This is a genomic window from Sphingomonas sp. (assembly GCF_048595155.1).
Classification (GTDB): Bacteria; Pseudomonadota; Alphaproteobacteria; order Sphingomonadales; family Sphingomonadaceae; genus Sphingomonas_I.
In genome coordinates, this window is the sequence record NZ_JBMDXN010000105.1 from 57,672 (window position 1) to 108,371 (window position 50,700).

At 66.1% G+C, this 50,700-nt stretch carries 51 protein-coding genes (1 of these 51 cut by a window edge); 28 read left to right on the plus strand and 23 right to left on the minus strand.

Going from position 1 to position 50,700, the window contains the following annotated elements:
* A protein-coding gene (locus tag ACOJSI_RS16615) for a PQQ-dependent sugar dehydrogenase (RefSeq protein ID WP_420139421.1) crosses the window boundary here: on the minus strand, positions 1–767 show its 5' portion. Its footprint begins 454 nt before the window's first position; only the first 767 of its 1,221 coding nucleotides appear in the window; it begins with the start codon at positions 765–767; the stop codon falls past the left edge of the window.
* A 204-nt stretch (positions 768–971) separates the two neighbouring features.
* Between ACOJSI_RS16615 and rimP the strand changes: the two genes are divergently transcribed.
* The 8 genes from rimP (at position 972) to ACOJSI_RS16655 (ending at position 8,201) form a co-directional block, all read left to right on the plus strand.
* Positions 972–1,496 (plus strand): ribosome maturation protein RimP, encoded by a 525-nt coding sequence (gene rimP / locus ACOJSI_RS16620; RefSeq protein ID WP_420139422.1) that lies wholly within the window; start codon positions 972–974, stop codon positions 1,494–1,496.
* Positions 1,497–1,505: 9 nt separating this feature from the next.
* Entirely contained in the window at positions 1,506–3,125 is a 1,620-nt protein-coding gene (nusA, locus tag ACOJSI_RS16625; RefSeq protein ID WP_420139423.1) for a transcription termination factor NusA, read from the plus strand.
* Positions 3,125–3,355: a tautomerase family protein gene (locus tag ACOJSI_RS16630; protein ID WP_420139424.1), complete on the plus strand. Its 231-nt coding sequence runs from the start codon at positions 3,125–3,127 to the stop codon at positions 3,353–3,355. Before nusA ends, ACOJSI_RS16630 begins: the two co-directional genes overlap by 1 nt.
* A gap of 163 nt (positions 3,356–3,518) precedes the next feature.
* Positions 3,519–4,112, plus strand: a complete 594-nt coding sequence (locus tag ACOJSI_RS16635; RefSeq protein ID WP_420139425.1) for a DUF448 domain-containing protein — start codon at positions 3,519–3,521, stop codon at positions 4,110–4,112.
* Positions 4,113–4,177: 65 nt separating this feature from the next.
* Positions 4,178–6,793, plus strand: coding sequence for a translation initiation factor IF-2 (gene infB / locus ACOJSI_RS16640; RefSeq protein WP_420139426.1), 2,616 nt, complete (start codon positions 4,178–4,180; stop codon positions 6,791–6,793).
* 159 nt (positions 6,794–6,952) lie between these two features.
* Positions 6,953–7,351: a 30S ribosome-binding factor RbfA gene (rbfA, locus tag ACOJSI_RS16645; protein ID WP_420139427.1), complete on the plus strand. Its 399-nt coding sequence runs from the start codon at positions 6,953–6,955 to the stop codon at positions 7,349–7,351.
* Entirely contained in the window at positions 7,341–7,901 is a 561-nt protein-coding gene (locus ACOJSI_RS16650) for a GNAT family N-acetyltransferase (protein ID WP_420139428.1), read from the plus strand. The genes rbfA and ACOJSI_RS16650 overlap by 11 nt, the downstream gene beginning before the upstream one ends.
* A 123-nt stretch (positions 7,902–8,024) precedes the next feature.
* Positions 8,025–8,201: a hypothetical protein gene (locus tag ACOJSI_RS16655; protein WP_420139429.1), complete on the plus strand. Its 177-nt coding sequence runs from the start codon at positions 8,025–8,027 to the stop codon at positions 8,199–8,201.
* A 966-nt stretch (positions 8,202–9,167) separates the two neighbouring features.
* Here ACOJSI_RS16655 and ACOJSI_RS16660 read toward each other — a convergent pair.
* Both ACOJSI_RS16660 and ACOJSI_RS16665 read right to left on the minus strand, forming a co-directional pair.
* Positions 9,168–9,398 carry a hypothetical protein gene (locus ACOJSI_RS16660; protein WP_420139430.1) on the minus strand — a complete coding sequence of 77 codons (231 nt, stop codon included), beginning with the start codon at positions 9,396–9,398 and terminating at the stop codon, positions 9,168–9,170.
* Positions 9,395–9,625 carry a hypothetical protein gene (locus ACOJSI_RS16665; RefSeq protein WP_420139431.1) on the minus strand — a complete coding sequence of 77 codons (231 nt, stop codon included), beginning with the start codon at positions 9,623–9,625 and terminating at the stop codon, positions 9,395–9,397. Before ACOJSI_RS16665 ends, ACOJSI_RS16660 begins: the two co-directional genes overlap by 4 nt.
* Before the next feature lie 116 nt (positions 9,626–9,741).
* Between ACOJSI_RS16665 and ACOJSI_RS16670 the strand changes: the two genes are divergently transcribed.
* Positions 9,742–11,034: a homoserine dehydrogenase gene (locus ACOJSI_RS16670; RefSeq protein WP_420139432.1), complete on the plus strand. Its 1,293-nt coding sequence runs from the start codon at positions 9,742–9,744 to the stop codon at positions 11,032–11,034.
* Positions 11,035–11,492: 458 nt separating this feature from the next.
* Here the strand turns inward: ACOJSI_RS16670 and ACOJSI_RS16675 are convergent, their stop codons facing one another.
* A complete protein-coding gene (locus ACOJSI_RS16675; protein WP_420139433.1) occupies positions 11,493–11,903 on the minus strand; it encodes a hypothetical protein in 411 nt (136 codons plus the stop codon).
* A gap of 187 nt (positions 11,904–12,090) precedes the next feature.
* Here ACOJSI_RS16675 and glpX point away from each other — a divergent pair, with 187 nt between their 5' ends.
* Both glpX and ACOJSI_RS16685 read left to right on the plus strand, forming a co-directional pair.
* Positions 12,091–13,065, plus strand: coding sequence for a class II fructose-bisphosphatase (gene glpX, locus ACOJSI_RS16680; RefSeq protein ID WP_420139434.1), 975 nt, complete (start codon positions 12,091–12,093; stop codon positions 13,063–13,065).
* A 312-nt stretch (positions 13,066–13,377) separates the two neighbouring features.
* Positions 13,378–13,572, plus strand: a complete 195-nt coding sequence (locus ACOJSI_RS16685; RefSeq protein WP_420139435.1) for a hypothetical protein — start codon at positions 13,378–13,380, stop codon at positions 13,570–13,572.
* A 6-nt stretch (positions 13,573–13,578) separates the two neighbouring features.
* Here ACOJSI_RS16685 and ACOJSI_RS16690 read toward each other — a convergent pair whose 3' ends face one another.
* The 5 genes from ACOJSI_RS16690 to ACOJSI_RS16710 all read right to left on the minus strand — a co-directional run bounded on the left by ACOJSI_RS16690 (position 13,579) and on the right by ACOJSI_RS16710 (position 19,621).
* Complete coding sequence (locus ACOJSI_RS16690; RefSeq protein WP_420139436.1) at positions 13,579–14,856, minus strand: dipeptidase; 1,278 nt, start codon at positions 14,854–14,856, stop codon at positions 13,579–13,581.
* 292 nt (positions 14,857–15,148) lie between these two features.
* Positions 15,149–15,877 carry a metallophosphoesterase family protein gene (locus ACOJSI_RS16695; protein ID WP_420139437.1) on the minus strand — a complete coding sequence of 243 codons (729 nt, stop codon included), beginning with the start codon at positions 15,875–15,877 and terminating at the stop codon, positions 15,149–15,151.
* Between the two features lie 17 nt (positions 15,878–15,894).
* Positions 15,895–16,917, minus strand: coding sequence for a glycosyltransferase family 4 protein (locus tag ACOJSI_RS16700; protein ID WP_420139438.1), 1,023 nt, complete (start codon positions 16,915–16,917; stop codon positions 15,895–15,897).
* Complete coding sequence (locus tag ACOJSI_RS16705) at positions 16,917–18,503, minus strand: alpha-amylase family glycosyl hydrolase (protein ID WP_420139439.1); 1,587 nt, start codon at positions 18,501–18,503, stop codon at positions 16,917–16,919. The genes ACOJSI_RS16700 and ACOJSI_RS16705 overlap by 1 nt, the downstream gene beginning before the upstream one ends.
* A complete protein-coding gene (locus ACOJSI_RS16710) occupies positions 18,500–19,621 on the minus strand; it encodes a glycosidase (RefSeq protein WP_420139440.1) in 1,122 nt (373 codons plus the stop codon). Before ACOJSI_RS16710 ends, ACOJSI_RS16705 begins: the two co-directional genes overlap by 4 nt.
* Positions 19,622–19,707: 86 nt before the next feature.
* Here ACOJSI_RS16710 and ACOJSI_RS16715 point away from each other — a divergent pair, with 86 nt between their 5' ends.
* The 4 genes from ACOJSI_RS16715 to ACOJSI_RS16730 all read left to right on the plus strand — a co-directional run bounded on the left by ACOJSI_RS16715 (position 19,708) and on the right by ACOJSI_RS16730 (position 22,169).
* The gene (locus ACOJSI_RS16715) at positions 19,708–19,911 is read left to right on the plus strand and encodes a DUF2945 domain-containing protein (RefSeq protein WP_420139441.1); all 204 of its coding nucleotides are present in this window, start codon (positions 19,708–19,710) and stop codon (positions 19,909–19,911) included.
* 79 nt (positions 19,912–19,990) lie between these two features.
* Positions 19,991–20,242 carry an SWIB/MDM2 domain-containing protein gene (locus ACOJSI_RS16720; protein ID WP_420139442.1) on the plus strand — a complete coding sequence of 84 codons (252 nt, stop codon included), beginning with the start codon at positions 19,991–19,993 and terminating at the stop codon, positions 20,240–20,242.
* Positions 20,243–20,423: 181 nt separating this feature from the next.
* Positions 20,424–20,867 carry a MucR family transcriptional regulator gene (locus tag ACOJSI_RS16725; protein WP_420139443.1) on the plus strand — a complete coding sequence of 148 codons (444 nt, stop codon included), beginning with the start codon at positions 20,424–20,426 and terminating at the stop codon, positions 20,865–20,867.
* A 69-nt stretch (positions 20,868–20,936) separates the two neighbouring features.
* Complete coding sequence (locus ACOJSI_RS16730; protein ID WP_420139444.1) at positions 20,937–22,169, plus strand: TCR/Tet family MFS transporter; 1,233 nt, start codon at positions 20,937–20,939, stop codon at positions 22,167–22,169.
* Here ACOJSI_RS16730 and ACOJSI_RS16735 read toward each other — a convergent pair.
* Positions 22,142–22,897, minus strand: a complete 756-nt coding sequence (locus ACOJSI_RS16735) for a competence/damage-inducible protein A (RefSeq protein ID WP_420139445.1) — start codon at positions 22,895–22,897, stop codon at positions 22,142–22,144. The two genes, ACOJSI_RS16730 and ACOJSI_RS16735, sit on opposite strands and share 28 nt — an antisense overlap.
* Positions 22,898–22,950: 53 nt before the next feature.
* Here ACOJSI_RS16735 and map point away from each other — a divergent pair, with 53 nt between their 5' ends.
* A complete protein-coding gene (gene map, locus ACOJSI_RS16740; protein WP_420139446.1) occupies positions 22,951–23,799 on the plus strand; it encodes a type I methionyl aminopeptidase in 849 nt (282 codons plus the stop codon).
* On the opposite strand, the gene ACOJSI_RS16745 is transcribed toward map, so the two are convergent.
* Entirely contained in the window at positions 23,796–24,491 is a 696-nt protein-coding gene (locus ACOJSI_RS16745; RefSeq protein ID WP_420139447.1) for an HPP family protein, read from the minus strand. The two genes, map and ACOJSI_RS16745, sit on opposite strands and share 4 nt — an antisense overlap.
* Before the next feature lie 121 nt (positions 24,492–24,612).
* Between ACOJSI_RS16745 and ACOJSI_RS16750 the strand changes: the two genes are divergently transcribed.
* Positions 24,613–25,461, plus strand: coding sequence for a dienelactone hydrolase family protein (locus tag ACOJSI_RS16750; RefSeq protein ID WP_420139448.1), 849 nt, complete (start codon positions 24,613–24,615; stop codon positions 25,459–25,461).
* Positions 25,462–25,830: 369 nt separating this feature from the next.
* Positions 25,831–26,370, plus strand: a complete 540-nt coding sequence (locus ACOJSI_RS16755) for a type 1 glutamine amidotransferase domain-containing protein (protein ID WP_420139449.1) — start codon at positions 25,831–25,833, stop codon at positions 26,368–26,370.
* Between the two features lie 225 nt (positions 26,371–26,595).
* On the opposite strand, the gene ACOJSI_RS16760 is transcribed toward ACOJSI_RS16755, so the two are convergent.
* Complete coding sequence (locus tag ACOJSI_RS16760) at positions 26,596–28,455, minus strand: M3 family oligoendopeptidase (RefSeq protein WP_420139450.1); 1,860 nt, start codon at positions 28,453–28,455, stop codon at positions 26,596–26,598.
* A 258-nt stretch (positions 28,456–28,713) separates the two neighbouring features.
* Between ACOJSI_RS16760 and ACOJSI_RS16765 the strand changes: the two genes are divergently transcribed.
* Positions 28,714–29,328 carry an OmpA family protein gene (locus ACOJSI_RS16765; protein WP_420139451.1) on the plus strand — a complete coding sequence of 205 codons (615 nt, stop codon included), beginning with the start codon at positions 28,714–28,716 and terminating at the stop codon, positions 29,326–29,328.
* Positions 29,329–29,948: 620 nt separating this feature from the next.
* On the opposite strand, the gene ACOJSI_RS16770 is transcribed toward ACOJSI_RS16765, so the two are convergent.
* Genes ACOJSI_RS16770 through ACOJSI_RS16780 form a run of 3 tightly spaced genes read right to left on the minus strand, consistent with a single transcriptional unit; the run spans position 29,949 to position 31,305 of the window.
* Positions 29,949–30,626, minus strand: a complete 678-nt coding sequence (locus tag ACOJSI_RS16770) for a hypothetical protein (protein ID WP_420139452.1) — start codon at positions 30,624–30,626, stop codon at positions 29,949–29,951.
* Positions 30,627–30,677: 51 nt separating this feature from the next.
* A complete protein-coding gene (locus ACOJSI_RS16775) occupies positions 30,678–30,920 on the minus strand; it encodes a hypothetical protein (protein ID WP_420139453.1) in 243 nt (80 codons plus the stop codon).
* Positions 30,921–30,978: 58 nt separating this feature from the next.
* The gene (locus tag ACOJSI_RS16780; RefSeq protein WP_420139454.1) at positions 30,979–31,305 is read right to left on the minus strand and encodes a ribosomal protein L7/L12; all 327 of its coding nucleotides are present in this window, start codon (positions 31,303–31,305) and stop codon (positions 30,979–30,981) included.
* 348 nt (positions 31,306–31,653) lie between these two features.
* On the opposite strand from ACOJSI_RS16780, the gene ACOJSI_RS16785 reads away from it, so the two are divergent.
* The 3 genes from ACOJSI_RS16785 to ACOJSI_RS16795 all read left to right on the plus strand — a co-directional run bounded on the left by ACOJSI_RS16785 (position 31,654) and on the right by ACOJSI_RS16795 (position 33,594).
* The gene (locus tag ACOJSI_RS16785) at positions 31,654–32,262 is read left to right on the plus strand and encodes a class I SAM-dependent methyltransferase (protein ID WP_420139455.1); all 609 of its coding nucleotides are present in this window, start codon (positions 31,654–31,656) and stop codon (positions 32,260–32,262) included.
* 142 nt (positions 32,263–32,404) lie between these two features.
* A complete protein-coding gene (locus tag ACOJSI_RS16790; protein WP_420139456.1) occupies positions 32,405–32,854 on the plus strand; it encodes a hypothetical protein in 450 nt (149 codons plus the stop codon).
* The gene (locus ACOJSI_RS16795; RefSeq protein ID WP_420139457.1) at positions 32,851–33,594 is read left to right on the plus strand and encodes a TorF family putative porin; all 744 of its coding nucleotides are present in this window, start codon (positions 32,851–32,853) and stop codon (positions 33,592–33,594) included. The genes ACOJSI_RS16790 and ACOJSI_RS16795 overlap by 4 nt, the downstream gene beginning before the upstream one ends.
* 59 nt (positions 33,595–33,653) lie before the next feature.
* Here ACOJSI_RS16795 and ACOJSI_RS16800 read toward each other — a convergent pair whose 3' ends face one another.
* The 3 genes from ACOJSI_RS16800 to ACOJSI_RS16810 form a co-directional block, all read right to left on the minus strand.
* The gene (locus ACOJSI_RS16800) at positions 33,654–34,118 is read right to left on the minus strand and encodes a hypothetical protein (protein ID WP_420139458.1); all 465 of its coding nucleotides are present in this window, start codon (positions 34,116–34,118) and stop codon (positions 33,654–33,656) included.
* Between the two features lie 74 nt (positions 34,119–34,192).
* The gene (locus ACOJSI_RS16805; RefSeq protein ID WP_420139459.1) at positions 34,193–35,722 is read right to left on the minus strand and encodes a DUF1963 domain-containing protein; all 1,530 of its coding nucleotides are present in this window, start codon (positions 35,720–35,722) and stop codon (positions 34,193–34,195) included.
* A gap of 67 nt (positions 35,723–35,789) precedes the next feature.
* A complete protein-coding gene (locus tag ACOJSI_RS16810; protein WP_420139460.1) occupies positions 35,790–36,602 on the minus strand; it encodes a hypothetical protein in 813 nt (270 codons plus the stop codon).
* 709 nt (positions 36,603–37,311) lie between these two features.
* Between ACOJSI_RS16810 and ACOJSI_RS16815 the strand changes: the two genes are divergently transcribed.
* A complete protein-coding gene (locus ACOJSI_RS16815; protein WP_420139461.1) occupies positions 37,312–37,818 on the plus strand; it encodes a hypothetical protein in 507 nt (168 codons plus the stop codon).
* Positions 37,819–37,849: 31 nt separating this feature from the next.
* Here the strand turns inward: ACOJSI_RS16815 and ACOJSI_RS16820 are convergent, their stop codons facing one another.
* From ACOJSI_RS16820 to ACOJSI_RS16835, 4 genes are all read right to left on the minus strand, one after another.
* The gene (locus tag ACOJSI_RS16820) at positions 37,850–40,459 is read right to left on the minus strand and encodes a DEAD/DEAH box helicase family protein (protein ID WP_420139462.1); all 2,610 of its coding nucleotides are present in this window, start codon (positions 40,457–40,459) and stop codon (positions 37,850–37,852) included.
* A gap of 416 nt (positions 40,460–40,875) precedes the next feature.
* Positions 40,876–42,075 (minus strand): DUF2252 family protein, encoded by a 1,200-nt coding sequence (locus tag ACOJSI_RS16825; RefSeq protein ID WP_420139463.1) that lies wholly within the window; start codon positions 42,073–42,075, stop codon positions 40,876–40,878.
* A gap of 79 nt (positions 42,076–42,154) precedes the next feature.
* Positions 42,155–42,637: a DUF2243 domain-containing protein gene (locus ACOJSI_RS16830; RefSeq protein WP_420139464.1), complete on the minus strand. Its 483-nt coding sequence runs from the start codon at positions 42,635–42,637 to the stop codon at positions 42,155–42,157.
* Between the two features lies 1 nt (position 42,638).
* A complete protein-coding gene (locus tag ACOJSI_RS16835; RefSeq protein ID WP_420139465.1) occupies positions 42,639–42,905 on the minus strand; it encodes a hypothetical protein in 267 nt (88 codons plus the stop codon).
* 238 nt (positions 42,906–43,143) lie between these two features.
* Here ACOJSI_RS16835 and ACOJSI_RS16840 point away from each other — a divergent pair, with 238 nt between their 5' ends.
* Entirely contained in the window at positions 43,144–43,629 is a 486-nt protein-coding gene (locus ACOJSI_RS16840) for a hypothetical protein (protein ID WP_420139466.1), read from the plus strand.
* A complete protein-coding gene (locus ACOJSI_RS16845; protein ID WP_420139467.1) occupies positions 43,626–43,997 on the plus strand; it encodes a hypothetical protein in 372 nt (123 codons plus the stop codon). Before ACOJSI_RS16840 ends, ACOJSI_RS16845 begins: the two co-directional genes overlap by 4 nt.
* A gap of 174 nt (positions 43,998–44,171) precedes the next feature.
* On the opposite strand, the gene ACOJSI_RS16850 is transcribed toward ACOJSI_RS16845, so the two are convergent.
* Positions 44,172–46,802 carry a glycosyl hydrolase 115 family protein gene (locus tag ACOJSI_RS16850; RefSeq protein ID WP_420139468.1) on the minus strand — a complete coding sequence of 877 codons (2,631 nt, stop codon included), beginning with the start codon at positions 46,800–46,802 and terminating at the stop codon, positions 44,172–44,174.
* Positions 46,803–47,215: 413 nt separating this feature from the next.
* Here ACOJSI_RS16850 and ACOJSI_RS16855 point away from each other — a divergent pair, with 413 nt between their 5' ends.
* From ACOJSI_RS16855 to glnA, 3 genes are all read left to right on the plus strand, one after another.
* Positions 47,216–48,406: a phospholipase A gene (locus tag ACOJSI_RS16855; RefSeq protein WP_420139469.1), complete on the plus strand. Its 1,191-nt coding sequence runs from the start codon at positions 47,216–47,218 to the stop codon at positions 48,404–48,406.
* Positions 48,407–48,643: 237 nt separating this feature from the next.
* Positions 48,644–48,982, plus strand: coding sequence for a P-II family nitrogen regulator (locus ACOJSI_RS16860; protein ID WP_420139470.1), 339 nt, complete (start codon positions 48,644–48,646; stop codon positions 48,980–48,982).
* A 157-nt stretch (positions 48,983–49,139) separates the two neighbouring features.
* Positions 49,140–50,552: a type I glutamate--ammonia ligase gene (gene glnA / locus ACOJSI_RS16865; protein ID WP_420139471.1), complete on the plus strand. Its 1,413-nt coding sequence runs from the start codon at positions 49,140–49,142 to the stop codon at positions 50,550–50,552.
* Positions 50,553–50,700: the final 148 nt, after the last annotated feature.

Genomic DNA, 50,700 nt, shown 5'->3' on the forward strand with positions numbered 1-50,700 from the left:
GGATTGCGGTGGCCGCTGGTCCAGGTTTCAGCTGGCACCAAATTCGGGCTGGGCACCTTTACCTGGCGGGTCGGCGCCGTCTTGGCGGCTTCGGTGTCGGACGGCGGGTCGGCGACCGCCAGCGTGGTCGCCCCTGTCTTGCCCGCACCGGGATTGCCCGCGGCCGGCTTGCCGTCGAGCGTCAGGTGCATGATCTTGCCGAGCGCGGAGCTGGGATCTTGCGCCGGCGTGAAGCGCTGCCGCTCACCGGAGGTCAGGAACAGGCTTTTGCCGTCGGGCGCGAAGGCGATGTAGGCGCCGAACTGGCCACCCTTACCCGGCGCATGATCGCGCCAGATGACCTTCATGCCATCCAGCCGGGCGGTCCCGGTGCCGATCACGAGCTTACCGCGGGCCAGCGCCAATGCGGAGCCGCCGGTCCCCGGTTCCGAATAGGTCAGGTAGATCATGCCGTCGCGGGCGAAGCTGGGCGCGATCGCGACCGACAGCAAACCGCCCTGACCGGCATAGACGACCGCGGGTACGCCGCTGATCTGGATCTTGTTCTTGCCCGGCGTGACCAGCCACATCTTGCCAGGCTTTTCGGTGACGAGGATGCGCCGATCCGGCAGGAAAGCGAGCTTCCACGGCACGTCGAACGTTTCCACCGGCGTCACGGTGAAGGGGTTGGTCGCAACCGGCTTCGATCCGCCATAATTGACCTGGGCGGAGCCGCAGGCGGGCAACAGGGCGAGCAGGGCGGCGGCGATCGTGGCGGTGCGAAGCATGAATTTTCCCCAAAAGCGCTTGAATTGCGGGGAATAGCGCTTTGCCAGGCGCCCTCCTAGCGGAGATACGCCCGATCATCTGCGACTTGCAGCGCAGCGCGCGACCGCCTATGTGGCACACGTCTTCTCGACATTGGAAACTCTGCCGAGGCCGGCGCCGCAAGGCACCGGCACGAAGGCGCTTAGGATTTTCAGACAGAGATTATGACGGATATCGCGGCACTCACGAAATTGATCGAGCCCGAGGCGCAGGCGCTGGGCTTCGCTCTCGTGCGCGTGGCGATGTTCGGCGGCCGCAGCGATCCGACCCTGCAGGTCATGGCAGAACGGCCCGACACGCGGCAATTGGGACTCGAGGATTGCGAGGCGCTGTCGCGCCGCATCTCCGACGTGCTCGACGCCCACGATCCGATCGAGGAAGCCTATCGGCTGGAAGTCTCCTCGCCCGGCATCGATCGCCCGCTGACGCGCGCCCAGGATTATGCCGATTGGGCCGGTTTCGATGCCCGCATCCGGCTGGCGGCGCCGCTGAACGGCCGCAAACAATTCGACGCTCGTCTGGTCGGACTCGAAGGTGACACCGTAAAGGTGTATGCAGACAAGGTCGGCGAGATCGAGATTCCGTTCGGCCAGATCGCCAGCGCCAAGCTGCTGCTGACCGACGAACTGATCAAGGCAACCGCGCCGCTCTCTACCGAGGGTGCGGACCGGATTTCACAGGAAGGATAAGTTACGTCCATGGCTACCGCCATTTCCGCCAACAAGGCCGAGCTGCTTGCCATCGCCGACGCGGTCGCGCGCGAAAAGCTGATCGACAAGGCGATCGTGATCGAGGCGATGGAAGACGCGATCCAGCGCGCCGCCAAGGCCCGCTACGGCGCCGAAAACGACATTCGCGCCAAGATCGACACCAGCGCCGGCGACGTTCGCCTGTGGCGCGTCGTCGAAGTGGTCGAAGCGGTCGAGAATTATTTCACCCAGGTGTCCGTGACCGAGGCGCAGAAGTTGCAGCCGGGCGCGGTGCTGGGCGATTATATCGTCGATCCGCTGCCGAACATCGAATTCGGCCGCATTGCCGCGCAGGCCGCCAAGCAGGTGATCTTCCAGAAGGTCCGCGATGCCGAGCGCGAGCGTCAATATGACGAGTTCAAGGATCGTGCGGGCGAGATCATCGTCGGCACGGTCAAGTCGGTCGAGTTCGGCCATGTCGTCGTCAATCTGGGCCGCGCCGAAGGCGTGATCCGCCGCGACCAGCAAATCCCGCGCGAAGTGCTGCGCAAGGACGATCGCGTCCGCGCGCTCATCCTGAAGGTGGTGCGCGAGAATCGCGGGCCGCAAATCTTCCTGAGCCGCGCGCACCCCGACTTCATGAAGAAGCTGTTCGCCCAGGAAGTGCCCGAAATCTATGACGGCATCATCGAGATCAAGGCCGCTGCCCGCGACCCGGGTTCGCGCGCCAAGATCGGCGTGATCAGCCGCGACAGCTCGATCGATCCGGTCGGCGCCTGCGTCGGCATGAAGGGCAGCCGCGTCCAGGCGGTCGTCCAGGAATTGCAGGGCGAGAAGATCGACATCATCCCCTGGTCGCCCGACAATGCGACCTTCGTCGTCAATGCGCTGCAGCCGGCCCAGGTCGCGCGCGTGATGATCGACGAGGAAGAAGAGCGGATCGAAGTGGTCGTCCCCGACGATCAGCTAAGCCTGGCGATCGGCCGCCGCGGCCAGAATGTGCGTCTTGCCAGCCAGCTGACCGGCAAGGCGATCGACATCCTGACCGAGGCGGACGCGAGCGAGAAGCGCCAGCGCGAATTCGTGCAGAATAGCGAGACCTTCCAGAACGAGCTGGATGTCGACGAGACGCTGGCCCAGCTGCTGGTGGCCGAAGGCTTCACCAGCCTGGAAGAAGTCGCCTATGTCGAGCCCGACGAACTGGCGCAGATCGAAGGCCTGGACGGCGAGATTGCCGGCGAGCTGCAGAACCGCGCCGCCGAGGCGATCGATCGGCGCGAGCAGGCCAATCGGGCCCAGCGCGTCGAGCTGGGCGTCGAGGATGCGGTCGGCGAGCTGCCGCACCTGACCGAGGCGATGCTGGTTACGCTGGGCAAGGCCGGCATCAAGACGCTGGACGATGTGGGCGATCTGTCCACCGACGAGCTGATCGAGAAGCCGCGCGCCGAACCGCGCCGCCGCAAGGAAGGCGCGCCCGCACCGAAGCCCGACAAGGGCGGCGTGCTGGCCGGCTATGGCCTGACCATGGACCAGGGCCAGGAGATCATCATGGCCGCACGTCAGGCCGCCGGCTGGTTCGGCGATGACGAGACGTCCGCCGACGCCGCTGCGCCGGAGGCGGACGCCTGATGCCGTTCATCGCAGTCGAGCTGGCGGGATCCGCAACGCATGAGCAGAAGGCGGCGATCGTCGCCGACATCACGCGTTCGATGGTGGAGCGGCTGGGCAAGCCCGCCGCGGCCGTCCAGGTGGTGATCAACGAGCACAGCACCGAAAATTACGGCGCCGCCGGGATCCTGATCGCCGACCGTGTCGCGGCCCCTGTACAGGAGGTCGCGAACGCGAATGGCGGACAATGATCGTGCGGATGAACTGAAAGCATCTTCTCCCCTCCCGCTTGCAGGAGGGGTCGGGGGAGGGGCTGCGACCCCTTCCGACGACGCAATTGAGGACGGCGACTCCCCTCCCCCAGCCCCTCCCCCAAGCGGGAGGGGAGCAAAAAGCGATCCCGAACGCACCTGCGTGTTGTCCGGCAAGAAGGCCTGCCGGGACGAACTGATCCGGCTGGCGCTGGCGCCGGATGGTACCGTCGCACCCGACGTGCGCGCCAAGGCCCCAGGCCGTGGGGCGTGGATCGGGGTCGACCGCGCGACCCTGGAAGAGGCGATCCGCAAGGGCCGGCTGGGCAAGGCGCTAAGCCGCGCCTTCAAGACCGCGGTCAGCGTGCCGGCGGACCTGGCCGACCAGATCGAACGTGCGCTGGAGCGCGCGGCGCTCGACCGCCTGGGGCTGGAGGCGCGCGCCGGTCAGATCGTCACCGGAACGGAGAAGATTATCGATACCGCCCGCAAGGGCGGGGTCGCGCTGTTGCTCCATGCGCGCGATGCCGCTGCCGATGGCACGCGCAAGCTGGACCAGGCGTTGCGCGTGGGGCTGGATGCGGAAGGAACCGACCTTCGGGGACTCGCAATCCCGGCAACACGGGCCATATTGTCGATGGCGCTAGGTCGCGAGAATGTGGTACATCTTGCGTTGATCGCGCCGGCTGCGGCCGCGCGCGTCAACCAGGCGCTCGGCCGGTGGCGCGGCTTTATTGGACTGGATGATGTGACTTAGGCCCTTGCGAGGCTTCGCAAGGCGCTTTCGGCGCATAATGATTTTATGAGGGTTCGGGTTACCAGATGAGCGATAACGAAAAGCCGAAATTGGGTCTCAGCGTTCCGCTGGGCGTACGGCGCACCGTCGAGACGGGCAAGGTGAAGCAGAGCTTCTCCCACGGCCGTTCGAACACGGTGATCGTCGAGACCAAGAAGGCTCGTGTCCTGCGCAAGCCGGGAGATCCCGCGCCTGCCCCCGAGCCCGAGGTCGAAGTTGCGGCCGAGGCCGCTGCCCCGTCGCCGGTCGCGGCCCCGGTCGCGCCGCGTCCGCAGCCTGCCCCGACCCCGGCCCCGTCGCGTCCGATGACGCCGCTGGAGCGTCGCGAACAGCAGGAGCGTCTGCTGCGCGAGGCCGAGGAAGCGCGCATGAACGCGCTGGAAGAGGCGCGCCGCCGCCAGGATCAGGCTGCCCGCGAAGCAAGCGAGGAAGAAAAGCGCCGCGCCGAGGAAAAGGCCCGCGCCGCCGAAGAGACCGCGGCCAATCCGCCAGTCGAAGCGCCGGTCGCTGCCCCGGTGGAAACGCCGGCACCGGCAGCCGCCGCGCCCGCGCCGGCCGAAACCGCTGCGGCTGCCCCTGCCGCTGCCACGGCGCCTGCGGCTGCCGCCGCACCGGCCGAAGCTGCCCCCGCGGAGGGCGAGCGCAAGCCCGGTGCCGAACCGCCGCCGCGCCGTTTCACCCCCGTCATTCCGCCCAAGCGGCCGGAGCCGCCGGTGCGCCCGGCGCGCAGCCGCCAGGGCGACGATCGGCGTCAGTCGGGCAAGCTTACCGTTACCCGCGCGCTGGATGACGGCGATGGCGGCGCCCGTGCGCGCAGCCTGGCCGCGCTGAAGCGGGCGCGTGAGAAGGACAAGCGCGCGCATCAGGCCGGCGGTCCATCCGTCAAGCAGGTGCGCGACGTGGTCGTGCCGGAAGCCATCACCGTCGCCGAACTCGCCAATCGTATGGCCGAGCGGACCGCGGACCTGGTGAAGGCGCTGTTCAAGATGGGCACGCCGGTCACCTCCAATCAGGTGATCGACCAGGATACGGCCGAGCTGCTCGTCAGCGAATTCGGCCACAATATCCGCCGCGTGTCCGAGAGCGACGTCGACATCCAGACCGAGACCGACGTCGATCCGGCGGAGACGCAGCGTCCGCGTGCCCCGGTCGTCACGATCATGGGCCATGTCGATCACGGCAAGACCAGCCTGCTGGACGCGCTGCGCGGGACCGATGTCGCGGCGGGCGAAGCCGGCGGCATTACCCAGCATATCGGCGCCTATGTCGTGACGCAGAAGGACGGATCGAAGATCACCTTCCTCGACACGCCGGGCCACGAAGCGTTCAGCGCCATGCGTGCGCGTGGCGCCGACGTGACCGACATCGTCGTGATCGTGGTCGCTGGCGACGACGGTATTCGCCCACAGACGATCGAGGCAATCCAGCACACGAAGGCGGCCGACAAGCCGATGATCGTGGCCATCAACAAGATGGACAAGCCGGGATCCAATGCCCAGCGCGTGCGCGAAGCGCTGCTGCAATATGACGTCCAGGTCGAAAGCATGGGCGGCGAAGTGCAGGACGTGGAGGTTTCGGCAACCGCCAAGACCGGCCTGGACGAGCTGATCGAGAAGATCCAGCTGCAGGCGGAACTGATGGAGCTGACCGCCAATCCCGATCGCGCCGCCGAAGGCGTGGTGATCGAGGCGCAGCTCGACAAGGGCCGTGGGCCGGTCGCGACCGTCATCGTCCGCCGCGGCACGCTGAAGACCGGCGATATCTTCGTCGTCGGTGCCGAGAGCGGCAAGGTGCGCGCTTTGGTCGACGACAAGGGCAAGCAGGTGAAGACGGCCGGCCCGTCCACCCCGGTCGAGATCCTGGGTATGTCGGGCGTACCCGGCGCCGCGGATCAGCTGACCGTGGTCGAGAATGAGGCGCGCGCGCGCGAGGTGGCCTCCTATCGTGCCGGCGTGATCCAGCAGAAGCGCACCACCAGTGCGCCGGCCTCGCTGGAATCGATGTTCTCGGCGCTGCGCGACAAGCAGGCCCAGCAATATCCGGTGGTGATCAAGGCCGATGCGCAAGGATCGGTCGAGGCGATTGTCGGATCGTTGAACAAGATCTCGACCGACGACATCCAGGTCCGCATTCTGAGTGCGGGCGTGGGCGGCATCACCGAGAGCGACGTGACGCTGGCGGCGGCATCGAAGGCGCCGATCATCGGCTTCAACGTGCGCGCCAATGAGAAGGCCCGCGAGATCGCCACGCGGGACGGGGTCGCGCTCAAATATTATGACGTGATCTACGACCTGCTGGATGAGATCCGGGCGGCGATGGCGGGCCAGCTTGGTCCCGAATATTTCGAAACGGTCGTCGGCCGTGCCGAAATTCGCGAAGTCTTCTCGGCCGGCAAGCATGGCAAGGCGGCGGGTCTGCTCGTCACCGAGGGCTATATCCGCAAGGCCTTGCGCGCCCGCGTCACGCGCGACGACGTCATCATCTACAATGGCTCGATCGCGTCGCTGCGGCGGTTCAAGGACGATGTGGCGGAAGTGCGCGCCGGCCTGGAATGCGGCGTCACGCTGGAAGGTTCGACCGACATCAAGCCGGGCGACTTCCTGGAGACGTTCGAAGTCGAGGAACGCGCACGCACGCTATGATGCGATAGTCTCTCTCCCCTGGTGGGAGAGAGGTTGGAGAGAGGGGTGCGGGCGCCAGCGCGTTCGTACCTTGCAGTTGAGAAACCGGCATCGCGCCGGCTCCTCAACTACCCCTCTCCCTAACCCTCCCCCGCAAGGGGGGAGGGGATTAGGTTGGAAATGCGCCACAACGAAACACCTGAAGGCAAGTCGGTTCGCCTGCTGCGCGTGGGCGAGCAGGTGCGCCATGTGCTGGCCGACATATTGATGCGCGGGGACGTGCATGACGACGTGCTGGCGTCGCATCTCGTCTCCGTGACGGAGGTGCGGATGTCGCCCGACCTAAAACATGCGATCGTGTTCGTGAAGCCGCTGCTGGGAGCGGATGAGGAGAAGGTGCTGAAGGCGCTGCGCACCAACACCGCCTATTTCCAGAGCGAAGTCGCCAAGCGCGTGAACCTGAAATATGCCGCCAAGATCCGGTTCCGCCCGGACGAAAGCTTCGACGAGGGCGCGCGGATCGAGGAATTGCTGCGCAAGCCGACGGTGGCGCGCGACCTCGATCGCGATGACGACTGATCTCGGCGCGCCGCTGGGCGATGCCGATGTGCGACTGGAGCCGCTGGCCGAAGCGCATCGTGCGGACCTGAAGGCTGTCTGCGCCGAGGATCCGGAGATCTGGCCGATCTATTCGACCTCTTACGACCCCGACCATTTCGACGCGCAGTTCGATGCGCTGCGCGGTCGGCCGGGGACGTTTCCGTATGCCGTGCTGGTGGACGGACAACTGATCGGCATGACCGCCTTTCTCAACCATGTGCCCGATCGGCAAACGGTGGAGATCGGCAGCACGTATTATCGTCCGGCGATGCGGGGCACCGGCCTTAACCGGCGGATCAAGCGGCTGCTGCTGGACCGCGCCTTCGCCTGCGGCATCCGCCGGGTCGAATTCCGCATCGACGATCGCAACGAACGGTCCAAGGCGGCGGTACGCAAATTGGGCGCGCACCAGGATGGGCTGATCCGCGCCGAGCGCATCACCTGGACCGGCCATGTGCGCGATACCGCCTTGTTTTCGCTGCTCGCCGACGAGTGGCCCACTGTGTCGGAGCGCCCGCTAAAGGCTTGAACCGATTCGACTCCGCGACTCAGCGGACTCGTGATACAAAGCAGATCGTACCGGCCCATGGAGCCTGGGCACGGCCACAGATCAGATAGGGCTCCCGCTGCTGAAGCGTGAAGGAGACGGGCTATGGACCTGATCGAGCTCTATCATCGTCGCGGCATATCGCTGGTGCGCTCGAAACTCGGCCGCTCGCCGGCGGCGCGACGCGGTTATGGTAAGCTGACGCGCCGTTATGCCGACGAGATCGAGCAGCGTCGCGCGGCGCATGAGGCGGAGACGCCGAGCCTGCTTCCCGCGCTGTAGCGTCGGCGTAGTGGGCCTGCCGAGCGGTGCGCGGGTGACGCGCGCGCCAGATGTGCGCTTGTCTTGATGTGAAGCTTCGTCACCCCCGACTTGATCCGAGGTCCCGCTTCGTCGGGCGGATCGTAGCAAGCGGGACCCCGGCTCAAGGCCGGGGTGACGGAGTGGGTGGGGGTGTATTGTCGGGACCACCCAAAAAAGCGCCCCCGCGCGCATGCAGCCGGACATGAAAATGGGGGCTGGTGTCGCCACCAGCCCCCACTGCGCCGAGCGGGGTCCGGTTCGTTGCCCTTGCGGGTTTCGTCCTGGATCGCTCAGGCGTCGCTGCTTTGCCGCGGGCCGAAGCCTCTGGCTGGTCAGCGGCCCTTCTTGGGGCGGTGATCGCTGATTTAAGCCTTGCGGCCCCATCCGCCATCATCGCCTCTTCCGGCGCCTTGCCGCTGCCTTCTTTCCCGCGCCTCCCGGAAGGGGCCACGATGGGTCGGCTTTGGCTGTGCTCTGGTTCCCGGCTCTTCCGTTTCCGTCCGAGCCCGTTGCCTGGGCACAGATGAAAGCTGTCATGCCCGGCCGAGTCGGACCAGCGGAAATATGGGGTCCAGGCCCTGTGGATTATGAGGATATCGGGGATGGTTTTCGGCGCGCTTCGGCGTGGCCAGAGACTGGCGCGGCGGGCCTTAAGGACGGCGTGGGCGCGCGTCCAGTAGGCGCGTCGGGCTGACCGCAGCGATGACGTGCCTGCCGGCCGATACGCCACACAAGCCGCGCCTATCCGCCGTCATGCCAGCGCAGGCTGGCACCCACGGAACCATCAGCGCGCTGGTCGGGCGTGGTTTTCACCTCGGCGCAGGTAGCAGCGGCACGCGCCATGGATCCCAGCCTGCGCTGGGGTGACGGCGGTAGGGATTTGAGAGGCGCGGACTGGAATCCACAAACCTCCCCACCCGGCGGTACGGGTGGGAGGGCGTGGTTTTAGCGGCTGCCGTGTTTGGGGGCGTCGCCACCCTGGCCGGGCGTGGGAGCGTGGCGGGGCTGGAGGTCGCCGGAATCGCCGCTGGCGGCATCCGCGTCGAAATCCTCCGGCGTGCCGCCGCCACCCGCGCCTGCGCCCGAGCCATGGACACTGCCGTCCTTGGCGATGGACGCGGGATGGCCGCGCTCCTCCGCGGCCGGATCGCCGCCGCGATCAGCGTCGCCGGTCATTGGCCGGGCAGAGTGCTGGGGATGGCAGGTGCGGGCTCGCTCTGCTTGGAGATATCCGGGCCGGACGCGGCGGCGCCGGCGCCACCCATATGGCCCATCGTCTGATCGACCCGGTCGCCGGTCTGGCCGAACTGCGCGCGCTTCGCGAAATCCTGCGCCTCGCGCGCGGCACGCTCTTCCTCGGTCAGGGTGCCGGTTTCATCGATGGGGGTCAGTTCGTCGGCCATGATCACTCTCCTTGATTGGGGATCGTGGGTAGAACGAGCCGGCGCGCCTCCCCGTTCCGGTAAATGGGGCAGGCGACGGGGTTGCAACGTCGAACCGCCCGGTTAGGGGGAGGATCATGGCAGAGAAGCTTCGTATCGCCCTGGCAGGGCTGGGCACCGTCGGCGCAGGCGTGGTCAAGGTCCTCACCCAGAATGCCGACCTGATCGAACGGCGCGCCGGCCGCGGGATCGAGATCGTCGCCGTATCCGCGCGCGATCGCACGCGCGACCGCGGCATCGATCTGACCGGCATCGATTGGGTCGACGACACCGCCGCTCTGGCCGCGCGCGAGGATGTCGACGCGGTGGTGGAATTAATCGGCGGTTCGGACGGGCCGGCGCTGACGCTGGCGCGCGCCACGCTGGGCAAGGGCAAGGCCTTCGTCACCGCCAACAAGGCGATGATGGCGCATCACGGGCTGGAACTCGCCACCGCCGCCGAGGAGGCCAATACCGCGCTCAAATATGAAGCGGCGGTGGCGGGCGGCATTCCGGTTATCAAGGGGCTGCGCGAGGGCGCGGCCGCCAATGCGATCGAGCATGTCTATGGCATCCTCAACGGCACCTGCAATTATATCCTGACGACGATGGAAGCGGAGGGGCGCGATTTTGCCGAGGTCCTCGGCGAGGCGCAGGCGCTGGGCTATGCCGAGGCCGATCCCAGCTTCGACATCGATGGCGTGGATGCCGCACACAAGCTGGCGATCCTGTCGAGCCTGGCGTTCGGGACCGAGGTGGATTTCGGCGCGGTCGCGATCACCGGCATCCGCCATGTGCTGGCCGCCGACATTGCCGAGGCGGCGGCATTGGGCTTTCGCGTGCGCCTGGTCGGCTTTGGCGAGGCCAGCAGCAAGGGCCTGTTCCAGCGCGTCCACCCCTGCCTGGTGCCGCTGGGCCACCCGCTGGCGCATGTCACCGGATCGCTGAACGCCGTGGTGGCGGAGGGCAATTTCGTCGGCCGGCTGCTGTTCCAGGGCCGCGGCGCGGGCGAAGGTCCGACCGCAAGCGCGGTCGTGGCCGACCTGATCGACATTGCCCGCGGCGAATATGGGCCCGCCTTTGCGATGCCGGTGCGCAGCCTGGCCAAGGCGGCATCGGCCTCTGCGGGCGAGCGGCGCGGGCGCGTCTATCTGCGCTTCACCGTATCCGACCGGCCCGGCGTGCTGGCCGAGCTGACCGCGGCGATGCGCGATGCCGGCGTCTCGATCGAAAGCATGATCCAGCGCGGCGCCGCCGCCGACGGCAGCGTGCTGCTGGTGATGGTGACGCATGAAGGGCCGGAACGCTGCGTCAGCGCCGCGCTCGAAAAGCTGGACGGATCGCCCAGCCTGCTCGGCACGCCGATGCTGATGCATATATTGGAGAGCTGAGCGGCGAAGGCTGCGGGATGCTGGGTACGCGCCGGCCGCCATTCACTGCGAACATCGCGATCCGCAGACCTCCTCCTGCCGTCGCCCCAGCGCAGGCTGGGGTTCATGGCGCGCGAAGCACATCTTGCATATCGAGACGGGCTGGACGCGATCATCGGGTGATGGCGCGCTAAGTTTGGGCCGCCCCGCCGCACATCCCCCGTCGCCCTGAACTTGTTTCAGGGTCCAACCCTCCCCGGGCGGCGTCGCGGCTGGCGCGATGGATGCTGAAACAAGTTCAGCATGACGACGTGGTGCTAGGCCGGTCAGTCACCACCACTGCCGTCATCCAGCGTAGGCTGGGGTCCATTTGGCGGCTTGGCGATGTAGCGCCCTGCTGGAACGGCACGGCTTGCGGCACGATGGACCCCAGCCTTCGCTGAGGTGACGGGGATGTGGTGGAGCGGTGGCCGGCTTCCTTAGTCGGGGTCGACGAGCGCGCGAACCAGTTTTACTCCGGCCGCCGCCGCTGCGATCAGATTGACCGGGCCGCCGCCGGCACAGGATTGGGGGCCGCAGATATCGGGATCGGCCATCGCCTCGACGGCGCCTGGGATTTCCCCCGTCGCGTTGCGGGGGCCGCGTTCGTCGGGGAGGGGCAGGCGATCGGCCGAGCCGCCGCGCCCGTTGCCGCAGATCACGACCTCATTGGCATGGGTCGGCGTTGGGCACGGGACGTAGCCGTGGCGATATTTGTCGCGATACAAGGCGGCCGACTGCTGGACCAGGGTCGCTTTGGTGACGGGGGTTGGCTCCGGTCCGTAGGGGGCGGCGCAGGCCATGACGGATCCAAAGGCGCAGGCGACAAGAGCGGCAAGGATCAGGCGCATCGGACAGCTCCCTTCTCCCGCCCAGGATGCACCGCGCGCGATCGCTTGACCATGGCTTTCCCGCGCTTCGTCCGAAGCGGATGCAACCGTGCCCTAAAAAGCGGGAGCGCTATCAGCGGCTTTCTCGACAAGGTCACATGGCCGCCCTATCGCCGCCCCGACATCCACAAGAGGGGACAGCACGACGATGCCGGTGAAAGCTTCGAAGACGCTCGATCGCGTGCTGGTTCTGGAAATGGTGCGGGTGACCGAGGCCGCGGCGATCGCGGCGTGCGGCATGGTCGGCCGCGGCGACGAGAAAGCGGCGGATGCGGCCGCGGTCGAGGCGATGCGCCACGCCTTCAACGAGCTGGAATTCGACGGCACCGTCGTGATCGGCGAGGGCGAGCGCGACGAAGCGCCGATGCTGTATATCGGCGAGAAGGTCGGCAAGGGCACCGGGCCCAAGATCGACATCGCGCTGGATCCGCTGGAAGGCACGACCATTACTGCCAAGGCCGGCCCCAATGCGCTCGCCGTGCTGGCGATTGCGGAGGAAGGCTGCCTGCTCAACGCGCCCGACGTCTATATGAACAAGATCGCGATCGGCCCGGGCTATCCCAAGAACCTCGTCAGCCTGACGCGCACGCCGACCGAGAATGTCCATGCGCTGGCCAAGGCCAAGGGCGTGGCGCCCAATGAGATCATCGCCTGCGTGCTGGATCGCCCGCGCCATGAAGATCTGATCGCGGAGCTCCGCGCGATCGGCTGCGGCGTGATGCTGATCCCCGATGGCGACGTCGCCGGCGTGATCGCGGTGAGCGATCCGGACACGACGATCGACATCTATATGGGCTCGGGCGGCGCGCCGGAGGGCGTGCTGGCGGCCGCCGCGCTGGCCTGCGTCGGCGGGCAGTTCGAAGGCCGGCTGTTGTTCCGCAACGACGATGAACGCGCGCGCGCCAGCAAGTGGGGCGTGACCGATCTCGACCGCATCTATCAGCTGCAGGATCTGGTGCGCGGCGACGCCATCTTCGCCGCGACCGGCGTGACCGATGGATCGCTGCTGCAGGGGGTGAAGCGGCGCGGGGACAAGATGACCACCGAAAGCGTGGTGATGCGGGCCAGCTCCGGCACGGTGCGCTGGGTGAAGGGTGAGCATCGCCGCGGCATCGTTGGCTAAGCGCGCCAACCTATCGTAAAACCCGCCGCGAGTTGGCGTAGCAAAGTGATCGAACACGAAAATCCAGGCTTATTATGCTCTGAAAGGCAATTGGCACGCTCCCTGCAAAGTCTTGTGCATCGCCGGAATGGTCCGGCGACACAGTCCTTCAGGGAGACTTTCGATGACCACCAAGTCCAACTCGCTCTTCGTTCAGTTCGGCATGGGCGTATTCGCTTTCGCCGTCAGCGCGACCTGCATCTTCGCCGCCGTTGGCCCCGTTCCCGTCCTGGCATGATCCCGCGCGATCCAGTGCAAGGACAGGAGAGGATCATGATCCGCGAAGACAACAACCTTCAGGTGCCGAGCCGCGGCTGGCTGTTCGGCACCTGCTCTGAACTCGCTAATAGTTCGGGTCTGCCGGCCTGGGTTCTGCGCGGCGGTGCGATCGTGGCGCTGTGCCTATGGTTCAAGCTGACGCTGATCGCTTATTGCGCGGGCGCCCTTTATTACCGCTACCGGCGCTGACGCGGGCTATTTCCCGCCGTCCAGCGCCGGCTCGGTCGCAGTGCCGGGCAGTTCGCTTTTCATCGACGCCGCCACCTTTTCCGCCGCTTCCATGACCCGCAACACATTGCCGCCGGCGAGCTTGGCCGCATCGGCATCGCTCCAGCCGCGCCGCAGCAACTCCGCCAGAAGCGCCGGATAGGTCGCGACACTGCCCAGCCCTTCGGGCAGGCTGTTGCCGACACCATCGAAATCCGAGCCGATCCCGACATGATCGATGCCGGCCACCTTCACGATATGATCGATATGATCGGCGACGTCCGCCAGCGTGACCGTGGGCGCCGGATGCGCCTGGCGCCATGCCGCCAGCGCCGCTGCCGCCTTATCCGGCTGGCCGATATAAAGGCCGCCATAAGGCGGGGCGTTCATCCGCGTCTTTTCCGCAGCCTCGTCCGCCGACCAGCGGCGATAGGCATCGGAGACGTAGCTGCGCGAATAATTGACCATTACGACGCCGCCATTGGCCGCAACCAGCTTCAGCACATCGTCGGACACGTTGCGCGGATGATCGTCAACCGCACGCGCGCCCGAATGGGAGAAGATCACGGGCGCGCGGCTGACGCGCAGCGCGTCGCGCATCGTGTCTTCATTGACGTGGCTGAGATCGACGAGCATGCCCAGCCGGTTGAGTTCATGCACGACCGCTTCGCCGAACGGGGTGAGGCCGCCATGTTTCGGATTGTCGGTGGCGGAATCCGCCCATTCGATCGTGCGGCTGTGGGTGAGCGTCAGGTAGCCGGCGCCGAAGGCATGGTAAGCGCGCAGCACCGACAGGCTGTTGTCGATCTGGTTGCCGCCTTCGACCCCGATCATGCTGGCGATCCGGCCGGCCTTGTGGATGCGGCGCACGTCGGCGGCGGTGGTGGCGAGCTCGAACGTGTCCGGATAGCGGGCGACGATGGTGTGTATCAGGTCGATCTCCTCCAGCGTCTCCTTGACCTGCTCCAGCGGCGGCAGATCGGCCGAGACCCAGGCGGACCAGAATTGCCCGCCGACCATGCCCTGGCGAAGGCGCGCAATATCGGTGTTGTAGGGCACGGACTTCGTGCCGAGCCCCGAACGCAGGTCGATCGTCCAGCGCCCTTCCCCTTCGCGCTCGCGCAGGGATTCCGGCCAATCATTATGGCCATCGATCAACGGCGTGTCCTTGAGGATGCGGGCGACGCGGGTGGCGATGGGATCGGCGGGTGCCGCAGCCGCCAGCGGGGTTGCGATCAGGGCGGCGGCAAGGAGGAAGCGGTGCATAGCGCCACGATGACGTGGAAGCAGTGCGGCGACAAGCGGCCGACCCCGGCAATACGTCATACGTGCGGGACAGCCTGTAACGTTGCGACCAGGGTGTGCTTCCCGCGCCATGGACCACAGGCTTGGCCGGGCTGACGGCAGTGGTGGCGAGGACTGAGCAGCTTGGCACCGCATCGTCATGCTGAACTTGTTTCGGCATCCATCGCGCCAGCAGCGACGCCGCTCGGGGGAGGGCTGGACCCTGAAATGAGTTCAGGGTGACGCAGGATGTGCTGATGCGCGGCGCGGACGGCTACCGCGCCATGACGCGGTTGATCACCTCCAACCGCCCGCCATCGATGCGCAATTCGTTGAACGAAGGCTGGGTCGTGCGCAGACGTTCGGAAAGCGTGCCCGAGCCGATCAGGCGCACGGGACGGCCGGCTTCCTGATGGGTTACGTCGAAGGCGTCGTGGACGTGGCCGCTGACGACCGCATCCGCGCCGGCTTCGGCCAAGAGCGCCAGCGCCTCCGCGCCGTGGCGCGTATCGCCATGGCCGGTGAAGCCGGTGCGGATCAACGGATGGTGGCAGGCGACGATCGCCACCGCATCGGCAGGCTTTTCCACCAGCATCTGCAGCGCCGCCTTCAAGCCCGAGCGCGACACGCGCCCCCAGGAGAGGTTGCGGATCTGGAAGCGCGCGGTCGTCTTGAGCGGCACGATCAACACGCCCGGAAGATCGAGGGTGCGCTCGATCGCACGCTCCACCCGCGCATAGCGGCGATAGGGGGCGAGCAGCCGCGCAAGCGGGTTGAAGTAAGGCAGATCGTGATTGCCGACCTCGATCGTCATCGGCACGTTGAGGCTCGCCAGCCATTGCGCCGCCGCGGCGAATTCCGCCTTGCGCGCGCGCATGGTGAGATCGCCCGTGCAGATCAGCGCATCCGGCCGCTCCGCCGCAACCAGCCCCGCAAACCAATCGAGCGCAGCGCGGTCTTCGCGCCCGAAATGGAGATCGGAGACGTGGAACAAGCGGGCCATGATCGAACAAGCGATCCTCAGCCGGGCAAGGTTCCGTCGAGGATCTGTTTGTACAATTCCAGATATTTGTCCGCCATCGTCTCGACCGAAAAGCGGTCCTCTACCGCGCGGCGGCAGGCGGCACGGTCGATCTCGCCGACCTGTTGCACCGCCTCGAGCGCTTCGTCGAAGGTTTCGACGAGGAAGCCGGTGACGCCATGGTCGATCAGTTCCGGCATCGAACCGCGATTATAGGCGATGACGGGGGTGCCGCAGGCCATCGCCTCCACCACTGACAGGCCGAAAGGCTCATCGAAATGGATGAGGTGGAGCAACGCCTTGGCATGGCCGAGCGCGCGCGTGCGGGCGGCGCCGCCCAAGGGGCCGTTGAAGCTGATCTGGCCGCCGTCGATATGCGGTTCGACCTCGCGCGCATAATAGCCTTCGTCCTGGACGATGCCCGCCATCAGCAGCCGATCGCCGGTCGCCTGCGCCACCCGGATCGCATCGGCCGCGCCCTTGTCGGGATGGATGCGGCCGAAGAAGAGAAGATCGTCGGAGCCTGCCGCGTCGAACGGAAATTCGTCGAGGCGGATGCCATGGTGGATCGTCGCCGCATATTTGAGATCGGCATGGCGATCCGCATCCGAGATCGCGACATAATGAACGCGATCCTCATAGCGTTTGAACACCGGCACGATCCGTTCGGACGAGAAGCCGTGAATGGTGGTGACCTGCGGCACATCGACCAGGCGCGAGAAAGCGAGCGGCACGAAATCCGCCTGATTGTGGATCAGATCGAATTCGCCGGCGCGTTCGAAGACGTGGGAGACGTGCAGCATCTCCATCACTTTCGCATCCAGCGTGCGATCTTCCGAATAGCCGGCCGGCACGACGGCGGCGAGCGTGCCGGCGGTTTCGCTGTCGGCGGTGGCGAACAAGGTGACGTCGACGCCCTTGGCGACCAGCGCCTCGGTCAGCAGGCTGGTGATCAATTCCCACGGGCCATAATGGCGCGGCGGCGTGCGCCAGGAGATCGGCGAGAGCATGGCGATACGCATCAGACCGCCTCCGCCAACAGGACAACGCCCTGATCGGGGGCGAGCCGGCCCGGCGTGTAGCCGCCCTGCGGCAGCGTGGAGAGGAGCAGGCGGCCGGCCGGGAGCGCAACCGCATGATCCCGCGCCCCCAGATTCAACGCTATCACGATCTTTTCCCCTTCATAGGTTCGTTCGTAGGCAAGGACGTCGCCGTCCGCTGCGATCAGGTGAACGTCGCCGACCGCCAAGGCGGGATGAGCGCGACGCAGCGCGAGCAAGGCACGATGCAAGGCAAGCATCGACGCCGGATCCGCCGCTTCGGCCGCGACATTGCGGTCGCGCCAATCGAGGTTGAGCGGCAGCCACGGCGTGCCGGTGGTGAAGCCGGCATTGGCGCTGTCGTCCCACGGCATCGGCGTGCGCACCGGATCGCGCCCGAAGCCGAGGCCGGGCTCCAGCAATTCGCGCGGATCCTGCACCAGATCGGGCGGGATCGCGACGTCGGCCAAGCCCAGTTCATCGCCATAATAAAGCGTGGGCGTGCCGCGCATCGTCAGCAGCAGCATCGCCGCCACCCGCGCCTGGGCCGCGCCGACGCGCGTCGCGATGCGTGGCCGATCATGATTGCCCAGTACCCAATTGGGCCAGCCGCCGGGCGGCAGAGCGCGTTCATACTCCTGCACCATCCGGTGGATCGCACGCGCATCCCAGGCGGCTTCCACCAGCTGAAAGTTGAAGGGGAGATGCACGCCCTCCCCCGCCTGGCCGTAATAGGCCATCAGCCGTTCGAGCGGCAGGTAGATCTCTCCCACCAGCACGCGCTTCCGGCCATCCTTCTCATAGGAATCCGCGAGCGCGCGCATCTCGGCGGCCAGCGCGAACACTTCCGGCTGATCGGTCGAATGCTGCTGTAGCACCCGTTCCTTGTCCGCCATGCCGGGGACCCAGGCGGAGTTGGCCGGGTTGTCCGGAAAGGCGGCCGCCTTGATCATGTGCCAGAGGATATCGACACGGAAGCCATCGACGCCGCGATCAAACCAGAAGCGCATCGCATCCAGCATCGCGGCCTTGAGATCGGGATTGCGCCAGTTGAGATCGGGCTGCTCGCGCAGCATGGCGTGGTAATAATATTGACCGGTCGCGGCATCATATTCCCAGGCCGGTCCGCCGAAATCGCTGATCCAATTATTGGGCGGGCCGCCACCGGGCGCGGGATCGCGCCAGATATACCAATCGCGCTTGGGGTTCGTGCGGGACGAGCGGCTTTCCACGAACCAGGGATGCTGATCCGACGAATGGTTGGGCACGAAATCCAGCAGAAGCTTCAGCCCGCGCGCATGGGCCGCCGCCAACAGCCGATCGAAATCGGCAAGCGTGCCGAACATCGGGTGGACGCCGGTATAATCGGCGACGTCATAGCCGAAATCGACCATTGGCGAGGGATAGATGGGCGAAATCCAGATCGCATCGATGCCGAGATCGACCAGATAGTCCAGTCGCCGCTCGATCCCCGGCAGATCGCCGATGCCGTCGCCGTTTGTATCCTGAAAGGAGCGTGGATAGATTTGGTAGATCACCCCGCTCTGCCACCAGGCATGGTCGCTCATGCGAAGCGCGCCTTGGGGACATGGGTGATGCGACAGGCAAGATCGGCCTCGCCGCTGGCGACGATATAATCCTCGCCTGCATCGACGATGCCGGTGGTGAAGACGACCTCCGTCGGCAGATAAAGCTGGTGCGCGATTGGAGCGGTGAGCGAGGCATCGGCCTCCAGCAGCGGATCTGCATCCTCCAGCCGCAGGATCTTCCACGGTTCGTGCCGGTCGAGCAGCGCCCAGAAGGTGCGGTAGATGCCAACCTTCGCGCGCGTTTCGACGCCATGATACAGGATCAGCCAGCCCTTGTCGGTGAGGATCGGCTGGCTGCCGCCGCCCAGTTTCATCGACGAAGAGGAGGCCTTGCGCGCGCGGAGGAAGGGCTCATCGCGCGGCTTCCAGTGGAGCGCATCCGGCGATTGGGCGAGGTTGATCGACGGGCCGCCGCGATAGGGGCTGTCGTCCGGATAAGCGAAATAGACCTCTCCCAACGGCCGGGTCAGCGCCATATACTTGTCGGCGACCTTTCCTTCGAACAGGATCATGTCCTTGTTCTGATGATCCAGCACGATCCCGGCGAGGCGATAGTCCAGCCCATTATCGGAAATGTGCATGGTTGTGGAATGGCGTTCGGCCGAGACCGAACAGGTCGTCATATACCAGGTGTCGCCGATCCGGCTGATGCGCGCATCTTCCACGCCATAATGCTGATATTCGGCGACCGGCTGGATCGCCTTGTCGTAATGAACCGCGACAATCGTGCGTCCGTCGGGCGTCAATTCCACCGGCAGCAGCCAGGACAAGGAGGTGAGCGCGAGCGTGCGATATATGCCGCCGGCGACGTCGAACTGGCGCGGATCGGCCATGTTGACGCCGGTCAGCAGATGATCGTCCAGCACATAGCCATGCTGCGTCCAGCGGATCGCGCGGACATGTTCGCCCTCGACCGGCTCCTGCAGCGCTTCCGCGACGCGGACCATCATCAACAGGTTGCCGCTGGCGAGCCGGGTGAATCCGGGGTTGAACGCACCGAGCACATAGGTCGGCACGTCCAGCGAGGCGCGCAAAGGCGATTGCGCCAGATCGACATCGCCCGGCGTGAAGATCAGATAATCGCGGCTCCGGTCCATGTCGCTCCCAACGCCTTGCTTTGTCCCGGCAACAAATGCGGCGCGCCGCGTTTTGGTCCCTGAGGGGCGCGAACAGGAGGCAGATCATGGCTGATTTACGCAAAGGCGATGCGGTAAGCTGGAAATCGCATGGTGGGACCGCCCATGGGAAGGTCGTCAAGAAACAGACCAGCCCGACCACCATCAACGGTCATAAGGTCGCGGCATCAAAGGATAATCCTGAATTTATCGTCGAAACCGACAAGGGCACGCGCGCGGCACACAAGCCAGAGGCGCTCCATCGCGAATAAGAGAGGCTTGCCAAAGGCCTCTCCTCGCGGAATAGCAGCGTCAGCCTTGAGAGAGGGGCCGCAAAAGGAGGACTTTTACATGGCAACAAAGACTGGTGGCATTCACAAGCCCGTAACCCCATCCGCGGATCTGGCCGCCGTCGTCGGCAAGGGTCCGATGCCGCGCAGCGAGATCGTCAGCAAGCTGTGGGAGTATATCAAGAAGAACAATCTTCAGGACAGCAAGGACAAGCGGCAGATCAACGCCGACGCCACGCTGGAGAAGGTGTTCGGCAAGAAGAGCGTGAGCATGTTCGAGATGAACAAGCACGTCTCCAACCACGTAAAGTAATCCTTTCGATGAGGCCGGTGCGATCGCACCGGCCTCTCAATCGTCATCCTACCGTCCGTGTTTGTAAAATAGTCACAGTCACAGGGACGCTCACGGCTACGCCAGCGAAAACACTCGCGCGCGCCGTAACGATCTGCTAATCGCGCCGCCTATAAATTAGGCTCCAAACAGGTCAGCGAAAATGGCGGAAGAAACTGCAACCGATCTCCTCACTCTCACCGCGGACATTGTCGCCGCACATGTAGCGCATAATCGCGTTACTGTGGGTGAGCTGCCCGACTTGATCGGAAAAGTGCACAGCGCACTATCCGGTCTGGGCGAAACCGCCGAACCGGCGGCAGAGGATCGTAAACCGGCGGTTTCGGTCCGCGCTTCGATCAAGCCCGACCATCTTGTCTGTCTGGAAGACGGCAAGAAGCTGACGATGCTGAAGCGTTATCTGCGCACCAACTATAATATGACGCCGCAGGAATATCGCGCGAAGTGGAAGCTGCCGGCGGATTACCCGATGGTCGCCCCCAATTATGCCGATAAGCGGCGGACGCTGGCCAAGGCGATCGGCCTGGGCCGCCAGCGCGGCGCTGCCGCCCCCGCGTCCAAGCGCGGACGCCCCGCCAAGAAATAAGCGGTTCAGGCACTGGCGCGCATCGGTCGCCGGACAGGCGTCATGGCGCCTGCACATCCGGAGCATAGGATGCCGGGATCGGGCGAGCGCGCAGTCTATTTCGTGGTGATCACGGTGCTGATCGATGCGATCGGCTTCGGCATCGTCATGCCGGTATTGCCCGGGATCGTGATGGAACTGGGTCATGTCGGCCTGGCCGAGGCGACGCGCATCGGCGGCTGGCTGGGCGTGATCTATGCTGCCGTCCAGTTCCTGACCGGCCCGCTGATGGGCAATCTGGGCGATCGCTTCGGCCGGCGGCCGATCATCCTGGGCGCGCTGGCGGGCTTTGCCGCCGATTATGCGCTGATGGGCTTTGCCCCTTCGCTGGGCTGGCTGTTCCTGGGACGGGCGCTGGCGGGCCTGTTCGGCGCCTCTTACGGCCCCGCCGGTGCGGCGATGGCCGATGTGTCGGCGCCGGAAGATCGGGCGCGCCACTTCGGCATGATCGGCGCCGCCTTCGGCGTCGGCTTCGTGATCGGACCCGCCATTGGCGGTCTCTTGGGGGAAGTCGGCCCGCGCGCGCCCTTCTATGCCGCGGCACTGCTGGCGACGATCAATTTCCTGTTCGGGGTGGTCGCCTTTCCCGAGACGCACAAGTTGGAGAACCGGCGGCCCTTCGATTGGCGGCGCGCCAACCCGCTGGGCGCGCTGATGGCGTTGCGGCGGCATCCGGGCGTGCTGCCCGTCGCCTTCGCCAGTTTCTGGTGGAATCTGGCGAGCATGGTCTATCCCGCGACCTGGTCCTATTTCGCCATCGCTGCCTTCCAATGGACGCCCGGCATCATCGGCGCATCGCTGGCATTGGTCGGACTGCTGATGGCGCTGTCGCAGGTGTTCGTCGTCGGGCGGGTCGTCAAACGCTTCGGCGAACGCCGCGCGGCGGAGCTCGGCATCCTCTGCGCGATGATCGGCTTCGTCGCCTATACCTTCCTCCACACGGGCTGGCTGGTGTTCCTATTCCTGTGCCTGACCGCGATGCAGAGCCTGGTGATGCCGTCGATGAACGGGCTGATGTCGCGGCGCGTACCGGCCAATGCGCAGGGCGAATTGCAGGGCTTTGGCGGCAGTATCGCGGCGCTGGGCGCGATCCTGGCGCCGGCGCTCTACAATCCTGCTTTGGCCTGGTTCACGCGGCCGGGCGCGCCCTTCCGCTTTCCCGGCATCGTCTTTGCCGTGGCGACGGCGGCAGCCTTGGTCGCCCTGATCACGCTGGCCGCGATGCGACGCGCGCCTCAGATGCCGCCGGCGACGGGGGCATAGCCTTTCGCAGCCAGCGCGGCGGTGAGATCCGCGGTGCAGGCCTGCAGCAACGCTTCGTCGGTGGAGCGGATCACGAAATTGGCGCCGGTGCGGCCATCGCGGAAGAAGGGATAGGAGCCGATCTGGCAGCCGTCGTGGTTTTTTTCGGTCTGGCCGAGCAGATCGGCGACCTCGCTTTCCTGGACCCAGCAGCCGATCGTGGCGGAGACGACCGGGCGCCCACCTTCCAGCTTGCCGGACAGGCTGTCCAGCATCGCGCCGGCGATGTGGGGCACCCCGGCGAGGATGAAGATATTGCCGATGCGGATACCGGGCGCGCCAGATTGGCCGTTGACGATCAGCGATGCGCCTTCGGGCGTGCGCGCCATGCGCAGCCTGGCCTCGGTCAGCCCGCCGCGGGGGGCATAATATTCGTCGAGGATGGCACGCGCCTGAGGATGGATGATCACCGGAACGCCCAGGGCGGCGGCGATCGCATCGACCGTGATATCGTCGTGCGTCGGCCCGATCCCGCCGGTGGTGAAGAGATAATCGTTGGCGGCGGACAGTGCGGTGACGGCGGCGCCGATCGCGTCCATCCGATCCGGCACGACCCGCACCTCGCTCAGCCTTATTCCCTGCAGGTTCAGCCACAGCGCCAGCTGGGCGATATTCTTGTCCTGCGTGCGGCCCGACAGAATCTCATCGCCGATGATAACAAGGGCGGCAGTCCAGATACGCTCAGCCATGGCCCCCGATAGCGGCTCCCCCGGCTCTCGCAAAGCCCGCGCGGTGCCTCTATATGGGACGGATGACCCAATATCAGACGATTGCGGCAGGCGAGGCCGTTTCGACGCGCACCGGCGCGATCAAGCTTTACGGGCCGGACGGCTTCGAAGGAATGCGCCGCGCCGGACGGCTGGCAGCGGAAATCCTGGACGAACTGGCCGCGCACATCCGCCCGGGCGTGACGACGGAAGAGATTGACCGGATCGTCTATGACATGACGATCGCGGCGGGCGCGGTGCCGGCGACGCTCAATTATCGGGGCTACACCCACAGCTCCTGCATCAGCCTGAACCATGTCGTCTGCCATGGCATTCCGGGCCCGAAGCTGATCCGCGACGGCGATATCGTGAATGTCGACGTGACGCCGCTGCTGGACGGCTGGCACGGCGACAGCAATCGCACCTATCTGGCCGGCAACGTGCCGCTGAAGGCGCGCAAGCTGGTCGACGTGACCTATGAATGCCTGATGCTGGGCATCGCGGCGGCCAAGCCGGGCGCGCGCCTGGGCGATATCGGCCACGCCATCCAGACGCATGCCGAGCAATATCGCTATGGCGTGGTGCGCGATTTCTGCGGCCATGGCGTCGGCCGCCTGTTCCATGACGCGCCGGAAGTGGTCCATCTCGGCCGGCCGGGGACGGGGCCGGAGCTGAAGCCGGGCATGTTCTTTACGATCGAGCCGATGATCAATATCGGCCGCGCCGACGTGAAGGTGCTGGACGATGGCTGGACGGCGGTGACGCGCGACCGATCGCTGTCGGCCCAGTTCGAACATTCGATCGGCATCACGGAGGATGGCGCGGAGATCTTCACCAAGAGCCCGAAGGGGCTGGATATCCCGCACCGCCCCAACGAAGGCTAAGCCTTCAGGCGAACCTCCGCATGATGCTCGGCCCGCGCCAGCAGCAGGTCGAGATCGTCGCGGCTGATGTCGAACGCATCGCCCATTTCGGCGAGCGCCCGATCGATATCGTCCCGGTGGAAGCCTTCCGGCATCGCCGGGGCAAGCTTCACCGGCGGCCGGTGCGGATAGGAATGGCCGGAGACCAGGTGGAACAGATAGGCCACCGCGACCAGCAGGATGGCGTCGATCGCGATCGGCAGCACGGCAAAGCCATAGCCGGATTCCGCGATAGCGGGCGACGCCATCCCGGTAACCAACGCGGTACCGCCGCCCGGCGCATGCAGGCAGCGCAGCAGCGACATGACCAGGATCGCACCGCCGACGGCCGCGCCGCCGGCAATTTCCGGCCGGGGAATCAGGTGGGCGGCCAACGTGCCGATCAAGGCGGAAATGACATTGCCGCCGATCACCGGCCATGGTTGCGACAAGGGGCTGGCCGGCACCGCGAAGACCAGCACGGCCGATGCACCGAGCGGCGCGGCGAGATAGGGCAGGCTGGACGGGATCGGCAGCAGCCGGTGGCATAAGGCGGCGACCAATGTGATCGCCAGCAGCGCGCCAAGGCTGGCGACCAGGCGATCCCGCGAAGAGGCGCCGGCCAGGAGCGGCGCCAGCAGCGGCAAGGCGCTGCGAACCCTGTTCGATGTCATGCGCCGTCCCCTAAGCGGCAGCGGTGCCGGATGCACAGACGCTTTTCTTGGGCCGCCCCAAAGCACCGATTGCACGCGCCCCGCCCGGCGGCGTAGCCTTGGCGAAACAGTGGAGGACGCCATGGACAACCTGACCCGCCCCGAAGGAACCGAGCCCGAAGACCTGCATATCGGCCGCCGAGCGGCGGTGACGATGTTCTTCGCCGGCTATGCCGTCGCCGCACTGGCCGCCGACGCCAAGCCGATCCGCACGCCCGACACGGGACTGACGATCGAAGAGGCGCTGATCCCCAACGGCGCACCCAACCCGCTACCGGCCTATGTCGCGCGGCCCAAGGGCAGCGCGCGCCATGCGACGATCATCGTCGTGAACGAGATTTTCGGCATCCACGATTATATCAAGGACATTTGCCGACGGCTGGCGAAGCTCGGCTACGTCGCGGTCGCGCCCGACTTCTTCTACCGATCGGGCGTCAACCTCGCCGCGATCAGCGACTTCAAGCAGATCATGCCGATCGTGGCGCAGGCGAGCGACGAGCAGGTCGACGGCGATGTGCGCGCCACCACCGCCTGGATCAAGCAGCAGAGCTTCGCCAAGGCGGGGGCGATCGGCATTACCGGCTTCTGCTGGGGCGGATCGGTGGTGTGGCGTTCGGCGATGGTCAATCCCGACATTCGCGCCGGCGTCGCGTGGTATGGCCGGGTCGAGAAGCTGATCGCGCGGGCGGGCGAGGTGCGGGCTCCGGTGCTCGGCCTCTATGGCGCCAAGGATCAGGGCATTCCCCAGGATCAGGTGCAGGCGATGGCCGCCGCGCTGAAGGCAGCGGGCAAGACCGGGTCCGCCATCCACGTCTATCCCGACGCCGGCCACGGCTTCCACGCCGACTATCGCGACAGCTATAATGCGGCGGATGCCAAGGACGGCTGGGCGCGGATGCTGGCCCACTTCAAGGCGCATGGCGTAGCGTGAAGCGGGGGCGGTGAGCGTCGGCGCATCGGGATACGCCCTTCATTCAATCGGCGCCGCTCACCCCGCCCCCGCCGTCACCCCAGCGCAGGCTGGGGGTCCATTTCGCGGCTTGGCGATGTCGACGCTAATTTGATCGACAGCGCCCGCGACACGATGGATCCCAGCCTGCGCTGGGATGACGGAAAGATGGGCAGCACTGCCCCACTACCGCAACCTTAACTCTACCGCTCATGGTGTGACAGACCGGGATTTGCGCCGGTTCCGGAACGGTTCGCCTTGTCGCAGCGGGCACGCACTTGGGCTTGCCGGCAGGAACGGGCGGCTTGGCCGCCACGTTGAACCGGCAGTGCTTTTCCCCGGAGCTTCATTATGACCAAAGCCCTTATCATCGCCACCGACGGCTTCGAGCAATCGGAGCTGTTCGACCCCCGCCAGGCCCTGATCGACGCCGGTGTGGAGGTGACGCTCGCCTCCCCTGCCCGCGATCCGATCCAAGGGATGGAACATGACAAGAAAGGCGACACGATCACGCCCGACGCGCTGATCAGCGACGTTGCGGTCGACGGCTATGATGCCCTCGTCATCCCCGGCGGTGTCGCCAATCCGGACACGCTGCGCATGAACGAGCAGGCGATCAAGCTCGTGCGCGACTTCCTGTTCGCGAAGAAGCCCGTCGCCGCCATCTGCCACGGCCCGTGGCTGCTGGCCGAAGCGGAGGTGCTGGAAGGCCGCACCGTCACCGGCTGGCCCTCGATCCGCACCGACCTGAAACATGCCGGCGCGATCGTGGTCGATCAGGAAGTGGTGGTGGACGACAACCTCATCACCAGCCGCAAGCCGGACGATATCCCGGCGTTCAACCGCGAATTGCTGGCCAAGCTGGGCGTGGACGCCAAGCAGACCGCATGAGGCGCGCGGGGGCGTGGCGCGGGCCATGCCCTCTCCTGCGTCATCCCAGCGCAGGCTGGGATCCATCGGGTCACGGGCGCTGCCGCTGAAGTTAGCGGCGACATTACCAGGCCGCTATATGGACCCCAGCGTTCGCTGGGGTGACGGAATAATAATCTCCACCGTTCGCCCTGAGCGTGTCGAAGGGCGTGCTTCGACGTCGCTCAGCACGAACGGAGGACAGGCTCAGGCGAGCAGCTTCTCCGCTTGATCCAGCACGTCGGAGAAGCTGCGGATGATCGTCTGGTAGGGGGTGGCGGCCGCCATATCCAAGCCGGCTTTCTTGAGGATGTCATAGCCGTAATCCGATCCGCCCGCGCGCAGCACGGACAGGTAATTGTCGCGATCCTTGGCGGTGCCGTGAAGCACCTTGTCGGCGAAGTAATTCGCGGCCGTGATCGAGGTCGCATATTGGAAGACGTAGAAGCCGAAGAAATAATGCTGGATCAGCATCCATTCGACGCCATAGGCCGGATCCATCACGAATTTCGGCCCATGATATTTCTTGAGCAGATCGAGATTGATCGCGGTCATCTTCTCGCCTGACAGGCCCTCGCCCTTCTCGGCCAGATCGTGGATCGCCAGCTGGAATTCGGCGAACATCGTCTGGCGGTAGAAGGTGCCGCGATAATTCTCCATCAGCTGGCCCAGGTAGAACAGCTTCTCCTGCTTGGTCTTGGCCTGGCCCAGCATGTAATTGGCCAGCAGCAATTCCTGACAGGTGGAGGCGATCTCCGCCGTGAACGTGGGGTAGCCGGCCGTCTCGAACGGCTGCGCCTTGTTGGCGAGCAGCGAGTGCATCGCGTGGCCCCATTCGTGGGCATAGGTGGTGAGCCCGTCATATTTGTCGCTGAGGTTCAGCAGCAGATAGGGGTGCACGTCATAGGCCGAGCCGCTCATATAAGCGCCGGATACCTTGCCCGGGCGCGGGCGCGGATCCATCCACTTGTTGGCGGATGCCTTGGCGAATTGCGCGCCATAATCCGGGCCGAGCGGCTTGATCGCAGCCAGCGTGAGCGAGCGCATCTCCTCCAGCGAGAAGCTGCGATCGAGCGACACGAGCGGCGGGTAAATGTCGTAATAAGCGATTTCGGGAAGATTGAGCATGCGGCGGCGCAGCTCGAAGTAACGGTGCAGCACGGGCAGGCCGGCATTGGCCTGCGCCACCAGCGTGCGATAGACGCCCTCGGGGATATTGGGCTGCGACAAAGCGGCATCGAGCGCGGTCGGGAATTTACGCGCCTTGGCCTGGAACATCTCCCCCTTCACCTGACTGGCGAGGGCCGCGCCCAGCGAGCTTTCGAACGCCTTGTAGCTGCCCCAGAATTGATCAAAGACCAGCTTGCGATCGGCGCGGTTGGGGGCGCCGCGATGCAGCGTATAGCCCTGATCGTCGAGCCTCGCCTTGGTGCCGTCAGACAAGGTGACGGTCGGCCGGGGGATGTCGGAGGAGGCGAGCTGATTGCGGATATCGCCTGGGCCCGCCAGCGGCGCCTGCGCGGCCGCGAGCAGCGATTCCCCTTCCGGCGACAAGGTATGCGGCGCCTGACGCAGCACGTCGTCCAGCTGGAAACGGAATTTATCGAGCCCTTTATCGGCGGCGAGATAGGCCTGGACCTTGGCAGAGCCGAGCGCGAGCAATTCAGGGTTAAGCCAGGAGCCGGCCTCGCCATATGCGGTGGCGAGATCCACCGCCTGCTGGCGCCGTTCCTGATTGGGCGCGACGCGCAGATCCTCGTCCCCCTTCAGCCCGGCATAGGTGTAGAGCCGCGCCAGGCGCAGGCCGATATCCGATTGCAATTGCAACAGCGCGCGCAGCGTGCTGGCGCCCTCCCCCAGCCGGCCTTTATAGGCCGCGATCTCCGGCAGGCGCGCGGCGATGGCCTGCCGCTCAGCCGCCCAGGCGGCGTCGTTGGGATAAAGATCGGTGAGGTCCCACACCGCGCCGGTCGTGGTAGGGGCGGCAGCGCGCGCGCCGCTCGCCATGGCAAGAGCGCCGACGGCAGCAGCCGAAAGCATGGCGTCGCGGCGGGAAAGTTCGGTCATCGATACCCCATCAGAAGCGTTCCCGCGGAGGCGGGCCGTGAGGTGATGTAAAACGCAGCCGGGCTTGCCGCTAGAGCTACAAGCCCTTCCCTCCGCATCCCTTTGACATTGGCCATTTTCCGGTGCCGCGCAGCAACGCATCCGCAACAACCCACGGTTATGGGGTTGCGAATGAGACGCAATATTGCGCGCTCGGCCATTGCACGGGCGCCAAACCGCGCCATATGATGGTTAAACTGGGGATCGGCAGGGCACGACATGAGACTGCGTTACGGACTGCAGGCGGCGATGCTGATGGCACTGGTCGCATCCACCAGCGGGTGCAGCGAAAAGGCGGCGGCATCCTCCGAACAAACGGCCAAGCCGGCGCCCCGCAAGATTTCGTTGTTCCATCCCCGCAAGAAGGAACAGCTGCCCAAGCCATCGCCCACGGCGCACCTGATCCTGCTGCCCGACAGCGCGATCTCGGTCGAGCGCGGGTCGACCGAGGAGAAACTGGCGGCCTTCCTGAAATCGGATCGGCCGGCGCCCAATACCTTCCGCTTCACCGGCACCGAATTCGCGCCGTGGCAAACCAACCCCAATCCCGGCACGTTGCGCACCATGTATGCGGTGGCGCAGATCCTGCGCGCCTACCCCAACAGCCGCGTCACGCTGGTCGGCCATACCGACAATGATGGCACGCCCGAGCAAAACCTGGCGCTGTCGCGCGCACGGGTACAGCGGATGGCGGACCTGCTGATCCGCAGCGGTATCCAGGAACGCCGCATCACCATCGACGGCCGCGGCATGACCCAGCCGATCGCCGACAATGCGACGCCCGCCGGCCGGGCACAGAATCGCCGGATCGAGTTGATCGTCACCGCCAAGTAAGCTGGGATTTCAACGCGGATCGGGTCGCCGGGCCAGGCGGAATGACAATAGGCCCCTTGCATGGCCGTCCGCTTGATCGCGCCCTGAGCCGAGCTGGCGGTTCCTGGTTGCCACAGCCAGCATTCCTGTCACCCAGCCGCAGGCTGGGGGTCCATCGGGCCGCACGCGGTATCGCTCAGATTAGGGGGAACGTCGCCAAGCCGCGAAATGGACTCCAGCCTGCGCTGGAGTGACGACGGAGACGGGGCCACCGGTTGGCGAAATGGGGCGCGGGCGCCGCACGCACCCGTCATCCCAACGAAGGCTGGGATCCATCGCCCCGCAGGCGCTGTCGCCCAGATTAGGAGGAGCGTCGCCAAGCCACGAAATGAACTCCAGCCTGCGCTGGAGTGACGATGGAGACGGGCCTCCGGTTGGCGAAACGGGGCGCGGGCGCCACACGCGCCCGTCATCCCAGCGAAGGCTGGGATCCATCCCCCGCAGGCGGTGTCGCCTAGGCTAGGGGGAGCGTCGCCAAGCCGCAAAATAAACCCCACCCGCCGCCCGGTGATGGTCTTAGTTGGGGCGCGGTGGTCCGCCATGATGTGGACGGCTGCCGCTGGGGGCATTGGCCCTGCGGATCAGCCATTCAGCGTCCCGGTTTCCCGCAAACGTGCCTCAATCACATCGAGGAACTGCGCGGTGTCCGACGCGGCTGACCGGCCAATGCCCAGCTTGAGGGCGAGTTCGCGCCAGCCATGCGCAGGCAGGATTTGCGGCGCCCCATAGGCGTCGGCGCACCACTTCAGTCCGACGGCATAGCCATACCCATATTCCATCTCGACGGCCCCGCCGACCGCGGCCCAGATGTCGCCACCAATGAAGATCGGTGTGCGGAGATCGCCACCGACGACGAACGCCGAGTCCTCTCGCGCCGTAAACACCCAGTCGGCCACGATCATGTCGCCGGTCACGAACAGAATGCTGCCCCAATCGTGATCGATGCTGCCGCACCGTACGTCGCCGAAGATCACGAGCGTGATCTGCCCATCCCCGCCATTGTCCCGATCGACCGTCGAGAGGGTGCCGCTGACGTTAACGTCGCCATCGATGACGATCACCTGCGAAGGCGGCGTGAAATTGCCGTCGATCGTCAGATCGCCGCGATAGACGGTTGCGCCGGTCTGATCGGCATAGGGCCCGCGCGGAAGCAGCTCGAACCGCATCAACGCCTCGGCCGGCGGGCGATCGGCCAGCTGCGCCGCGCGTCCGGCCACGAAATCCTGCCATTCGGCCGGCGTCAGACTGTCAAACGGCATCCTCATCCCTTCCACGCACGTGTGATGTGCCAGCGATCGGTCCGCCGATTGCTACGTCCAGCTGCGACCGTCGGGACCGGCACAGCCATAAGGCGGTATCTGGCCTGGAAAGCGCTGTTGCATCTTGTGGCAGCCCCATCGCCGCAAGGCGGCCGGGGCATAGCCGTTCAGGTCGATGCCGATTTCGTCATACGGGCTCTCCGCCCAGGCGACATAGGCATACCATCGGCCCCCAAGCAGAAGGACAACCGCGACGAGCACGACACCGACAAGCTGTACGGCAGTTCGCATCATTCCCCCTTTCTTCCTCCGAGCAGCGCACGGCGAACAGTCGCCCGCACCTTCAAGCCGATCATTCAAACGATTCGACCAGATCCTTCGCCTCGCGCAGGCCCAGATGCAGCGTATCGCGGGCCAGCTTGATCGCTTCGATCTTGCGTCCGCTTGCGGCGAGCGCGCGGACCTTCAGCTCGATCTCCGGCGGCAGCGTGACGGGTGGCGCGGTGGCGGCCTGCGGCATCACCGGCATTTGCCGCCGCGTCGTTGGAGGGTCGCTGCGCGAACCCACCCTCGGCGCGCCCATTAACGGATCAGGCCGCCGTGAGGCGCGCGCCAGCAGAAGTATCAACACGACAAAGGCGAGGCCGACAAGCACCAGGATCGGGACGGGAACGAACATCTTGGCTCCTGCTGATAGGGCGATGCCGGTTTCAGCTCTCCGGCGGACGAGTTGTTCCCGGGGGTGACACTGCTGCCATCATCGCCCGAATGAGCGGCAACGTCGCCAAGCCGCGCAATGGATCCCAGCCTTCGCTGGGGTGACGGTGGAGCAGGCCCGCCTGCTGGCGAAACGGGACGCCGGCGTCACACGCTCCCGTCATCCCAGCGCAGGCTGGGATCCATCGTGCCACGAGCTTTGTCGCCCAAACCGCGGAATGAACCCTAGGCCGCGCTGGCGTGGGGGCAGACGTGGGAGCGCCAGCGTGAAGCAATAGGCGCGGAGACGGCTGCGGTGTAGGATGGCCGAGTGACGACCGAGCCCGCCGATAACGACGTCCTCCCCGTCTACGAACGGCACGGCCGCGTCTGGGCCGGGCTGCGGAGCGCCCAGGCGGTGGAGCATGACTGGATCGATCGCTTCTGCGCCCTGATCCCGGCGGGCGCGACCATCCTGGATATCGGCTGCGGCAGCGGGGTGCCGATCGCGCGCATGCTGGTCGAGCGCGGCTACGACGTCACCGGCGTGGATGGCAGCGCGACCATGCTGGCCCTGTTCCGCGCCAATCTGCCGGGCGTGGCGGCGCAGCGGATGGACATGCGGCAGCTTGCGCTCGGTCAGCGCTTTGCCGGGCTGCTGGCGTGGGACAGTTTCTTCCACCTGTCGCCTGAAGACCAGCGTGGCATGTTCGCCCGCTTCCGGGCGCATGCTGCACCGGGCGCGCCGCTGATGTTCACCAGCGGCGGAGCGGAGGGCTCGGCGATTGGCGACCTTGCGGGCGATCCGCTCTATCACGGCAGCCTTGGCCCTGCCGAATATCGCGAGCGCCTGAACGCGGCGGGGTTCGACCTGGTCGATCATGTCGTGAACGATCCGGCCTCCGATCGCACCGTCTGGTTGGCGCGGCAGCGCGACTGACCAATCGGGCGCATCGGCGCCAGCCACTTGCATCCGGAGCCATTGGGCAACCAAAAGCGCGCCCCTGCCGTTAAGGAAAGAGATCCTTTGCAAGGATCAGCCCACCGGTCGGCATGAACCGGGAAACCGCAAGGAGAGTGAAATGGCCTATATGTTGGTAGCGGGGCTGGCCCTCAGTGCCGCCACCGCTGCGCTTGGCATGCGCGTGGATCATCATACCCAAGTGGATCACCATAGCGGCCCGGTCGCGGTCAGCTATCGTGGCGACGTCGCGATTTCGCACAAGCAGGTCGGCACGGTCGCCCCTGCCGGAAAGATGTCGTCGCTGCGCTGCCAGTGGGCGGCGCATATGGTCGTCGCCCGCCAGGCGACCGCCGCCGGTGGCGCGAGCCTGAGCCGTACCATGGACAGCGCACCTGTTCTGACCGGCAGCCGCCCGGGCTGGTGCAGCACGCACCAGGCAGCGATCACAAAGGAGGTCGCTCGCAAGACGGCCGCCATGCAGGACCATCTGCAGCAGATGGCGCAGGATGATCATCAGATGCTGCGCGCCGAGCTTGACCGGCTGCACGGGGCGCAGCGCGCCGGATGATCCGGACCCTGACATGGGTGGGTGCGATCGGCGCCGCATCCTGCGGCCTGATCGCGCCCGTATCGGCCCAAACCAACCCCGCCGTATCGGTGGAGGCGATGTCGCAAGAGGTCCGCCGCGGGCTGAGCTGGAGCGAGGGTCGCGCGGCCGTCGCGGGCGCTGGCGACGTGTCGCTGGTCGGCATCGACGCATCGGCCCGGATCGTCACCCTGCGCGGCAGCGACCGGCATGGCGGCGCCGATGGGGTCGCGGATCTTTCCCTCGGTACCGGCTGGGGCCTGGGCGGTTTCCGCCTGCAGGCGACCGCGACCGGGCATCTGTTTTCCGGCGCGCGCGGCAAGATGGATTATGTCGAGCTTGGCGGATCGGCCAGCTATGCCATCGGCCCGCTCTACGCGAGCGTGGGCGCGATCGCCGCACCGTCGCAGCATGCGATCGGCGGCAGCAATATCTATACCTATGCCAGCGCCAATGCCGGCATCCCCGGCACGCCCTTCACCATCTTGGGGGAGATCGGCCATTCGTCGGGCAGCGTCGATGATGCGGATCGTGCGGCACGGCTGCGACCGGGCGGCGACTATACCAACTGGCGGCTGGGGCTGGAACATCGCGTCAACCACCTGACGGTCGGCGTCGATTATATCGGCACCAACGTCGCACGCGCCGACGCGGTCGGCCCCTTCGCGGATGCCGGGCATGCGGGCGACAAGATCGTCGGACGCGTCGGCCTCAGCTTCTAGGTCGACGGGCAAAGGCATGTAGGATCGCTGCATTAACCCTCAGATATGCCGGACGCCGATCATTCCCCGGGGTCGAGACCATCGAGCCCGAAAGTGCCTGGCTCCACAATCGACGGACCAGCGAGATACACGACCTTTCCCCGCTGGCCCGGCTGCGTCGATATGTTGCCACGTCCCGCCGGATCCAAAAACCAGTAATATTTTCTGTTACGGGAGGTCAGAACGCCCTCGCTGTAGCATTGCGTCCATGTCGTGCGCTCCATCCATGATGGGTGGTCCAGCTGAACGGCTTGCGAAAACCAATATTTCATCGTTCGTGGCGATACTTTGATTGCCGCGCATGCAGCCCGTCCCTCCCCGGGACGCTCACCCTTGGGATAGCGGGGATCCGGCGTCCACTGTCCGGTCTTGATCACCTTTACCGATGTGATGGTAAAACCCGAGAGCTTCGGAAATCCCCCTACCCCGGCGATGGCGTTCGTCGAAAAGAGCGCGACCATCACGAATAGACGCAGCTTCCTCACATCGCCGACTCCGGTTCATGCTTATCTTTTCGCGATAGTGCGGCGCATGCAAGGAGGCTGTCGAGGCGGGAGCGTCAGCCCGGCAGCAGCAGGCACCGATCCCAGCGGCGCGCCGGCACATCCGCGCGCGGCGCCATGATCGTCAGGTCCAGCGCGTCCCAGAATTCGCGGCCGGTGACGGAGCCGGCATTGACCCGGACGAGCAGGATCCAGGCATCGGGATCGCCCAGATCGGCATGGCCGCGCTCGCGCGCCTGTTCCGCCGCCACGACACGCCCGTCCCATCCGTCCGCCAGGGCAGCATGGCCCAGCATTTGATGGATCTGGGGGAGCGTCAGATCGGGGTGGCCGCTGGTCACGGCGCGTAGGCTGGCATCATGCGCCTCGTGCAGATCGTCGAGCGAGCCGAGGCCGCTGCTCTCGATCCGGCGTTCCGCCGCCAGCAGATCGATCGAACGGGCGCGGGCCGGGCGGAGACGCGCGGTCGCGACCGTGGCGAAGCGATCGTCCGACAGGGCGTCGAACAACTCCCCCGGGACGCCATAGGCCCAGGCCGGATCCGGGCTGTGGGCGAAGCGCAACGTGCCATCGTCCTTCACCTCTGCCGTCACATAATCCCCCTCCTCATGCGGCAGGGGTCCGGGCAGCGTTGACGGGGGCAGATTGTCGGCCACGGCGATCGCGGCGTGGGACGCGTCCAGCAGCGCTTCCGTCAGCGGATGCGCGACAAGCTCCACGCCGGGGGGCGTGAAGACCGTGTTCAACGACAGCGAATCCCCATGAACGAAGAAGGAGAGGAGCCCGGAGGGCGGTAGCGGCGATAAGGGGCCGCAGGCGGCGGCAACCTCGGAAAGATCGATCTGCATCAGGAACGGATGGCGCATGCCGCGTCCATCTGCCGGCCAGGCGCCGGGCGGCAGATCCGGACCACCGCCGATGCGGCTGGTACCCAGCGGCAGCGGCGGGCCGTAGGGCTCCTCCACCAGGGCGACCGCCTCCGTCATCAGCGGCGCGACGACGCTATGATCGTCCTCGCCCAGCGCGGCGGCATAGCGCCGGTCCCACGCCAGATCGAACGGCCCGGGCACGCCATCGTCCACGCCCGTAACCGCCTCCAGCCCGGCCAGGCGCTTGCGCTCGCGCCCGTCAAACTGGGATTGCAGCAGGGCGGCGCTGACCGGGCTCGACCGCTCCTGCAGGCCCTGCAGCAGCTGTTCGTAGGCACGCGCGGCGGGCGTATGATCTTCCGCCAGCGCCCGGAGGCCGAACGCCCAGATGCGGCCGCCTTTGCCCTGCACCAGCGTCATTTCGACGACCTCCGATCCTGCGCTGGCGAGCGAACCCCAGCCGCGCCGCGCTGGCCGGCCGAACAGCTGCATCGCTTCGGTGCGCCAGCCGCCGCTGACGGGCGCTCCGAACAGATCGGTCGCTACGGCGGCCAGGTCCGCATCCAGATCGAGCCGGCCGGCCGCATCTTGCGCCAGCACGAACAGGGCCGATCGCCCCGCGCTCCCTGCGGAGGGGCGCAGTTCGAACCGCTCGGGCGCGTGGGCCACGACATCCTGAAAGGCGGGAGGCGGCATGAACACGAAGTCTCGCGTCATCCATCGCGCGGGTTGCGGCATGAAGGTCCGTTCGGGTCGTTATCAGGTCGGGGCGGTCAGGCGCGCGTCATTGGGCGAAGGGGATCGCTTCGATGCGCGGGCGGGTGCCGGGCGGCAGCCCCTTGCGATCGCGCGCGCCGATCCGGTCGAAAGCCGAATAGCAGAGGTGATCCCAGAAGCGGTCCCACATCGGCGATCGCACGCCGGCGCGATAGCCCTCATCCTCGCTCAGCGCACGATCGCGCCACCGGTCCGCAATCTCCGGCGCAACCAGAGCGAACAGCATTGTGTCGCCGGATGTGGCGTCGACCGACAGCAGCACCTTGCCGCGTTCGGATATGTGGTGCTCCAGCTCCTGCGTCGCCTGCGCATAGTGCGTCCAGACGAGATCCAGATAGGCGCGCGCGGCCTTTTCATCGAGCGACGTTGTCTCGTCCATCAACGGCCCGAACACCGCGCGTGCGGTGGCCGGCAACGTCTTCAGATCGATAACGCCTTGCTCCTGCCACATCGGGAAAATCTCGGCGGTATATTTATCCTCGATCTCGGTCAGCTTCTTGGCATGTCCCAGCTGGTTCACGGTCGCGAGGAACAGCCGGTTGCGCGGTGTCCCGTCTTCCGCGCCATAGAAGCCGATCGTCTCCATGTCGGTCGGCGGATTGGCCGCCATCTGGCGCACGCGATCCACCAACGCCGCATCCTGGCCGGAGAAATCGGCGGCGAACCTGATGATCGGCCCATAATCCTCAGAGGACATTGTCGCTCCACATCCGGTTGTGGTGAACAGCAGGGAGAGCAGAGGCACCGCGCCGAGCAGACGCGACAGCGTGCGCCGCGAACAGGGCCGCGCCAGGGCGCGCGGCATGCATGGATCGCTCATCCGCGTACCACCTCCTGCATTGCCCCATCGCCTAACGTACACCCCGCATCGTTCAACCCGTCGACCGTCTTATCGTCGCGCCACGGCATCGCTCCGACGCGATCCTTGAAGCTGGAGCGACGGGAGGAGGGCAGACCATCGAGACGGCGAACCCCGATAGGCCCAGATCGATCCATCGGGCATCCGATCGACGTTACAACGCAACCGGATCATTGGGGTGAGGCCGCAGCTGCAGGGGGACGCGGTTGCCATGACTCGAACGCTCTGCCGAGACATGACCGTGCGGGGCCGGGCGTGGCGAGCCGGTTGTCTCACACGGGCTCCTGGACGCGGGAGAGGTCCGTGGATGCCAGCCTGCGCTGGCATGACGGGAGATCGTAACGGGCCATCCCAGAACGACCCGTCACCCCAGCGCAGGCTGGGGTCCACGGACCGCGCCACATGCCAGCCGCGAGAAGTAGACATGCCCCTCCCCCCAAAGCGCCCGTATATGCCGCGGTCCGGGGACAAGGCCGACGAAACAGGCTGGCGGGCTGGCGATTTTGGGCGGACAACAGCAAATCGGCTCGGTCGGCGGGCTTCGATTTTACGAGCACCTAGAGGCCGGATCGACAGGAAGAGGTTTGCGATGCGGATATTGCTGCTTGTGCCCTTCCTGATCGCGGCGGCGCCGGCAGACCGTGGGAAGCCATTGCCGACATTGACGCCCTTGGATCCGCGCTCGCTCCCCGCGCTGAAGGTCTATCGAGCCGCCCGTGGCCTCCACGCCGAAACGGTTCTGGCGCACCGATTGAACTTGCCTCCCGGGGTTCGTCTCACCGCGATTGGCGGAGCTGGTTTTCCGCTGGAACTGGGCCTCAGCGATGGGCGATGCTTCATGATCTTCGATGAAAGCTTTAGACCGGTGCGGGACCGGGTCGAACAAACCACCTGCGACGGGATCCCCCCGAAAGGGGGAGAGAGAACGCCTCCGCCGCCACGGGCCGGCTTGCGCGCCGTGACCACCCAATTTGCCTTCACGGTGTGGCGTGATGACAGCCGCCGCCTTACGCTGATCACAGACGGTTTCCGGGAACAGCTGCTGGCTTATTACGCATCCTTGGAGATACTGGGCATGGTCGCGTTCAGAGATCCAGTGGCGAACAGCGCCAATCTATCAATCGTGGCGCGCTATCGCGGCAGGATCTTCATTACGACGAACGGCGTTACCCCATGACGGAGCGGCCGGGGCGGGACGGCCCCACCGGCTACATCCAGACCGAGCGGCGTTGGAACGGGCGCTGCATCGCCGCGGCAAAGGATTGGACGCGGGCGCGGAGCAAGGCGCGGCGGCCTTCTGCGGACCGCGCGAAGATCAGCTGGGAGGTGCCGATGCGGCGGCGCCATTGGGCGAGGAAATGGTCCGCCACCTCCTTGCGCGCGCCGAGCAGGGCCGGAACCGCGTGAAAATCGGTCTGCCGGCCGCCCCAGCGCCCACCCGTCCGGACCAGCAGGTAGCGCGGATTCTGGATCGGGCCGAGCAGTTCGCCGAGCGCGTCGAGGAAGAGCCGTTCTTCCGCGCGGGTCGCCCCGTCGATGGTGATATCGCAATGGCCGCGCCAGGACCGCTGGACGATGATTGCATAGGTCGCCTCATCCCGGCGGAGCGCGCGGGCGAAGCACAGGCTCGCGACGATGCAGCGCCCAACCTGCGTCAGGCTGCGCTCCAGCGTGCCGTTCCGCCGCCACAGCCAGAACGCAGCGAGGAGCCGGGGCAATGTGGAGAGGAAGAAGGCGGCCGCGGCCAGCATCGCCAGCGTGCCGATCTTCCCCAAGTCGGCAAACTGCCGCACCACGCCGAACGCGCTGAAGGCGCCGCCGCTGAGGCCGGACATCACCAGCGCCTGCAGCGTGTCCTTCCAGGCAAGATGTCGCGGCGCATACGTGGCATCGGCGACGCAGCGGACATGGCTGCGCGGTGTCGCCCCGCCCAGCGACGCCTGCCATTTTGCGGCGACGGCGGCGCGATCGCGCGCGCGTGCCATTGTGGCCGCATTGTGGGCGTCCGGATTAGACGGATCGATCTCCAGCCGATCCATGCCGTTTTCGATGCGCAGGCTATCGCCGTTGCTGATGCCTTCGAACGCATCGAACCGGCGTGCGAGTACGGCCAAGTCGCTCTGCTCCACAAAGCGATCGTCGGCGCGTGCGGGCACGATCGTGGCGAGATGCCAGATCGCGGCGACCTTGTCGGGTGCGGCCGGATCGACGCGGATCGCGCGGCCGCGCATCTGATTGGACAGCATGTAGGATCCGACGTTGCTTGCCAGGATCAGGCTGTTGACGGCGGGCGCGTCCCACCCCTCCCCCAGCAAAGCCTGCGTGCCGATCAGCACCCGGATCGCGCCGCGCGTGAACAGGCGGGTCAGCAGCAGCACGGGCCGATAGGTTTCGCTGCCGCCAATCTCCAGCGCGACATAACCGGGACATCCCGGCAGCGCGCGCCGCTCGGCGCTCTGCAGGTCGATCCCGAGCGATGCGGCGTCCGCCTCGACGATCGACATCGCGGCATCGGGCAGGATGATGAGCGTGCCTGTCAGGACCGCCATCATGCCGTCCGCGAGCCCCGCGCGGCGCAGGCTTTCGAAGATCGGGACGACGCCGAGCTTCTTGGGCACGAAGGCCGTGTCGGGGCGCTTGGGCAGATCGTCGGCGATGATCCGATCGGACAGGATCACCAGCCGCAAGGCATCGCCCAGCGCGTCGCTCTCCGCGCGCACGATCGCGCTGATGCCGTCCAGCTTGGCGACGCTGCCCGCCATGGCGGTAAAGATCGCCTTGCCTTCGTGCAGCGTCACCCGATCATTGCTGATCAAACCCAGCGTGCCGATCACCCGCCGCAGCTCCGCCTCGCGCACGCCGCCAAGCTGGGCCTTGGTGGCGGGTTCGTTGAGGAGGCCGTCCAGCAACCGTTTCAGCCACATCGCCGTCAACGGCGGCAGATCCGCATCGCCGACGCCCAGCAGGTCGATCACGGCGGTGGGCAGCGGCCGCCCGGCGGCGTGGAGGAAGATCAGCAGGGCAGTGAGCAATTCCGGCTGGTCGAGCAGCGCTTCCGCATGCGCGTCCGGCTGGAGCAGCCAGGGATGGGCGGCGAGGCAATCGACCAGGTCGGCATCCGCCAGCAGCCCCGCCACGAAGCGGGTAATCGCATCGCGCCGCGCGGTGACCAGCGCCCGTTCATCCCGGCAGGGCAGCGAGAGATAGACATGATCCTGATGCGGGCAGAGATCGCCGTTGCGCACAAGCTCGGGCACCGAAATCTCGCTGTCGATCGGCCCGCACAAGTCCATATAGCGCGTCCATTCGGCGAAGGGCGCATCGTAAGGCGGCGTCGCGGTGAGCGCGATCAATGTCGCATCCTTCAGCCGGTCGCGCAGCGCGAAGACCGCCGTCCACCATTCGCGCCGCAGATGATGCGCCTCGTCCACGATCAATGTCACCGGCCCATCCTGCTGGAGCGCCGCGATGATCGTATCGAACCGGCCTTCCCCTTCCGCAAAGGCGGTGTGAAGCGCCTGATAGGTCGTGACCGTCATCGCGGCAGGCGCGTGCAGATCGCACGACAGGTCCGCATCCCAGGCGGTGCGATCTTCCAGGAACAGCGGGAAAAGCCGTTCGCGCCACTGATCGCGGATGGTGATGCTGGGAGAGAGGATCAGCGCGCGCCGGCCGATCCGCCGCATCGCCTCCAGCCCGAGCACGGTCTTGCCCGATCCGGGCGCGGCGACGATGTGCAGCCGCCCATCGGCGAGATGCACGTCCATTTCGGCGAGCACGCGCGCCTGATAGCTGCGCCACACGCCCGTGAACTTCATGTGGCTCAGCATCAGCCGGACACAGAGCGGGGTGACGGCGCCCAGTCAAGCCGCCCGCGCTTTACTTCCCGCCGTCACCCCAGCGCAGGCTGGGGTCCATGACTCTGGTCACGAGCGACGGCGATGTGGTGACGGTGGTCGCGTGCGGCGAGCATCTCCGCCAACCTCGGCGGATGCGCGCGCGGACGGTTCCGTGGATGCCAGCCTGCGCTGGCATGACGGGGGAGTACACCGTCATCCCAAATCCACCGTCACCCCAGCGCAGGCTGGGGTCCATGGCGTGGGCCGCGGGCGGCGGTGGTGTGTAACCGGGGGGGGTAGGGCACGCGGGCGATACCGGCGACGCGGCAGGGGGATGAGTTCGTGGATGCCAGCCTGCGCTGGCATCACGGATTTGGGTCACGTGATCGGCAGTCTCAGGCGGCCGCCCGCAGCGCATAACGGCGGCAATGTTCCAGATAGCCGGATTCATGCGTGCCGGAGAGATCGACGACGCTCTGCCAAAGCCACGACGGCGCTTCGATATCGGCACCGCGATGATCGAGCAGCTGGCGGCGCCATTCCGCCCGGGCCGCACCATCGATCTGCCGGCCATGCGCCTTGCCGACGACGGAGGCGAGATAGCGCGCGGCCTTGACCGCTTCCGCCTGGCTGAACTGTTCCACTTCCAGCTTCAGATCCTGCGGCGCCAGCTCGCGCAGGAAGACGGATCGGCCCATCATCTTGGCGGCGATCATCCGTTCGCCCAGGTGCGGCGACAAGGCACGCGCGCCGGCGACGACGCGTTCGGCGGGGTCTTTCGGCATTCTGGCGCCGCGTGCGGCGGGCGCGGCCGACACGGTCGCTTCCTTGATGTCGATCAGCGCGTGTTCGGTGGCGCGCTTGGCGCCGGCAATCTCGATGATGGCGGCATAGCGCAGCAGGCCGAGCGAGCTGCAGCCCTTCATCCAATAGGCCGCATCGACCAGCCGTATATCCCGATCGCCATCACGCGGATCGAGCGCGAGGATGAGCCGCTTGGTCGCCTCGTCGGCGAACAGCGTTTTCAGCGCCGCCCGCTCCTCGGGCTCGATCCGCCAGAATTTCTTGCCGAGCGGGATCTTGGGATCCGCCCCGCCAATCCGTTCGGCGGCGAGGTGGCGCCACTTGCGGCCGAGCGCGAGCCGCTTGACGGTGCGCACCACCGCCGGCTCCTCCGCCGCCTCTCCCGGCGCGCGATCGGCGAGCGCCTGTTCGTAGCCGTCGACCATTTCTTCCACCATGCGCGCGGTGGTGACGCCCGGCAGATCCGATCCGCGCGCGGCGGTGGCGAGCGACAGGCCGAGCCGGATCAGATCATGCGCCGGATTGCCGATCACGGCCTGATCGAGATCGCGGATCTGCACCTCGACATGGCCGTTGCCATCGGAGAGCGGCCCGAGATTGCCGAGATGACAATCGCCGCAGATCCACAATTCCGGCCCGCGCGGCAGGCGCTTGGCCACGGGCGAGGCGGCCAGCCATTCGTAGAATTTGACCGTATTGCCCCGCACATAGGCATGGGCCGAGCGCGCCATCTTGAGCGTGCGGCTGGCATCGAGGAGCGCGGCACGCTCTTCGAAAGTGGGCATCTTCATGGGCTCTCCGAACCGTGCGTGCGATGCTCAACGATCGGCGCGGCGGATAGCTTCGCCTATGTTGCCGGAATCTTTCTGCTTATGTCTCGCGTGCGTCCGCGCCGCCACGGATGTCGCGCCGCGCGATCCTCCAGCCGCCCGCCACCATCGCCAGCCCCCACAGCAAAAAGGCATAATCCCACGGCGATTGGCCAAGCGGTTCGTAGACATGGTGGAGCTGCAGCAGATGATGGTCGATCACGCCTTCGACCAGATTGAACAGGCCCCAGCCCATCAAAAGGCCGCCGCCCAGCAACCGTCCGGACAGATTGGCCTGCGCCATCCGCCCCGCCTGCCACAGCAGCAGGATACCGAGCGCGGTGATCGCCCACACGCCTGCGTGAAAGACGCCGTCCCACACCATATTCACCTTTGCGCCGACATAATCGGTGTTGGGGATCCGCGCCGACAGCATGTTGTGGAATTGCAGGATCTGATGGAACAGGATGCCGTCCACGAAGCCCCCCATGCCGATGCCGAGTGCCAGGCTGGCGGAAAGAAGCGGGCGGGCGCGATCTTGCATCTCAACGATCCTTTGCGGCGGGGGCATGCGCGACCAGCGCGACGATCCAGACGAGCAACCCGATCGGAAACAGGATCGCTCCCAGGTTCAGCCACAGATCCGGCTGCAACAGCCGTTCGCGGATCGAGGCAGACTGTGGGCTGTGGCACAGGGTACAGGCGAATGCCGGTGCGTGCACAGCAACCACAATGGCGAGAAGGATGCAGCGACCGCCCACGCCGGGCCGTGCATAAAGGTCTGCCCTAAGCGCCGCCCCAAGGGCTGCCAAGTTGCGGTAATCCTTCACATCTTGTCTACGCGCGGCCGCGGCAAAGGAGCCGTCCTATTTCAGGAAGGCGCGACTAGGGGCCGTAATATGCGTGGGAGATGGCGTCATCGCGCTCGTCGTAACGGCTGCCCCGCCGCCAAGATGGCGACGCCGAATCATCACATAAGCCGCCTATCCGCCACAGTATCCCTGACCCCGCCGCGATGATAAGCACAACCGCGGCAAAGAGGAGCGACTGATGGCCCGAGCGGTGACCAAGGTGATCCTGGATGGCTATGTCGGCAAGGGCATAGGCGAGATTTGCGGAAACAAGTTCGACTCACCCCAGCAAAATCATTGCGCGCACTTCGTCTCACACGTGCTGGACATACAATTGGGCGTGCTATGCGGCGACATGGAATATACGACGCGCCACACCGGCGCCTCCATCCGCTGCGACGAGCTGTATAATCGGCTGCCATCGCGGGGCGATTGGGACGACGCGCCGGACAATACAGACGGCCTGCTGATGTTCGTCACGCTGACCAACAACATGGCGGGCACGCTGATGGGCAATGCGCCGCGCAAGCATGTGGGCATCGTCCTTTCAGGCTGCGTCTATAATTTCGGCAATAGTGGCCATGCGGTACGGCGCGAGCCGACGGTGGACGCGTTCAAGAAACGCATGGGCGGCGCTTATGGAGGGATGGACAAAGTGAGCTTCTTCTATGCGGTGCCGCAATGATGCGCGCGATCCTGCCCGCCCTTGCCGGAGCCCTGCTGCTGGGGGCCGCCCCGGCCCCGCCGGCCGAAGGAACGGAGCCGGCACTGCGCCTGCTGCTGGCGGCCTCGTCCCTGCCGATCCCGCCATCGTCCTCCTGCTATGGGGTCATTCCGGGCGTGCCCAAGCCGAAGCTGGGTGACTTCCTGGCAACGCCCCTGGCGGCGCTGGACAGCGGCACCAATCGGGTGAGCGGCGGATGCGCGAAAGGCCAATGCCACGTCCGCATCACGCATAATGCCGGGGAAGACGTCTTCTCTTCCGAATTCAGCTTCCGCACTCTGCGCGGCCGCCTCGTCCCCGCCAGCCTGCGCTGCGTCTCGACGCCTTAGGCAACCCCGTCATGCCAGCGCAGGCTGGCATCCACGGACCGGGCCACATGCCCGTCCGCCGCGGCTGAGGGACAAAGTCGCCTCACGCCACCCCCATCACCGCACCGCCGTCGCTCGCTACAAGCGCCATGGACCCCAGCCTTCGCTGGGGTGAAGAGGGGCGCAAATTTCCGATCACGCCGACGCCGGCGGACCAAGATAGGTGGGGGGCAGCGCCGCCGTGCTGAGCACCAGCTTTTCCAGCACGACATTGTCGTCCAGGCGCCATACCTTCACGACATGCCGGCCTGCGCCGAGCGGACCCATATTGGCGGAAAGCTGCACGATATTGTCGCGTACCGCCTGGCCCCAGCGGCGCTTGCCGGGCGTATCTTCCGGCCCGCCGGTCGCCTCCAGCTCGGCGCGTAGCGGCATGACCGGACCGTCGTCGATCGACACGCCGATCGCCACCCCGCTCTTGCCGATCGTGTCCAACGTCGGCGCCAGATACAGGGTCAGCAACGCCGGGCCGGCCTGTTCCACCCGCACGTTATATTCCAGCCGCACGCCGTCCGCAGCGCTGGTCGCGGGGCGCCCCTGCGGCAAGGCAAGCACGCCGCCGGCGGTACGACCGAGATGGGGGACGGCCGCCCATTGCAGGCCGGCGCCGCCACGGGCGCGGCTGAAGTTCGGTGCCTCGATCGCGATCACGCCCGGCGGCGTCGCGGCGCGCGCGCGGAAGCGGGGCGCGATCCCGCGCTTGCTTTCCGGCGTATCGCCGCCGACGCGCATGATGCTGGGCAGGGTCTGCTGGGTGGGATCGTTCCAGATGACGTAGCTCATATGGACCTGCGCCATCATGCCGTCCCACTTGCCGCCGTTAATGCCGTGATATCGGCGGGTCAGCTCGCCATCACGGCGGAAGGCGGCTTCGGCCTGATCGGCGAAATAATTGGCGCGCGCATCGTTGCTGGACGCCAGCTTCCGGTTCCAGGCGACGGCGTAATAGAGACGATAGAGGTTCGCCATCGCCGCGATCGGAAATTCCAGCAGCTGGAAATAGGCGTCCGACTGGTCCGGACGCAGGCGGGCGCGGACACGCAGCATCTCCGCCTCCAGCGCATCCCATTGCGCCACCATGTCGCCGAACTCGCCGCCGTCGAGCGCCTCGCGCGTGGCGCCGCCGAGCGGGAAACTATCCTGATCGACGAGCTCCGGTTTCCGGCGGGCGGCATATTGGCTGTAGGCGGTGATCATCGCGCCGATCGCATCGGCCTGTTCCGGCCCGAACGTGGCATCCGCCCATGCGGCGGGGTAGGCGGCCAGTGTCGCCGGCGTCACCGCGTCCGGGTTCCATGCCATCGCCAGGAAGAAGCCCAGCGGATATTCCATAGGCTTGATATCGCCGACATTCGCGATCCACATCGCGCGCGCGCCGCGGCGATAGGCCAGGTCCATCTGCTGCCAGACCTTTTCGATCTGGTTGGTGTTGATCCACTTATAGTTGCGCGGACCGCCGACATAATCGAAATGATAATAGACGCCGTAGCCGCCGCTGCGCGGGGCCGAACCCGGCGCGGGCAGACGCCGTATCTGCCCCCAATTGTCGTCGGCGAACAGCAGGGTGACGTCGTCCGGCACCTTCATGCCATGTTCGTAATAATCTTGAACTTCCTTGTAGAGCGCCCACACTTGCGGCGTCTGATCGGCCGACTTGCCGGTAACGTCCGCGATGATGCGGCGTTGATCGGCGACGATCCGCTCCAGCAGGTCGGTGGCGGTGCCCTCCGCCATCGCCTCGTCGCCGTCGCCGCGCATGCCGACGGTGACGACGGATTCGTAGGACTTGCCGCCGCCCTTGGACATCATCCGCGCGATCCCGCCGCGCCAGAAGGTCCGCAGATTGGCGGCATTCTTGCTGTAATCCCACGCGCCGCCGGTCACGCCCTTGTCGGTGTTGCGATGCCATTCGTCCTGGGCGCGCAGCATCACCTCGTGATGCGAATTGCCCATGACGACGCCCATCGCATCGGCCAGGATCATGTTGTTGGGATCGTCGGCCGCAAACGCCTTGGGCGCCCACATGGCGGGCCACAGATAATTGCCCTTCATCCGCAGCAGCAGTTCGAAGACATGGGCGTACATGGCCGAATTGATGCCGCCGAACGTCTTCTTGGCCCAGCCGCTGAAGCAGGGATCCTCATCATTAATGAAGAAACCGCGATAGCGCACGCGCGGCTGATCGCGGCGCGACCCCGCCGGGATCCAGACATCGCGGCGCGTGCGAACGGCCACGTCGGCAAACCAATGCCAGGGCGATACGCCGATTCGTTCGGACAGATCATAGGTTCCGAACACCGCGCCGCGCCGGTCCGCGCCCACGATCACAAGCGCGCGCGCCACGTTGGGGAAGGGGCGATCGACCACGATCTGGCGGAACGCTTCCCATTCGCCGCGAATATCGGCGGCGTCGATCTTGCCCGCCGCGACCAGCCCATCGATGGTCGGGCTGGCGCCCAGCACGCCGATGATGACGATCGGCCCGCTCGCCTCCCCGGCCCGCCCAGCGCGCGCCGCCGCGCGGCCGCTCACGCGCTGCAGGTCGGTCGCGAAGCTGTCGGCGACGCGCAGCACCGCGCTATCGGCCTGCGGATCGACCAGGATCGCGGCCGGCACGCCGTTGGCGATCAGCGGAAAGGCGGTGCGCCGGTTGATCACCGGTATTTTGCCCCGCGCGGCAAAGGCCGAGGGTGCGAACGCAATCGCGATGCCGGCCCAGGCCACACCCGCCAACAGGCTGCGCCGCGTCGTGCTTCGTTCCGTCATCCGCACCGATAATCTCCAACAAATACAGGCCTCCCCCTTCGCAACGGGGCGCCGATGACGCAAGCATGGGGGCATGTTTCTGCTCCGATCTGATGGAGGACTGTCGCAGTAGAGGGTGACCGGTGCTTGTCCGATGCGTGCCCTGCACCACCGGCGATGTCGCCAAGCCGCCAGATGGACCCCAGCCTGCGCTGGGGTGACGGCGGGACTTAGGAACCGCCGTCTCACCACAATCCGTCATGCCAGCGAAGGCTGGCATCCACGGACCGCGCCGCTCGGCCCGAACTGAGGTGGTGCAGGGCCGGCGCGGCCATCGGGACACAAGGCCGGGAAAAAGCGACGGACAGGCGCGCCGGGCGATACCGTTCCCCCCGCGGGAAGGAACCCGGGCCTGATCGGCGCGCTTGCCCGGAATGCGACCCCTGCTCTGCCTTCTTGCGATCGGCCCGCTCGCCGCCACCGCGGCCTCGGCCGGGCGGCCGATCGTCGCCGCGACGCAGGTCGATCCGGCCAGCGGCGCGATTGCGGTCGAGCTGATCGTGACCAACGATGCGGCGGCGCCGCAAACCATCGCGGTGGCCGACACCATCGACGCCACGCTGGCCGCCACCGCCGGCCGGCCCATGGCGGTGCGGCTGGAACGGGCGGCGGATCAGCCCGCACGCGTGGCGCTGGGCCCGTCCGGCTTCGCCCGGCTCCGATATCGCCTCAGCCCGCCGCCGGGCCTCGGCACCGGCCTGCTCACGCTGACGCTGCCGGAAGCGCCGGCCGTTGCCATCGCCTATGCGCCGCCTGCACCCGCGGCACCGCAGGCAAACGCGCTGGCCGCGGCGACGCCCGCCGCGCCGCCGGCACCGGCCACCCCGGCCGGTCCGCTCGAGCAACCCGGCGACCGCAGCTTCCTGGCCAACCTGTCCGCCTACGAACCCATTTACGCGGTCTACGGCCCCGGCACGAACAGCGACGCGCGGCTGCAGATCAGCTTCAAATATCAGCTGTTCGGCACCGCCGGCGAACGCACGTCCTGGCTCGACGGGATCATGTTCGGCTATACCCAGCGGATGTTCTGGGACACCGGCCGCGCGTCGGCGCCGTTCCGCGACGTCGATTATATGCCCGAACTCTATTACAGCCTGCCGCAGCTTGCCTCGGCGGGCGATTGGGCGTTCGGCGGCCGGTTCGGGGCGCGCCATCAGTCCAACGGCAGGTCGGGCGAGGCGTCGCGGAGCTTCAACATCGTCTATGTCGAGCCCGAGCTGAAGACGCGCTGGGGCGACTATGACGTCGCGTTCGGGCCGCAGCTCTGGGCCTATGTCGGGCGCCGGTCCGACAATCCCGATATCGCCCATTATCGCGGCCATACCGGCCTGACGGCGCGGATCGGCACACCGAACGGCGTCCAGCTCAGCGCCAGCGGCCGGCTCAACCCCGGCAGCGGAAAGGGCGCCGCCGAGGCGCTGATCTCCTACCCGCTTCCCACGCTCTTCAACGGCGCGCCCCGACTCTACCTCTTCGGCCAGGGCTTCGTCGGCTATGGCGAGAATCTGCTGGACTATAACCGCCACCAGACGCGGCTGCGCGCGGGCCTTGGGATCACGCGCTAAACCGAATCCCGTAAAACCGGCCCCGACTCCGTTCGATGGATCGGCGCGGATCGGGCGCCGCAGCGGTGCCCATCGAAGACAACGGCCAAACTGCCGCAAAAAAAGGCAGTTGGGCGTGCATTTGCCGCCTTTGCAGGCAATGTTTCACCGATGCGAGCCCGATCGCGCGCCGCGCTTGCGTGCGCTGATGTGGCACGCTTATTGAAAGCGACAGCCATCGGGACGGGGAGCGTTGACGTGAAGAAGATCGAGGCGATCATCAAGCCGTTCAAGCTCGATGAGGTAAAGGAGGCGCTGCACGAAGTCGGCGTGTCCGGCATCACGGTGACCGAGGCGCGCGGCTTTGGCCGCCAGAAGGGTCATACCGAATTGTATCGCGGCGCCGAATATGTCGTCGATTTCCTGCCCAAGGTGAAACTTGAGGTGGTGGTGGACGATGCCATGGCGGAGCGCGTGGTCGAGGCGATCCAGAATGCCGCGCAGACGGGGCGCATCGGCGACGGCAAGATCTTTGTCACCACGATCGACACCGCGGTCCGCATCCGGACCGGGGAGCGGGATGCCGACGCGGTCTAAGGGCACACGCGCGCGGCTTCGTCATCCTCGCTGATAGGGGAAGCGCTCGAAGCACGGCGGGGGTCGCACGATAGGGCAAAGGAATCAGAGCCCGGCATCCAGGCCGGGTGACGAATGAAGGAAGTCGCTGTGGCGACGATCAAAGGAAGGCTTTCAAATGGCGAATAAGGCGTCCGACGTTCTGAAGATGATCAAGGAAAAGGAGATCGAGTGGGTCGATCTTCGTTTCACCGATCCCAAGGGCAAGTGGCAGCATCTGACGATGGTAGCCGGCGTCGTCGGCGAGGACGAGCTGAATGACGGCTTCATGTTCGACGGATCGTCGATCGAAGGCTGGAAAGCGATCAACGAGAGCGACATGATCCTGAAGCCGGATCTGGACGCGGTGTGGGTCGATCCCTTCTCGGCCACGCCGATGCTGATCCTGGTGTGCGACATCGTCGAGCCTTCGACCGGCGATCTGTATAGCCGCGATCCGCGTTCGACCGCCAAGCGCGCGGAATCCTACCTGAAGACGCTGGGGATCGGCGACACCGTCTATGTCGGGCCGGAAGCCGAATTCTTCATGTTCGACAATGTCCAGTTCGATACGACCTATAACGAGAGCTACTACAAGATCGACGATGTCGAGCTTCCGACCAACACCGGCAAGGAATATGAGCAGGGCAACCTTGCCCACCGTCCGCGCGCCAAGGGCGGCTATTTCCCGGTCGCGCCGGTCGACAGCGCCGTCGACATCCGCGGCGAGATGGTTTCGACCATGCTGGAAATGGGCCTGCCCTGCGACAAGCATCACCATGAGGTCGCGGCCGCGCAGCATGAGCTGGGCCTGACCTTCGGCACGCTCGTCCAGACCGCCGATCGCATGCAGATCTACAAGTATGTCGTGTGGCAGGTGGCCCAGGCCTACGGCAAGACGGTGACGTTCATGCCCAAGCCGATCGCCAAGGATAACGGCTCCGGCATGCACACCCACATGTCGATCTGGGACAAGGGCAACCCGCTGTTCGCCGGCAACGGCTACGCCGGCCTGTCCGACACCTGCCTGTTCTTCATCGGCGGCGTGATCAAGCATGCCAAAGCGCTCAACGCCTTCACCAACCCGACCACCAACAGCTACAAGCGGCTGGTGCCGGGCTATGAAGCACCGGTGCTGCTGGCTTATTCGTCGCGCAACCGTTCGGCATCGTGCCGCATTCCGTACGGTGCCGGCGCCAAGGCCAAGCGCGTCGAGTTCCGCTTCCCCGATGCGATGGCCAATCCGTATCTCTGCTATGCGGCGCTGCTGATGGCGGGGCTGGACGGGATCGAGAACAAGATCCACCCGGGCGAAGCCATGGACAAGAACCTCTATGATCTTCCGCCGGAAGAGCTGAGCCAGGTGCCGACGGTGTGCGCATCGCTCCGCGAAGCGCTCGACAGCCTGAAGGCGGATCATGCCTTCCTGCTGAAGGGCGGTGTGTTCACCGAAGACCAGATCGACGCCTATCTGGAACTGAAGTGGCCGGAAGTCGCCCGCTGGGAAATGACCCCAGCGCCGGTCGAATTCGACATGTATTATTCGGCCTGATCGCTTCGCCGATCGGACCAGCGAAGCGCCCGGGGGGGAACCCCCGGGCGTTTTGTTTTGCGGAATGTTGCGGGTGCCATGGCGGTGGGCCGATTCCCCACCGTGCCCCTGAATTTGTGAAACGAGTTCAGCATGGCGGACTGCGGAG

Coding starts and splice junctions, on each gene's coding strand:
- rimP (WP_420139422.1), top strand. CDS start 972: ATGACGGATATCGCGGCACTCACGAAATTGATCGAGCCCGAGGCGCAG.
- nusA (WP_420139423.1), top strand. CDS start 1,506: ATGGCTACCGCCATTTCCGCCAACAAGGCCGAGCTGCTTGCCATCGCC.
- ACOJSI_RS16630 (WP_420139424.1), top strand. CDS start 3,125: ATGCCGTTCATCGCAGTCGAGCTGGCGGGATCCGCAACGCATGAGCAG.
- infB (WP_420139426.1), top strand. CDS start 4,178: ATGAGCGATAACGAAAAGCCGAAATTGGGTCTCAGCGTTCCGCTGGGC.
- rbfA (WP_420139427.1), top strand. CDS start 6,953: ATGCGCCACAACGAAACACCTGAAGGCAAGTCGGTTCGCCTGCTGCGC.
- ACOJSI_RS16650 (WP_420139428.1), top strand. CDS start 7,341: ATGACGACTGATCTCGGCGCGCCGCTGGGCGATGCCGATGTGCGACTG.
- ACOJSI_RS16655 (WP_420139429.1), top strand. CDS start 8,025: ATGGACCTGATCGAGCTCTATCATCGTCGCGGCATATCGCTGGTGCGC.
- ACOJSI_RS16660 (WP_420139430.1), bottom strand. CDS start 9,398: ATGACCGGCGACGCTGATCGCGGCGGCGATCCGGCCGCGGAGGAGCGC.
- ACOJSI_RS16665 (WP_420139431.1), bottom strand. CDS start 9,625: ATGGCCGACGAACTGACCCCCATCGATGAAACCGGCACCCTGACCGAG.
- ACOJSI_RS16670 (WP_420139432.1), top strand. CDS start 9,742: ATGGCAGAGAAGCTTCGTATCGCCCTGGCAGGGCTGGGCACCGTCGGC.
- ACOJSI_RS16675 (WP_420139433.1), bottom strand. CDS start 11,903: ATGCGCCTGATCCTTGCCGCTCTTGTCGCCTGCGCCTTTGGATCCGTC.
- glpX (WP_420139434.1), top strand. CDS start 12,091: ATGCCGGTGAAAGCTTCGAAGACGCTCGATCGCGTGCTGGTTCTGGAA.
- ACOJSI_RS16685 (WP_420139435.1), top strand. CDS start 13,378: ATGATCCGCGAAGACAACAACCTTCAGGTGCCGAGCCGCGGCTGGCTG.
- ACOJSI_RS16690 (WP_420139436.1), bottom strand. CDS start 14,856: ATGCACCGCTTCCTCCTTGCCGCCGCCCTGATCGCAACCCCGCTGGCG.
- ACOJSI_RS16695 (WP_420139437.1), bottom strand. CDS start 15,877: ATGGCCCGCTTGTTCCACGTCTCCGATCTCCATTTCGGGCGCGAAGAC.
- ACOJSI_RS16700 (WP_420139438.1), bottom strand. CDS start 16,917: ATGCGTATCGCCATGCTCTCGCCGATCTCCTGGCGCACGCCGCCGCGC.
- ACOJSI_RS16705 (WP_420139439.1), bottom strand. CDS start 18,503: ATGAGCGACCATGCCTGGTGGCAGAGCGGGGTGATCTACCAAATCTAT.
- ACOJSI_RS16710 (WP_420139440.1), bottom strand. CDS start 19,621: ATGGACCGGAGCCGCGATTATCTGATCTTCACGCCGGGCGATGTCGAT.
- ACOJSI_RS16715 (WP_420139441.1), top strand. CDS start 19,708: ATGGCTGATTTACGCAAAGGCGATGCGGTAAGCTGGAAATCGCATGGT.
- ACOJSI_RS16720 (WP_420139442.1), top strand. CDS start 19,991: ATGGCAACAAAGACTGGTGGCATTCACAAGCCCGTAACCCCATCCGCG.
- ACOJSI_RS16725 (WP_420139443.1), top strand. CDS start 20,424: ATGGCGGAAGAAACTGCAACCGATCTCCTCACTCTCACCGCGGACATT.
- ACOJSI_RS16730 (WP_420139444.1), top strand. CDS start 20,937: ATGCCGGGATCGGGCGAGCGCGCAGTCTATTTCGTGGTGATCACGGTG.
- ACOJSI_RS16735 (WP_420139445.1), bottom strand. CDS start 22,897: ATGGCTGAGCGTATCTGGACTGCCGCCCTTGTTATCATCGGCGATGAG.
- map (WP_420139446.1), top strand. CDS start 22,951: ATGGGACGGATGACCCAATATCAGACGATTGCGGCAGGCGAGGCCGTT.
- ACOJSI_RS16745 (WP_420139447.1), bottom strand. CDS start 24,491: ATGACATCGAACAGGGTTCGCAGCGCCTTGCCGCTGCTGGCGCCGCTC.
- ACOJSI_RS16750 (WP_420139448.1), top strand. CDS start 24,613: ATGGACAACCTGACCCGCCCCGAAGGAACCGAGCCCGAAGACCTGCAT.
- ACOJSI_RS16755 (WP_420139449.1), top strand. CDS start 25,831: ATGACCAAAGCCCTTATCATCGCCACCGACGGCTTCGAGCAATCGGAG.
- ACOJSI_RS16760 (WP_420139450.1), bottom strand. CDS start 28,455: ATGACCGAACTTTCCCGCCGCGACGCCATGCTTTCGGCTGCTGCCGTC.
- ACOJSI_RS16765 (WP_420139451.1), top strand. CDS start 28,714: ATGAGACTGCGTTACGGACTGCAGGCGGCGATGCTGATGGCACTGGTC.
- ACOJSI_RS16770 (WP_420139452.1), bottom strand. CDS start 30,626: ATGCCGTTTGACAGTCTGACGCCGGCCGAATGGCAGGATTTCGTGGCC.
- ACOJSI_RS16775 (WP_420139453.1), bottom strand. CDS start 30,920: ATGATGCGAACTGCCGTACAGCTTGTCGGTGTCGTGCTCGTCGCGGTT.
- ACOJSI_RS16780 (WP_420139454.1), bottom strand. CDS start 31,305: ATGTTCGTTCCCGTCCCGATCCTGGTGCTTGTCGGCCTCGCCTTTGTC.
- ACOJSI_RS16790 (WP_420139456.1), top strand. CDS start 32,405: ATGGCCTATATGTTGGTAGCGGGGCTGGCCCTCAGTGCCGCCACCGCT.
- ACOJSI_RS16795 (WP_420139457.1), top strand. CDS start 32,851: ATGATCCGGACCCTGACATGGGTGGGTGCGATCGGCGCCGCATCCTGC.
- ACOJSI_RS16805 (WP_420139459.1), bottom strand. CDS start 35,722: ATGACGCGAGACTTCGTGTTCATGCCGCCTCCCGCCTTTCAGGATGTC.
- ACOJSI_RS16810 (WP_420139460.1), bottom strand. CDS start 36,602: ATGAGCGATCCATGCATGCCGCGCGCCCTGGCGCGGCCCTGTTCGCGG.
- ACOJSI_RS16820 (WP_420139462.1), bottom strand. CDS start 40,459: ATGAAGTTCACGGGCGTGTGGCGCAGCTATCAGGCGCGCGTGCTCGCC.
- ACOJSI_RS16825 (WP_420139463.1), bottom strand. CDS start 42,075: ATGAAGATGCCCACTTTCGAAGAGCGTGCCGCGCTCCTCGATGCCAGC.
- ACOJSI_RS16830 (WP_420139464.1), bottom strand. CDS start 42,637: ATGCAAGATCGCGCCCGCCCGCTTCTTTCCGCCAGCCTGGCACTCGGC.
- ACOJSI_RS16840 (WP_420139466.1), top strand. CDS start 43,144: ATGGCCCGAGCGGTGACCAAGGTGATCCTGGATGGCTATGTCGGCAAG.
- ACOJSI_RS16845 (WP_420139467.1), top strand. CDS start 43,626: ATGATGCGCGCGATCCTGCCCGCCCTTGCCGGAGCCCTGCTGCTGGGG.
- ACOJSI_RS16850 (WP_420139468.1), bottom strand. CDS start 46,802: ATGACGGAACGAAGCACGACGCGGCGCAGCCTGTTGGCGGGTGTGGCC.
- ACOJSI_RS16855 (WP_420139469.1), top strand. CDS start 47,216: ATGCGACCCCTGCTCTGCCTTCTTGCGATCGGCCCGCTCGCCGCCACC.
- glnA (WP_420139471.1), top strand. CDS start 49,140: ATGGCGAATAAGGCGTCCGACGTTCTGAAGATGATCAAGGAAAAGGAG.